This window comes from Shinella zoogloeoides (genome assembly GCF_022682305.1).
Lineage (GTDB): Bacteria > Pseudomonadota > Alphaproteobacteria > Rhizobiales > Rhizobiaceae > Shinella > Shinella zoogloeoides_B.
In genome coordinates this window covers 57,672-115,342 of the sequence record NZ_CP093530.1, presented here as the reverse complement: position 1 = coordinate 115,342, position 57,671 = coordinate 57,672, and the positions used below count along the sequence as shown (strand labels likewise).

51 protein-coding genes and 3 pseudogenes (1 of these 54 only partly in view) are annotated in these 57,671 nt (G+C 60.6%); 20 read left to right on the top strand and 34 right to left on the bottom strand.

The window, feature by feature from the left end:
• The first annotated feature begins 162 nt into the window (after positions 1–162).
• Together MOE34_RS23940 and MOE34_RS23935 are read left to right on the top strand one after the other, a co-directional pair.
• A complete protein-coding gene (locus MOE34_RS23940) occupies positions 163–438 on the top strand; it encodes a metal-sensing transcriptional repressor (RefSeq protein WP_145926154.1) in 276 nt (91 codons plus the stop codon).
• A 15-nt stretch (positions 439–453) separates the two neighbouring features.
• Positions 454–1,773, top strand: a complete 1,320-nt coding sequence (locus MOE34_RS23935; RefSeq protein WP_064334814.1) for an MFS transporter — start codon at positions 454–456, stop codon at positions 1,771–1,773.
• Positions 1,774–1,806: 33 nt separating this feature from the next.
• Here MOE34_RS23935 and lspA read toward each other — a convergent pair whose 3' ends face one another.
• The 16 genes from lspA to metC form a co-directional block, all read right to left on the bottom strand.
• On the bottom strand, positions 1,807–2,313 hold the full coding sequence (lspA, locus tag MOE34_RS23930) for a signal peptidase II (RefSeq protein ID WP_064334813.1): 507 nt from the start codon (positions 2,311–2,313) through the stop codon (positions 1,807–1,809).
• 3 nt (positions 2,314–2,316) lie between these two features.
• Positions 2,317–3,006, bottom strand: a complete 690-nt coding sequence (locus MOE34_RS23925; RefSeq protein ID WP_064334812.1) for a L,D-transpeptidase — start codon at positions 3,004–3,006, stop codon at positions 2,317–2,319.
• Between the two features lie 193 nt (positions 3,007–3,199).
• Entirely contained in the window at positions 3,200–4,240 is a 1,041-nt protein-coding gene (locus MOE34_RS23920) for a L,D-transpeptidase family protein (protein WP_064334811.1), read from the bottom strand.
• 69 nt (positions 4,241–4,309) lie between these two features.
• Positions 4,310–5,179 carry a peptidylprolyl isomerase gene (locus tag MOE34_RS23915; RefSeq protein ID WP_064334810.1) on the bottom strand — a complete coding sequence of 290 codons (870 nt, stop codon included), beginning with the start codon at positions 5,177–5,179 and terminating at the stop codon, positions 4,310–4,312.
• A complete protein-coding gene (locus MOE34_RS23910) occupies positions 5,179–5,820 on the bottom strand; it encodes a DsbA family protein (protein ID WP_064334809.1) in 642 nt (213 codons plus the stop codon). Before MOE34_RS23910 ends, MOE34_RS23915 begins: the two co-directional genes overlap by 1 nt.
• Positions 5,821–5,988: 168 nt before the next feature.
• Entirely contained in the window at positions 5,989–6,558 is a 570-nt protein-coding gene (locus MOE34_RS23905; RefSeq protein WP_064334808.1) for an MAPEG family protein, read from the bottom strand.
• A 96-nt stretch (positions 6,559–6,654) separates the two neighbouring features.
• Positions 6,655–7,715, bottom strand: a protein-coding gene (locus MOE34_RS23900) for an IS630 family transposase (RefSeq protein ID WP_242219862.1) whose coding sequence is annotated in 2 segments (ribosomal slippage) — positions 6,655–7,223 and positions 7,223–7,715 — 1,062 coding nt in all. Because the reading frame shifts where the segments join, the coding sequence is not laid out codon by codon here.
• A 209-nt stretch (positions 7,716–7,924) separates the two neighbouring features.
• Positions 7,925–8,527 (bottom strand): transglutaminase-like cysteine peptidase, encoded by a 603-nt coding sequence (locus MOE34_RS23895; RefSeq protein ID WP_064334807.1) that lies wholly within the window; start codon positions 8,525–8,527, stop codon positions 7,925–7,927.
• Positions 8,528–8,625: 98 nt separating this feature from the next.
• Positions 8,626–9,468 carry a copper homeostasis membrane protein CopD gene (gene copD, locus MOE34_RS23890; RefSeq protein ID WP_064334806.1) on the bottom strand — a complete coding sequence of 281 codons (843 nt, stop codon included), beginning with the start codon at positions 9,466–9,468 and terminating at the stop codon, positions 8,626–8,628.
• A 10-nt stretch (positions 9,469–9,478) separates the two neighbouring features.
• The gene (gene copC, locus MOE34_RS23885; RefSeq protein ID WP_168169022.1) at positions 9,479–9,841 is read right to left on the bottom strand and encodes a copper homeostasis periplasmic binding protein CopC; all 363 of its coding nucleotides are present in this window, start codon (positions 9,839–9,841) and stop codon (positions 9,479–9,481) included.
• A gap of 240 nt (positions 9,842–10,081) precedes the next feature.
• Positions 10,082–10,537: a pseudoazurin gene (locus MOE34_RS23880; RefSeq protein WP_064334805.1), complete on the bottom strand. Its 456-nt coding sequence runs from the start codon at positions 10,535–10,537 to the stop codon at positions 10,082–10,084.
• Between the two features lie 148 nt (positions 10,538–10,685).
• Entirely contained in the window at positions 10,686–11,477 is a 792-nt protein-coding gene (locus tag MOE34_RS23875; RefSeq protein ID WP_242224968.1) for an amino acid ABC transporter ATP-binding protein, read from the bottom strand.
• The gene (locus MOE34_RS23870) at positions 11,477–12,550 is read right to left on the bottom strand and encodes an amino acid ABC transporter permease (protein WP_064334803.1); all 1,074 of its coding nucleotides are present in this window, start codon (positions 12,548–12,550) and stop codon (positions 11,477–11,479) included. Before MOE34_RS23870 ends, MOE34_RS23875 begins: the two co-directional genes overlap by 1 nt.
• A gap of 2 nt (positions 12,551–12,552) precedes the next feature.
• A complete protein-coding gene (locus MOE34_RS23865; RefSeq protein ID WP_064334840.1) occupies positions 12,553–13,695 on the bottom strand; it encodes an amino acid ABC transporter permease in 1,143 nt (380 codons plus the stop codon).
• Positions 13,696–13,756: 61 nt separating this feature from the next.
• The gene (locus MOE34_RS23860; RefSeq protein ID WP_064334802.1) at positions 13,757–14,779 is read right to left on the bottom strand and encodes a transporter substrate-binding domain-containing protein; all 1,023 of its coding nucleotides are present in this window, start codon (positions 14,777–14,779) and stop codon (positions 13,757–13,759) included.
• Positions 14,776–16,002 carry a cystathionine beta-lyase gene (gene metC / locus MOE34_RS23855; RefSeq protein WP_242224967.1) on the bottom strand — a complete coding sequence of 409 codons (1,227 nt, stop codon included), beginning with the start codon at positions 16,000–16,002 and terminating at the stop codon, positions 14,776–14,778. The genes MOE34_RS23860 and metC overlap by 4 nt, the downstream gene beginning before the upstream one ends.
• Positions 16,003–16,088: 86 nt before the next feature.
• Between metC and MOE34_RS23850 the strand changes: the two genes are divergently transcribed.
• From MOE34_RS23850 to MOE34_RS23830, 5 genes are all read left to right on the top strand, one after another.
• Complete coding sequence (locus MOE34_RS23850; RefSeq protein ID WP_064334800.1) at positions 16,089–17,018, top strand: LysR substrate-binding domain-containing protein; 930 nt, start codon at positions 16,089–16,091, stop codon at positions 17,016–17,018.
• A 247-nt stretch (positions 17,019–17,265) separates the two neighbouring features.
• The gene (locus tag MOE34_RS23845) at positions 17,266–17,574 is read left to right on the top strand and encodes a hypothetical protein (protein WP_242224964.1); all 309 of its coding nucleotides are present in this window, start codon (positions 17,266–17,268) and stop codon (positions 17,572–17,574) included.
• Positions 17,575–17,715: 141 nt separating this feature from the next.
• Entirely contained in the window at positions 17,716–18,345 is a 630-nt protein-coding gene (locus MOE34_RS23840) for a L,D-transpeptidase (protein ID WP_084438751.1), read from the top strand.
• A gap of 11 nt (positions 18,346–18,356) precedes the next feature.
• Positions 18,357–19,412: a flavin-containing monooxygenase gene (locus tag MOE34_RS23835; RefSeq protein WP_242224962.1), complete on the top strand. Its 1,056-nt coding sequence runs from the start codon at positions 18,357–18,359 to the stop codon at positions 19,410–19,412.
• A 214-nt stretch (positions 19,413–19,626) separates the two neighbouring features.
• Entirely contained in the window at positions 19,627–20,814 is a 1,188-nt protein-coding gene (locus MOE34_RS23830) for a DUF882 domain-containing protein (protein ID WP_371328653.1), read from the top strand.
• 13 nt (positions 20,815–20,827) lie between these two features.
• Here MOE34_RS23830 and MOE34_RS23825 read toward each other — a convergent pair whose 3' ends face one another.
• A complete protein-coding gene (locus MOE34_RS23825; protein ID WP_064334797.1) occupies positions 20,828–21,757 on the bottom strand; it encodes a cation diffusion facilitator family transporter in 930 nt (309 codons plus the stop codon).
• A 184-nt stretch (positions 21,758–21,941) separates the two neighbouring features.
• Here MOE34_RS23825 and MOE34_RS23820 point away from each other — a divergent pair, with 184 nt between their 5' ends.
• The 6 genes and pseudogenes from MOE34_RS23820 to MOE34_RS23795 all read left to right on the top strand — a co-directional run bounded on the left by MOE34_RS23820 (position 21,942) and on the right by MOE34_RS23795 (position 29,387).
• Positions 21,942–22,457, top strand: a complete 516-nt coding sequence (locus MOE34_RS23820) for a copper chaperone PCu(A)C (RefSeq protein ID WP_064334796.1) — start codon at positions 21,942–21,944, stop codon at positions 22,455–22,457.
• Positions 22,458–22,550: 93 nt separating this feature from the next.
• Positions 22,551–23,699 carry an FAD-dependent oxidoreductase gene (locus MOE34_RS23815; protein WP_242225031.1) on the top strand — a complete coding sequence of 383 codons (1,149 nt, stop codon included), beginning with the start codon at positions 22,551–22,553 and terminating at the stop codon, positions 23,697–23,699.
• A gap of 580 nt (positions 23,700–24,279) precedes the next feature.
• Entirely contained in the window at positions 24,280–25,695 is a 1,416-nt protein-coding gene (locus MOE34_RS23810) for an amidase (RefSeq protein WP_064334795.1), read from the top strand.
• Positions 25,696–25,953: 258 nt separating this feature from the next.
• The gene (locus MOE34_RS23805) at positions 25,954–26,685 is read left to right on the top strand and encodes a helix-turn-helix transcriptional regulator (protein WP_064334794.1); all 732 of its coding nucleotides are present in this window, start codon (positions 25,954–25,956) and stop codon (positions 26,683–26,685) included.
• 211 nt (positions 26,686–26,896) lie between these two features.
• Positions 26,897–27,970: pseudogene (locus MOE34_RS23800) on the top strand (class I SAM-dependent methyltransferase).
• 181 nt (positions 27,971–28,151) lie between these two features.
• Positions 28,152–29,387, top strand: a complete 1,236-nt coding sequence (locus tag MOE34_RS23795) for a hypothetical protein (RefSeq protein WP_242225029.1) — start codon at positions 28,152–28,154, stop codon at positions 29,385–29,387.
• 49 nt (positions 29,388–29,436) lie between these two features.
• Here MOE34_RS23795 and MOE34_RS23790 read toward each other — a convergent pair whose 3' ends face one another.
• Positions 29,437–29,664, bottom strand: coding sequence for a helix-turn-helix transcriptional regulator (locus MOE34_RS23790; RefSeq protein ID WP_242225027.1), 228 nt, complete (start codon positions 29,662–29,664; stop codon positions 29,437–29,439).
• A gap of 373 nt (positions 29,665–30,037) precedes the next feature.
• Between MOE34_RS23790 and MOE34_RS23785 the strand changes: the two genes are divergently transcribed.
• The 5 genes from MOE34_RS23785 to MOE34_RS23765 all read left to right on the top strand — a co-directional run bounded on the left by MOE34_RS23785 (position 30,038) and on the right by MOE34_RS23765 (position 36,456).
• A complete protein-coding gene (locus MOE34_RS23785; RefSeq protein WP_242224961.1) occupies positions 30,038–31,630 on the top strand; it encodes an ABC transporter substrate-binding protein in 1,593 nt (530 codons plus the stop codon).
• Between the two features lie 11 nt (positions 31,631–31,641).
• Positions 31,642–32,613 carry an ABC transporter permease gene (locus MOE34_RS23780; protein ID WP_242224959.1) on the top strand — a complete coding sequence of 324 codons (972 nt, stop codon included), beginning with the start codon at positions 31,642–31,644 and terminating at the stop codon, positions 32,611–32,613.
• An 11-nt stretch (positions 32,614–32,624) separates the two neighbouring features.
• Positions 32,625–33,506, top strand: coding sequence for an ABC transporter permease (locus MOE34_RS23775; RefSeq protein ID WP_242224957.1), 882 nt, complete (start codon positions 32,625–32,627; stop codon positions 33,504–33,506).
• Entirely contained in the window at positions 33,496–35,130 is a 1,635-nt protein-coding gene (locus MOE34_RS23770; RefSeq protein WP_242224956.1) for a dipeptide ABC transporter ATP-binding protein, read from the top strand. Before MOE34_RS23775 ends, MOE34_RS23770 begins: the two co-directional genes overlap by 11 nt.
• A 90-nt stretch (positions 35,131–35,220) precedes the next feature.
• The gene (locus MOE34_RS23765; protein ID WP_242224954.1) at positions 35,221–36,456 is read left to right on the top strand and encodes a CapA family protein; all 1,236 of its coding nucleotides are present in this window, start codon (positions 35,221–35,223) and stop codon (positions 36,454–36,456) included.
• A 35-nt stretch (positions 36,457–36,491) separates the two neighbouring features.
• On the opposite strand, the gene MOE34_RS23760 is transcribed toward MOE34_RS23765, so the two are convergent.
• The 3 genes from MOE34_RS23760 to MOE34_RS23750 are packed head-to-tail and all read right to left on the bottom strand — an operon-like array spanning position 36,492 to position 41,939.
• Positions 36,492–39,752, bottom strand: a complete 3,261-nt coding sequence (locus MOE34_RS23760) for an error-prone DNA polymerase (protein WP_242224952.1) — start codon at positions 39,750–39,752, stop codon at positions 36,492–36,494.
• Positions 39,749–41,263 (bottom strand): Y-family DNA polymerase, encoded by a 1,515-nt coding sequence (locus MOE34_RS23755; protein WP_242224950.1) that lies wholly within the window; start codon positions 41,261–41,263, stop codon positions 39,749–39,751. The genes MOE34_RS23760 and MOE34_RS23755 overlap by 4 nt, the downstream gene beginning before the upstream one ends.
• Positions 41,181–41,939 carry an ImuA family protein gene (locus MOE34_RS23750; protein WP_242224947.1) on the bottom strand — a complete coding sequence of 253 codons (759 nt, stop codon included), beginning with the start codon at positions 41,937–41,939 and terminating at the stop codon, positions 41,181–41,183. The genes MOE34_RS23755 and MOE34_RS23750 overlap by 83 nt, the downstream gene beginning before the upstream one ends.
• A gap of 205 nt (positions 41,940–42,144) precedes the next feature.
• Here MOE34_RS23750 and MOE34_RS23745 point away from each other — a divergent pair, with 205 nt between their 5' ends.
• Together MOE34_RS23745 and dinB are read left to right on the top strand one after the other, a co-directional pair.
• Positions 42,145–44,214 carry an ATP-dependent helicase gene (locus MOE34_RS23745; RefSeq protein ID WP_242225016.1) on the top strand — a complete coding sequence of 690 codons (2,070 nt, stop codon included), beginning with the start codon at positions 42,145–42,147 and terminating at the stop codon, positions 44,212–44,214.
• A gap of 40 nt (positions 44,215–44,254) precedes the next feature.
• Positions 44,255–45,376: a DNA polymerase IV gene (dinB, locus tag MOE34_RS23740; RefSeq protein WP_242225015.1), complete on the top strand. Its 1,122-nt coding sequence runs from the start codon at positions 44,255–44,257 to the stop codon at positions 45,374–45,376.
• Positions 45,377–45,504: 128 nt separating this feature from the next.
• Here dinB and MOE34_RS23735 read toward each other — a convergent pair whose 3' ends face one another.
• The 13 genes and pseudogenes from MOE34_RS23735 to MOE34_RS23680 form a co-directional block, all read right to left on the bottom strand.
• Positions 45,505–47,175, bottom strand: coding sequence for a phosphoethanolamine transferase (locus MOE34_RS23735; RefSeq protein WP_242225013.1), 1,671 nt, complete (start codon positions 47,173–47,175; stop codon positions 45,505–45,507).
• 161 nt (positions 47,176–47,336) lie between these two features.
• On the bottom strand, positions 47,337–47,909 hold the full coding sequence (locus tag MOE34_RS23730) for a cation diffusion facilitator family transporter (protein WP_338341969.1): 573 nt from the start codon (positions 47,907–47,909) through the stop codon (positions 47,337–47,339).
• A gap of 71 nt (positions 47,910–47,980) precedes the next feature.
• Entirely contained in the window at positions 47,981–48,388 is a 408-nt protein-coding gene (cyoD, locus tag MOE34_RS23725) for a cytochrome o ubiquinol oxidase subunit IV (protein ID WP_242225011.1), read from the bottom strand.
• The gene (gene cyoC / locus MOE34_RS23720) at positions 48,385–49,005 is read right to left on the bottom strand and encodes a cytochrome o ubiquinol oxidase subunit III (RefSeq protein WP_023515137.1); all 621 of its coding nucleotides are present in this window, start codon (positions 49,003–49,005) and stop codon (positions 48,385–48,387) included. Before cyoC ends, cyoD begins: the two co-directional genes overlap by 4 nt.
• Before the next feature lie 4 nt (positions 49,006–49,009).
• Complete coding sequence (gene cyoB / locus MOE34_RS23715) at positions 49,010–51,016, bottom strand: cytochrome o ubiquinol oxidase subunit I (RefSeq protein WP_242225009.1); 2,007 nt, start codon at positions 51,014–51,016, stop codon at positions 49,010–49,012.
• 29 nt (positions 51,017–51,045) lie between these two features.
• Entirely contained in the window at positions 51,046–52,203 is a 1,158-nt protein-coding gene (cyoA, locus tag MOE34_RS23710; protein ID WP_242225025.1) for a ubiquinol oxidase subunit II, read from the bottom strand.
• A 262-nt stretch (positions 52,204–52,465) separates the two neighbouring features.
• Entirely contained in the window at positions 52,466–52,789 is a 324-nt protein-coding gene (locus tag MOE34_RS23705; protein WP_242225007.1) for a hypothetical protein, read from the bottom strand.
• A gap of 267 nt (positions 52,790–53,056) precedes the next feature.
• Entirely contained in the window at positions 53,057–53,653 is a 597-nt protein-coding gene (locus MOE34_RS23700) for a transglutaminase-like cysteine peptidase (RefSeq protein ID WP_242225005.1), read from the bottom strand.
• Between the two features lie 390 nt (positions 53,654–54,043).
• A pseudogene (locus MOE34_RS23695) lies at positions 54,044–55,005 on the bottom strand (DUF1403 family protein).
• Positions 55,006–55,479: 474 nt separating this feature from the next.
• Positions 55,480–56,025, bottom strand: coding sequence for a hypothetical protein (locus MOE34_RS23690; RefSeq protein ID WP_242225003.1), 546 nt, complete (start codon positions 56,023–56,025; stop codon positions 55,480–55,482).
• Between the two features lie 195 nt (positions 56,026–56,220).
• A pseudogene (locus MOE34_RS25630) lies at positions 56,221–56,604 on the bottom strand (TniQ family protein); the annotation flags it as partial.
• A complete protein-coding gene (locus MOE34_RS23685; protein WP_242225001.1) occupies positions 56,601–57,539 on the bottom strand; it encodes a TniB family NTP-binding protein in 939 nt (312 codons plus the stop codon). The pseudogene MOE34_RS25630 and the gene MOE34_RS23685, both read right to left, overlap by 4 nt.
• Positions 57,530–57,671 carry the 3' end of a Mu transposase C-terminal domain-containing protein gene (locus MOE34_RS23680; protein WP_242224999.1) on the bottom strand. It continues 1,445 nt past the right edge of the window, so the window shows 142 of its 1,587 coding nt (coding positions 1,446–1,587); its start codon lies off the right edge, out of view; it ends in the stop codon at positions 57,530–57,532. The genes MOE34_RS23685 and MOE34_RS23680 overlap by 10 nt, the downstream gene beginning before the upstream one ends.

Sequence of the window (57,671 nt, the reverse complement as noted above, 5' to 3'; positions counted from 1 at the left end):
TCTATGCGCTCGCAGTGAGGAACAGGTCCCGGCGCGCTTTCTCGGCAACACTATCTGGCCGATAAACGCCCGGTGCAACGCTGGCTGTAGGCGCGGCGCAATCACGAATGTGACGCCGTGCCCACAATTGCAATATCCTATCCAGGGGGATAGGTTATGCATATGAGCGAGCACAGGCACAAGACCCATCCCGAGATCGTCAAGCGGCTGAAGCGGGCCGAGGGACATCTGAAGAGCATCATCGCGATGATCGAGGACGGGCGCCCCTGCCTCGATCTCGCACAACAGCTTCATGCCGTCGAAAAGGCGGTCACCAATGCCAAGCGCGCGCTGATCCAGGACCATCTCGACCATTGCCTCGAGGATGTGGTCGGCCCCCTGCCCGCCGACCAGCGAAGCGCCATGGCCGAGTTCAAGGCGATCACCAAATATCTCTGACCGATCGGAAACAGCATGCTCGGCGTCCTCCAGAACCGAACCTATCGCCACCTCTTTCTGGCGCAGGTCGTCGCGCTGGTCGGGACAGGTCTGGCGACGGTCGCCCTCGGCCTGCTCGCCTACGAGATCGCCGGACCTGACGCCGGCGCGGTGCTGGGTACGGCACTCGCCATCAAGATGATCGCCTATGTCGGCATCGCACCGATCGCGGGCGCCTTCGCGGAAGTGCTTCCACGGCGGCCGCTGCTGGTCGCACTCGACCTCGTACGCGCCGCCGTCGCCCTCTGCCTGCCCTTCGTCACCGAGGTCTGGCAGGTCTACGTCCTGATCTTCGTCCTGCAATCGGCCTCGGCCGCCTTCACCCCGGCCTTCCAGGCGACGATCCCCGAGGTGCTGCCGGACGAAAAGGACTATACGCGAGCGCTATCGCTCTCCCGGCTCGCCTATGACCTCGAAAGCCTCATCAGCCCCGCCTTGGCTGCAGCGCTCCTGACGATCATCTCTTTCCATTCGCTGTTCGGCGGCACGGTCATCGGCTTTCTCGTATCCTCGGCGCTCGTCGTCTCCGTCGTGCTTCCCGCGCCTTCGAAGACCGAGCGTCGCAGTGTCTACGAACGGACCACGCGGGGCCTTCGTCTCTATCTGGCAACGCCGCGGCTGCGCGGCCTTCTCGCGATTTGCCTTTCGGTCTCGGCCGCCGGCTCGATGGTGATCGTCAACACGGTCGTGATCGTGCAGTCCACCTTCGGCCTGACCCAGGAAAGCACGGCCCTTGCGCTCGCCGCGTTCGGCGGCGGCTCGATGCTGGCGGCGCTCTTCCTTCCAAAACTCCTCGACACTATTCCCGACCGCCCGGTCATGCTGGCTGGAGCGGCGGTCCTGATTGCCGGGCTTCTGGCAGCCTCGGCCGTCGACGGCATCCGCACGCTCTTGCCGCTCTGGTGTCTCCTCGGCATCGGCTATTCGATCGCCCAGACGCCCTCCGGCCGGCTGTTGCGGCGATCCGCGCATGCGGAAGACCGACCGGCCCTGTTTGCGGCGCATTTCGCGCTCTCCCACGCCGCCTGGCTCGTCACCTATCCGCTCGCCGGTTGGCTCGGCGCAACGATCGGCCTGTCCGCAGCCGCCCTTTGCCTCGCGCTCCTCGCGACGTCCGGCTTCGCCGTCGCGATGGCGCTGTGGCCAGCGAACGACAACGTGGAGATCGAGCACGACCACGACGACCTGCCTGTCGATCACCCGCACCTCGCCGAAGGAGTGCGGCGCGGCGGGCATAGCCATGCCCATGCCGTTGTCATTGATCGGCTGCATCCCGAGTGGCCCTCAAGGCCGTAAGCTGTCGAACCGGTGGCTCCGGCCGCCTCGCTTTCATGATGATTGGCTCGTTGCAGTGTCTCTGTGGAAAGAAGCAACAACGATCATGAGGCCCGCACCAGCCACGATGGCCACATCGGCAAGGTTGAACGATGGCCAATGCCACTGTCCCGCATAGAAATCCAGATAGTCGGTGACCTGGCCGTCGGCATACCGGTCGACGAGATTGCCCATCGCTCCTCCCGCGACCATGCACAGTGCCAGCCGCTCAACCATCCGGCGCGAAAGAGCGGCCCACGACAGGAGCCCGGCAACGATGCATGCTTTCAGAACGGCAAAAAGCTGTGGCGCCGCCGATATCCATTCGGCGAACATTCCGAAGCTGACGCCGGGATTGTAGACGAGCACGAGATTGAAGAACGGTGTGACGGGAATGATCCGCGGCGGGTTCATCACCGCCGTGACCATGAAGTGCTTGAGAGCGATGTCCACGAGGAAGATTGCGGCGCCGAACGCAAACAAGGCGGCGAGCTCGCCTTTTCTTTCAACTACCAACCGCATGATCTACGTGCGTACGACAATGCGTGCCTTGGAAGGCACGCGGGTGTAGAGGTCGATGACATCCTGATTGACCAACCGCACGCAGCCGGAGGACACGGATTTTCCGATAGAGTTCCACTCACGTGTTCCGTGCAGACGGTAAAGCGTGTCCTCGCCATTCTGGAAGATGTAGAGCGCGCGGGCGCCGAGCGCATTGTCCGGCCCTGGCTCCTGTCCACCGTTCTCGACAGAGAATTTCGCAAGCTCGGGTTGGCGCGCGATCATTTCCGCCGGCGGCTTCCAGCGCGGCCACTTCTGGCGCCACTGGATAACCCCCTCGCCTTCCCAGGCAAATCCCGCGCGGCCAAGCCCAACCCCGTAGCGCATCGCGGTGCCGCCGGGCTCCGCGACATAGAGAAACTTCGAACCGGTATCGACCACCACAGTGCCGGCTGGCTCGCCCGTCGTATTGAAAACACGCTGGCGGTAGAATTTTGGATCAATTTGCCGGAAGGGAACGGCCGGCAGCTGATGACCGCCATCCTCCATCGCGGCATAGCGAGCGGCCAGTTCCTCCTCGCTCGGCACGCCCATCGGACGTCGTGCTACGCTGGGCACGGCGGAGGGGGATGTCGTGGAACAGGCCGCCAGCGCCATGGAAAGCGTCCCGAGAAGAAATCCGCGGCGCGCGACGGTGTTGGTGTCTTCAAGCATGTTGGTCCCTTTTCTCGACGCCGACTATTTACCGGTTTCAGCAGCAGCTGCCGACGGTGTCGACGTCTTCATTTCGCTGCGAATGTGAAAAGCGCTGTAGGCAATGACAGAGACTACGAAGCCCAGCAGAACAAAAAGCATGACGCGGTTCTTCCGCCGGATCATGCGCGCACGCTGTCGAACGTCACTTGGATCAGTCATCCGACGCCCCGCTGACAGCAGACGTGCCCGAATAGGGATCGGCAAGCGCAGCCTCCGGCCGACTGACCGGATATTTTATGATCGAGATATCCTCCGCCAGCTTCGAGGCCCCCTGTTTCTTCAAAAGAGCCCGGAAGCTTGGATGCATTCCGCCGTCCACATAAGCGAGCGCCGCGGCCGACTTTTCGGCGGCAAGCGCCGCGTCCACCTTGCCACGCTCCGTCGCCACCATTGACAGGAGGTCGGCCGAAGCCCCGCTGGACGATACCGGACAGGCGGCGAGCGGATTGCGCGGATCGCCCCCCTCGAACTCCCTGTTGAACACATAGCGCCGTTCGCAGGCCGCGACCTTCGGCTGGCGCTTCGAAAAAGCGAATTGGTCGTAGCCCTCCTTGAGGGTGAGCCAGAACGGCATGTTCGAATCCCCTCGATGCTTGGCGAGGTTCTCCGCGGTCATGCGAAACGGATAGGCTTGGACCTGAAAGCTGTCCTGACCGCTTTGCAGCGCCTTCTGAGCGATGGCATAGATCTCACCGACGCCCTGATCGGTCATGGCGTAGCAACCCGACGACGAGCAGGCGCCATGGACCATCAGCGCCTCACCGGTGTAGCCGAGCGCAGCTTCAAGACGGTTGGGATAACCGAGATTGAACGAGACATAGTACTGCGACTGCGGATTCAGCATCCCGGCCGAGACATGATAGAAGCCTTCCGGCGCCTGGCGATCGCCTTCTTTCGTCTTGGGGCCGAGTTTGCCGGACCAGCGGCACATCGGATAGGTCTTGAAGAGCTTGTAACGGCCTGATGCATCCGCCTTCCACACCTCCAGCTCACTCTCCTGCTTGAATATCCGCACAAGGACAGGATCTTCAGGCCGCATACCCTTCTTCGCCATCGCGGCCACGACGGCGGCGGAAAGCTTCGGCGGCTCGCTGGAGAGTTCGGCGAGCTCCATGGCAACGCATCCCGATAGCATGATCGCGATGAGAGAGACGGCGAGGAATTTTGGCAGCAGAGAATGGAGCGACCGCATGAGATGCCGGGACACGAGAATAATCAGAACAAGGGAACGGGATTGCACGAAAGAAACGATAGAGTTGCGCTATTCCCCGCCCTCGGCACCATGCTCGTGTCCGTCATCCGATCCCTCAGGCATCGCAACATCGGGCACGAGCTTCTCTATCCGCGCGGCCGCCTTGAGGTCAGCGACGATCTTGCTCACCGCCTGGGCTTCCATGCCACGGCGCAACTCCGTCGACACAACCTCGAATGCCGGTGGTTCACGCTTGCGCCGCTCTTCAAGTTTTACGACATGAAAGCCGAAGGGCGTCTCCACGGGCTTTGCGGCAATCTCACCGGTCTTCATCGTTACGATCGCCTCTCCCAGCTCCGGCGGGAGTTGTTCCATTGTCAGAAAGCCAAGATCACCGCCGCTCTTCTTCGACGTCTCATCCAGCGAAACGCTCCCGGCCACCTCTTCAAAGGACTTGCCCGCGGCTATATCCCTCATCGCCGCCTCAGCGCCAGCCCTGTCCTTCAGCAGGATGTGCCGGACGCGAACCTCTTCGACCGACGGCATGGCGGCGACCCGTTCGTTATAGACCTTGCGCAGTGCGTCCTCGGTTACAGCGGCGGCGGCAGCCTTGGCGAGATAGGCCTGCCGAAGCGCCTGTTGCCTCAGGAACACCATCTGCCGCTTGAACGTCTCGTCGTTCTCCAGCCCGTCCTTGATCGCGGCGTCAGAGACCACCTTGAGGTCGATCAGCGCATCGACGACCGCGGACTTGCGTGCCTCGGGTGTTGCCTTGGGATTAGGATCGCCGAGGAACGAGGTTGCGAACGATACGTCGGATTCCAGAATCTCGGAATCTCCGACGCGAGCTGCTACCTGATCCGCCCGTTCCTCGGCGAAGGCTGGAACAGCGACCAGAAAGAGCGCGGAAAGAAAGACGTTCCTGATTTTCAGCAGCATCACTTCTTTGCTCCCGCGACAATCGGTTCGATGACGGCGCGCAATTGCTCGATCGGCATTACGCCGGTGTATTTTTCGCCGTTGATAAAGAAGGTCGGCGTCGAATCGACGCCAAGTTCCTGACCTCTGGCCGCGACCGCATTGACTTTGTCGAGCAGCGCCTGGTCGCTAAGGCAAGCCTCAAGATCGGCCTCCTTGAGACCGGTCATCGACAGGACCGAGAGGAACCCTTCCTTGCCGTCCTGAGCACGCGCCCAGCGCGGCTGGTTACGGAAGAGGAGGTCGACCGTCGGATACCATCTGTCGTCACCCGTGCAGCGGGCGAGCATGAAGGCGGCGGTCGCGCGCGGATCAAACGGGAACTCGCGGAGAATGAAGCGGACCTTACCCGTATCGATGAACTCTGCCTTGAAGGCTGGCCAGATATTCAAGTGAAAGTTGGCGCAATGCCCGCATGTCATCGACGCATATTCGATAACGGTAACCGGTGCGTCGTCGCGCCCCAGAATCCGCTCGGGCAACGGCCCCGGCTGCAAGAGGTCCGTCGCCGAGCCTGTGGCGGCCGTCTGCGCAACAACGCGGTTTGCGGCCAGCAAGGTGAAAGCTGCCGCGGTCGATCCCAGAAATTGTCGCCTGAACATCTCGTCTCCAAATCAAAGGAGCCGGATCATAAAACCTCTAGGTACTTGAGGTGCAAGAGGCGTAAACGCGCGCCACGATTTTTACGACGGATTCAAACGAAGGGTCGGATTCAAGCCCGCCGGGGCCTATGCCGATCCATCAGTATGCCAGAATTGACGTCGTCAGCATCACGTTTGCCAGACCCGCGTGATCAAGTGCGCCAACGCGATCACGAACGCCGCGATGCTGGGGAGCGCAGTCAGGGCCATTCCAAACGCACGGCCACCGGCCCCTTTTGAGTACCCGACTAAGAAGCAAACGCGGCCGACACCGAACAGGACCACAGAAGCCGCGATAAACGGCATCATCGCCGCGCCTTCCAGCATCACGAGCGCGGATAACGTCACGGACGCGATGACGAATTGTTCGAGCGTGTTCTGAAGAAAAGCGGCTGCAACGGCAATTCTAGAGCTCGGGCGAGAGTACGCCGATCCGCCGATATCTTCCGCAGAATGACGTCGGCCTCGTGCCACCATGGCGACGCCTATGATGACCCAAACGACGAGAAGCAAGTTCGCGGCGGCTATGAAGAATAGCCGCGATTCCAGATTTTCGTCGGGGAAAACCTTGGCGCCGCGTAGAAGGTATTGCGTGCCACCGAGGGCCAGCATGCACACCATGGCAGCCGCACCGCTTCTCAAGAGGATTTTGCGCTGCTCTTTCCGAAGTTCAGCTTTGGACGCCGGGACGATTACCATATCAACACTCCGCACCGTATGAGCCTGAACGTAAAGCTCTTACTGTCAGGACCGCTCGATCGCGGGTGCCAGAGCTTTAATACGGCCGCTCACTGATCAAAACCCATAGGCCCATTCTCTGCGCCCGATCGACATGATGCGCCAGGGCTGGCTTTCGAGCTTCCGCCAGGCATCGCAGCAATGATCGACGATGTCGTCGTATGATTTGAAGACGCGGTTTGATAACCAGTTGTCGCGCATGAAATGCCAGAGGTTTTCGACCGGGTTCAGCTCCGGCGATTTCGGCGGGAGTGGCAGAATGGTGATGTTTTCGGGCACGACGAGATTGTTGGACATGTGCCAGCCTGCCTGATCCATGATGAGGATAGCGTGCGCGTCGGCATCGACGTGTCGGGCGATTTCGGCCAGATGCTGGGTCATGGCGTAGGTGTCGCACCATGGCATGACCAGCGCCGCCGCCTTGCCGAGCTTCGGGCAGATTGCGCCGAAGATGTAGGCCGACCTTGTGCGCTGATCGTGCGGTGCTGAAGGCCGTGTTCCTCGCCTGGCCCATCGGCGGGTGATCTTGTTCTTTTGCCCGATACGGGCCTCATCCTGAAACCAAATCTCTATGCGTTTTCCTCGGGCCGCTCCAGCGGCAATCTCTGCCACTGCGGCAGGGAAGCTTTTTTAAAACCCTCAATGGCTTGAGGGTCTTGCGCGTGATGTTTGGGCCGAACAGCGAGCTTGCGATAGCCCATGGCCCGGACTTCGCGGCTGAGCGTCTGCTCGCTCACCGAAACGCGAAACTCCTCCCACAGCCATTGCGCCAGATCGCACAGACGCCAGCGAACGACGCCGTCGAGATAGGGTGTCGGCCCACGCTCGATGGCCTGCGCCAGGGCCGCACGCTGCTGATCGTTCAACCGCGATTGTGGGCCGGGAGCCTTGCCATTGATCAGACCTTGGGGACCGCGTTCGTTGAACCGCATGACCCAGTCACGGACAATCTGCAGCGTGACGTTACCGAGGCGGGCGGCATCGGAACGCGAGCCTCCATCGTAGATCGACGCCAGCGCCAGCAGTCGGCGCGCCTGAGCGGCATCCTTCGTCTGCCGCGCCAGCCGCCGCAGACCGTCTCCATCAAAATCCGTCCGTAGTGAAATCCCTGATCGCATCGCAGACCTCCGGTTTGCACCAGAGATTCAGATTCACCCCACTTTGGGAAGGCTAAAGAGTCGAAGTCAGCGAGGCGGCGTATAAGTTCCGCTCGGCATGGTTTGGATGACCAGCAATTCGGCGGCTGCTGCGATTGTCGCCGTGCTCGTGTCGCAGTTTGGTCGAGACGAAAAAAGCTCTGCAGACGAAACCTCCTCGACCCCGAACTTCAGTGAACGGAACCGACCAGCGGAGCGTCGCCGTCTCGAATGGACACCCAGCGCCCCGTATGGTCGACCGCCTGTCGCTTCAGGTAAGTGTAGCCAGTTTCGTCCCAGTTCAAGACGGCATCTGTCAGATTATCAAGAATGACGTCTCCGATGTCGGTTCTCACCGTCAGAACGGCGTGCCCCTCACCGTTCGGTCGACGCAATACCGTAATGAGCACCGTTGACGACGGGATACCATCCTCGATCAAAACACGACGTTTTGCGAGCACATAGTCCTCGCAATCGCCTCCATCGACTGGATAGGTCCAGTATTCTTCCACTCCGTATAGATCAAAATCACTTATGGGCTTGATTGCCTTGTTCACTGAAACATTCAATTGTTGCAACTGCGCAAGGAACTCGCTCGACATTGGCAATGGCGCCGTTTTCCTGGAACGTAACGTGCATTCTGACGCGTTTCGCTTGCAGAACTCAAAATGACCGATTGGTTGAGACGTGAAATTTCCCGTGACCATCGCGGACGGATGAGCCCATGCGCCGTTGCCGACAAAAGACCAGAGAGCCGATAGGCTCGCACCTGCGATCAACCGTCCGAAATTCATCACCACTCCGATTCATTCCTGATCAACGTGTCCAGATTATTAATGATTCCCGTCTCGCGCGTCCATGCGCCTGACACTCGGAGAGCCGAAGACACCGCTCAAAGTGGTTCGAGCGTTCCAAACCATGCAACCAGCGCAACGGCCAATAGCCCAAGCGCGATCTCGAGTCTGGTTGCTCTCGCGAGCGCCGACAATGCGTCGGGCCTGTCCCGAAGACGCGGCACCAGGAAGTAACGATTGCACACCGCAAGTCCGACCATGGCCATTGTCACGAACACCTTCAAAGCCCAAAGCAGCTGATAGCGAATGCTCCAGTCAAGCGGTATTCCTTCGAAGATCCAAAGAGTAGCAATCAACCCGGTCACGAGCAGAAGCGAAACCCAAAAATGGCCCTCGCCTGAATAACGGATAAGAATCATCTTCGCGTCAAGCTTTTCCACGTCCGGCAGAAGCCGCAAGACATACGGCAGCGCACCCAACCAAGCTCCCGCAGCGATCTGGTGAAGCACGTCATTCGCCTGCCGCACATACCCGAATACGCCTTCGGATGCTGCGGCATGTCCGGTCATCGATTGGGCAATGAACACGATCACTATCGACAGCACGGTGGCCCTTGTCCATTGCATGACAAATGCAAACGCAGCCACCGTGATCGCCGCCGCCTGGAGAGCCCACGACCTTCCGGGCGTGGTGAAAACTATGACATCCCGAAGAAGGCCCGGTTCAAAAATATCGCCCCACCCGTCAGAAACCCGGGCCGCCTGTGCCGGCAGGAGAATAATGACCGCGACAACCAAGCACAGAATCATCCAGCCCTCGAAACGCATCCTCTCTGCATGAGGCTGGAGGCGCCAGCGAAACAATGACGCCCCCCAGATCATAAGGGCTGCTCCGAATATTGCGCCCCGGCACAGGATGAGGACAATTACCGGGTCCGCCATTCACGGCACCTCATTTGACGAGAAAGCTGAAATTGCCGTTTATCTTATGACCATCCTTGGAAAGAGCATCCCATTTGACATCATACCTGCCTGAAGGCAGCGGCTCCGGAAGGGGCGCAAGAAGCGTATGACCATCCTGCGAATTGATAGGCTTGCCCACTCGCACCGCCGCACCATCAGGCCCGATGAGTTCGATATTGCTGAAGCGCAGGTTGACGGTTTCGGAGAACGTGAGCTCAAGTGACCTTGGTGCTTCCACGGTTGTATCGGCACTTGGCGACGAATTCTTGAGCACGGAGTGCGCCGTTGCCGGGGCGGCTGTCAGAACTGTCATTGCAAACGACGTTAAGAATAAAGCTTTGAATTTGTTCATGTCGCTGCACGGTCCTGAATATCGGGTCGCCGTCATCAACGATGACAGCGGGTTGATAGGATGATTGGGGCGGCGGAGCGCCACGCCGCACGGCTACACGCTCTTCTCGCCTCAATCCGCGATGATTGCCTATCCTGCGCACAAAGTCGCCGAGCCGGACGACGTGTACCGTTGCGCACAGATGCATAACGGTCATGGCATGACAAGAAGCCGGCTCGTGTGTGGCGTTGCTTCAAGAACTCACGTCGTCGGCACCTGCGCCAGCAGTTCCTCGAACACCTTCTTTGCCTTGCCTATATGTTTCACCGTCCTGGCCTGTTCCAGGTTGACCGGCTGCCCCACCGCGATGAGCGCCACCATCCCCATTCCATAGTGCGGAAGGCATTTTACACCATAGATGCCTTCCTGCTCGACGGTTACCGTGATCTGCTCGTTGATTTTGCCTTTGAACGCGTTCGCTCCATCCGGGATCAATCCCTTGATGGTCTCGGCATTGTGGCCCTTGTCGACGGGCACAAAGGTCACTGTATCGCCAGGCGCGGCCAAAATGAAATCGGGCTCGAAGACCATCGCGCCCTTCTTGCCTTTGTTGAGCATCATCACCTGATGGTCTTTCGTTGCCGCTCTGACAGGCAGCGCCGTCAACGCTATGGTGCCAATCGCTGCACCCAGCAATACGTCTCGTCGTTTAAGCATGTGGTTTCTCCTTCACAATCTTGCACGATTGCAGGATATCGCCTGCCTGTTCGGAACACTTTGGTCAATCGTAACCGGCAAAGCGAGATGTCGCGCGGCGAACTGCCGCTCCCCAGCCGCCCATCATCGCCTCCATCGCCGGCGGTGTTCAATCCGCGGTTGGACCGTCTGTGAACGATCGACCTAAGTGCCCGACTATCTGGCTGAGAAACGCGCGCGCGCGCGGGTTTCGCGGCGACTTGAAAAACTCCGCCGGCCGGTTTTCTTCGATCACTTTTCCGCCATCCATGAAAACGATGCGGTCGGCAACCGCCTGCGCAAAACCCATCTCATGCGTGACGCACAGCATGGTCATACCGTCGTTGGCGAGTTCGATCATTGTGTCGAGCACCTCCTTGATCATCTCCGGGTCCAGCGCCGATGTCGGTTCGTCGAACAGCATAATGCGAGGTTTCATGCACAGCGCCCGCGCGATCGCCACACGCTGCTGCTGACCGCCCGAGAGCTGCCCGGGATACTTATCGGCCTGCTCCGGAATGCGGACCTTTCGGAGGAACTCCATCGCAATCTCCTGCGCGTGTTGGCGCGGCATTTTGCGAACCCAGATTGGCGCGAGGGTGCAGTTTTCCAGTATGGTCAAGTGCGGGAAGAGATTGAAGTGCTGAAAAACCATTCCAACTTCCGATCGGACTTTCTCGATCCACTTCAGGTCACCGGTCAATTCGATCCCGTCAACGATGATCCTGCCGCGCTGATGCTCCTCGAGCCGATTGATCGTGCGGATCAGCGTCGACTTGCCAGAGCCGGAGGGTCCACAGATAACAATCTTCTCGCCTTGCGCGACAGAGAGGTTGACGCTCTTCAAGACCTCGAAATCGCCATAGGACTTCCCAAGATTCTCGATACTTATCGCGAGTGTTGCAATGGGAGTGGCAGCCATCAAAGCATCTCCTTACCGCGGCGTTCCAGGAAGTCGGCAAAACGAGCAAAGGAAAAGGCGAGAATGAAGTAGATCAGACCGATGAACAGGAAGGTCTCTGTCGATGGTGCTGGCCAGTCCGGATCGGACAGTGCCGCCTTGCCGGAACTGATGAGATCGAAGAGGCCCACCACCAGAACCAGGCTGGTGTTCTTCACCATCACGATGATGGTGTTGGTCAGCGCCGGGATGACGATGCGGATCGCCTGCGGCAAGATGATCAGTCGCTGGGTGTTCCAATATCCGAGGCCCAGCGCTCCTGCCGCTTCCGCCTGGCCCGCAGAGATCGACTGGAGCCCACCCCGTATCACCTCCGCGAGGTAAGCCGCCGCAAAAACCGTGAGCGCAAGAAGCGCACGGACGAATTTGTCCGGGAGGAGCCAATCCGGAAGAAAGAGCGGCAGCAGGATCGAGGCGACGAAAAGAAGGCTCAGAAGCGGAAGACCGCGGATCGTCTCGATGACCAGGATACTCAATGTTCGCACAACAGGCATATGCGACCTGCGGCCGAGAGCCAGAAGCACTGCCGCCGGAAATCCGAGGCCGATGGCGAAGACGGTGAGGATAAGCGTCACCGGCAGGCCGCCCCAGGCGCTTGTGGGCACGTAGGGCAGACCGAAACCGCCGCTCATGAGCCACAGCACGACGATCATCATGCCCGGCCAGGCCAGGGCGAGCCAAGGCCGCCATGACGACGGCCTTGCGGAAACCACCAGTGTCGCGAGGATTAATCCGCACACCAGTGCGGCGCGCCACCGTTCCGAGGGCGGATAGATGCCGAAGAGGATCTGCCCATACTTGGCGAGGAGAAAACTCCAGCAGGCGCCTGTCGCCGCCTGGCAGGTCTGGGGCTCGGCGGGAAGCACGGCTGCTTCGAAGATCGCCCAATCCGCAAGCGGCCACCCGATACGGACCAAAAGCGCGACCAGCGCTATCGTCAAGACAGCATTGAGCGGCGTGCCGAAAAACGGCGCCAACCGTCTCGTGAGAGGGCGACTGGTAAGCGCCGGTACGTTGTAGGCGATTTCGACCATTTTCAACGCTCCACGATGGCGATGCGCCGGTTGTACGCGTTGAGCAGCGCGGACAGGGCGAGGTTGACGAGGAGAAAGACGCCGAGGATCATCGCGACGCCTTCGATCGCGTGGCTGGTCTTGTTGATCATAGTGCTCATGACCGTCATGAAATCCTGGTAGCCGACCACGATCGCGAGGGTCGAATTCTTGATGACGTTGATGTACTGGCTATTCATCGGAGGGACGATGCTGCGCAGGGCAAGCGGCAAGACGACCAGCCGGTAGGTCTGCGCCCGAGTTAAACCCAACGCAGTGGCGGCTTCCCACTGTCCCCTGCGTACCGCGACGATCCCCCCGCGAACGATTTCCCCGACGAAACCCGCGGTATAGAATGTAAGGCCGATCAGGATGGAGGTCAGTTCGGGCGTCAGCGACCAGCCGCCGACAAAGTTTGCACGGCGGAATTCGGGCAACTCGATCGATAACGCATTGCGATAGAGCATGAGAAGCAGGGCCACGCCCGATGCCACGGCAATCCATGCCCATAAGACATAAGGCGGGCGCCGGCCCGTACGAGACTGCCGCCTGTGGGCGGCGCGGGATGCCGTGAACACGCCCAGGAGGCCGGCGCCAACGAATGCCAGCGGCATTACCCCCGATGCCGACCAGTGAAGCGCCGGCATGGAAAGTCCCCGCACCGAAAGATGCGTGCCGGGGCCCAGCTTCCACGCTTGCGAAGCGAGAGGCAAAACCTCCCACCAAAGCGCGTAGGTGAAAATGAGTAGGACGACGAGCGGCGTGTTGCGGGCGATCTCAACCCAACCACGGCAAAGGCCGCTCATCAGGGGGTTGTTGCTCAGGCGCCCGATGCCGATGAAGAGGCCAATGACGCTGGCGATGACGATCACGAGGACTGAAATGAACAGGCTGTTGGCGAGGCCGACGACCGCCGCCCACCAGTTCGGATCGGAGGACGAATAGGGAAGGATCGTCTCCGCGATCTGAAAATTCGCCGGTTTCCAGAGAAAGCCAAAACCGACGGGTATGCCCCGAAGCTGAAGGTTTTGCGCCGTGGCGGAGACCAAGGCGATCCCGAAGGTCGCAACGCCAGCCAACAACATCAGCTGAACGGCAGCCGCACGAAAGCGGGCATCCTGCAGCATGATCTGAATCTCCTCTGCATGCATTGCCCGGCCGCTGCGACCGGGCAATGGTCCGGTTCGGTTACTTGAACGCAATCGGGAATAGGATGCCGCCATCGCGCGGGAGGGCGTTGAGACGGCGCTCGGCCTTGAGCGCGCTCTGTGCCCCAAGATTGCGGTCAAAGACTTCGCCGTAGTTTCCGACCTGCTTGATGACATTGTAGATCCAAGCGTCGTCCAAACCGAGCGGCTCGCCGATGCCGGGTTCGGCCCCCAGCGCCTTGCGCGTTTCTGCATCGCCGCTCGTCGTTTTGATTTCATCGACATTCTGCGAGGTGATGCCGCGATCTTCGGCCCAGACCATGGCGTTGAACGCATAGCGCACGATGTCCAACCAGCGGTCGTCACCACGGGGGATGGCTAGAGCGAGCGGCTCGGTGGTCGCGCCGCTATAGAAGATGGCATGCTCCTCCGGATTGCCAGCGACAGACGCACGCTGGCCGGCAATGGCGAAGCCGTCGCTCATATAGCCGTCGCAACGTCCGCCGAAATAGGCATCCCGCGCCAGGATGGTCGAATCGAAATAGACGCGTTGGACCTTGACGGCATTGTCCTGCTCGATCGTGTCGAGCGCGTTCTCGACCAGGCTGCCACCGCCCTGCAGGCAGATCGTCAACCCATCGAGGTCAGCCGCTTTCTGGACGTTCAACGCCTTGCTCAACATGATGGCGTCGCCGTCGACGAGGTTGATCGCCACGAAGCGGACCGCGGTGTCGCGTGTGTAGGTCCATGTCGTCGTCCGCGACAGGACATCGATCTCGCCCGTCTGAAGGGCAGGCAGGCGCTGGGCCGCGTTCAGTGGAACGAACCGTGCCTTTTTGCTGTCCGCGAACACCGCGGCGGCAACGGCTCGGCAACTGTCGACGTCGAAACCGGTCCACTCTCCCTTTTCGTCGGGGCGTGACAGGCCGGGCACCCCCTGGCTGGCGCCGCAGCTCACATATCCCCGTTCCCGGACCTTGTCGACGATGGATTGGGCGTGAACCGGCTCGCCGGAAAGTATAGCAGCAGCGATGGCGCTGGTCAGCAGAATTGCGTACTTCATCGTTCTCTTCCTCTTGTTGTGATTGTTCCCTCTTCATCAATCCAGTGCTCGTGCACCACATCCGCGACCAAGGCATTCAGGGCCGCCTCGATATCCGCCTGCAGGTCCTCGACCGGCTCTAGACCGACCGAGAAACGGACGATCCTGTTGCTGCCCGGAACAGGCAATGCCTGGTTCGCGGATACATCCAGTTGAGGCGTGACGATGCTTTGCGTGCTTCCCCAGCTTGCACCGATACGGAAGACCTTGAGCGAGTCCACGAAAGCGGAGACATTGGCTTGGAACGGTGGTGCCAGCCTCACCGAGAAAAGGCCGCTGGCACCCTGGAAATCACGCCGCCAGATCGAATGGCCCGGGTGGTTCGGCAGGGCAGGATGCAGCACATCGCCGATCTCTGAACGGCACTGGAGCCAGCGCGCGAGCGTCAAGGCGGATATCCCCTCCCGCTCCAACCGCAGCGGCATCGTCTGAAGCCCGCGCAGCGCGAGGCTGGCGTCATCGGCCGAGATGCCGAGACCCATGGTCCTGCCGGTGTCTTTCAGCCGCCGGTACAATCCTTCATCGCGTGTGACCAGGGCACCGAGCAGAAGATCCGCATGCCCACCCACATGTTTTGACAAGGCTTCCATGACAAGATCCGCACCGAGATCAAGCGGGTTGCAGTTTAGCGCAGACGCCCATGTGTTGTCGGCGAGCACGCAGGCTCCGGCCGCACGGGCGGCGCCTGCGATCGCCGGTATGTCCTGTATCTCGATAGTGTTGGAACCGGGCGATTCCACCACGATCACCCGCGTGCGCTCGTCGATCAGGCGAGCGACGCCTGCTCCGGCGGCTGGCTCGTAGAGAACCGTTTCGACACCGAACCGTGAAAGCGTGTCATGGCAGAAGCTGCGTGTCGAACCATATGCGGCGGATGTGACGAGAACGCGGTCGCCTGCTTTCAAAAGGGAGGTCAATGCGAGCGCGGTCGCCGATTGGCCCGACGGCAGGCAAAGGCAGTGGTCCGCGTCGTACAACTCGGCGAGCCGTGCCTCAAGCGTACGGGTCGTCGGCGTGCCGTACAGGCCATAGGTATAACCGTCATAGAACCGGTCGTAGCGGCGCTCGAACGCGTCGGAAGACGGAAAGACGATGGTGGAGGCACGCGTGACCGGCGCGGAAAGGCTCCTGAACCCTTCATCGCTTATCGGTCCGGCATGCAGCAGTTTGGTTTCTCGGTTCACGGCTAAACTCCCTGAACGAGATATAGCGTATCGCCACTATGTGCGATAATGTCTCAGCCATAGGCACTTTATGCGCGGATGTTATAATGCACCTGGGAGAACTCGAGGCCTTCGACGCGGTGATGCGTATGGGAAGCACATCGCGAGCCGCTGAGTTCCTGGGCATCAGCCAGCCGGCCGTCAGCCGGGCGGTTGCCCGCCTTGCCCGCTCGACGCGACTGACCCTATTCCGCCAGGTCGGCGGCAGGCTCGTACCAACGCCAGAGGCAATTGCCTTGCACGAGGAGGTCGAGCGGGCTTTCATCGGGATGGACCAGCTGCGCGCGCGTGCGGCGATGATCCGGGAGTTCGGCGCCAGCGGACTCCGCCTGGCATGTTACCCTGCGCTCGGGCTTTCGTTCGCGCCGAAGGCTATCCAACGCTATCGCAGCAGGGACCGAACCGGCCATGTCACACTTCTGATTGCCGGCTCGAATGCCGTGCGCGATATGGTCGCTTCCGGCCAGGCGGATGTCGGTCTTACCGCCGACGAAATCGACACGTCTCGCGTCTCCGTGCAACCCTTCATGTCCGCGCCGGCCGTTTGCGTCATGGCGGCCAGTCATCGGCTGGCAGGAAGGGAAAACGTAACGCCCGCGGACTTGGAGGGCGAACCGTTCATCGCGCTGTCTCCGGACGACACGGTGCGCAGACGGATTGAACGGACCCTTGAAGAGGCGCAACTGCAAACCCGCACTGTCGTCGAAACGCAATATTCCGAGGTCGTCTGCAATCTGGCCCTGGAGGGCGTCGGAATCGGCATCGCCAATGCAATGACCTACAAGGCCAGCCAGTTTGAGAGCCGTGGCCTTGTCGCTCGCCCCTTCATCCCTGCGATCCCGTTCCGCGCCCTCATCCTCACGAGCAAGGATCGACTTAAATCCACAAGGGCCGAGACGCTTATTGCCGCGCTGCACGACGCCCGCAACGACATCGGCATCAAGGTCGGCACTATCGAGACAGCGGTCAGTATGTAGAACCTTTGCCGAGTGCGACCCGCCGCAAAACGCCGAACGCGGGATGCCATCGTGATTGGCACCTGCCGATGTCATGACATCAAACGCGCGGGATCAAAATCACTTGCGATTTCAACGGGTCGTGCGCGAAGGCAGGAATTTCGCCTCCACGCTGCACACACCGGTAATCGCCTGTTAAGCATAATGCCGTGAGATAGGTCTTCGAAAATGCAGCGATCCGGGCATTACGCACATGCACCGCGCCCTCATGAAGTTGATCATTGTCTTCCTTATGTCGCTCGTCGTCGGAGCAAGCACCGCGGCGTCGGTGGCGGCGCGCAGCCACGCGCTGTCCGACCCGTTACAGAGCAGCGTGAGCCTTTTGGCGATAGACACTGATGATTCAGAGCTTGACCATCCGGCGAGCCTAGAGACCTGTCACGAAGCCTGCAGCTGGCTGGTCGCGTGGTTCTGGCCGGTGGCCGCACCGGTCCGCCGGATTCGCCCCAATCAAGCTTTCGACACGCAATCGTCAGTTCCAGCCCGGCTGATTCTGCCTCCCCCTCGCTCGGCTTGAACCAACCGGGGACGCACGCGTGCGCGATGCGGTCTCCGGTGACGCGACCGCGGCATACGCTCGGCCGCTCACCCACCATTCCCATTTCAAAGCCGATTGCAGACCGCCAAGCGACCCCTGCCCGTGCCAAGGAACACTTCCATGAGACGACTTTCAAACCACGATACCGAACAATCCCCAACAGCGGAGCGGCCGGCTTCCCCGGTTCTGGATCGACGGACCTTCGGCCTTGCCGCCGTCGCTCTCCTTGCCTCACCCGCGCTCGCCTTCGCGCAAGGCAGGAAACGCACGATCGACATCGATGAGAGATTTCTGCCGCAACTGGTGACATCTCCCTATCCGGAGACGGCCGGTACCATCATCGTCGTACCGAGGGATCGCTTTCTCTATCTCATCGAAGAAGGGGGCCTTGCCCGCCGCTATGGCGTAGGTGTCGGGCGCGCGGGCCTGGCGTTCTCCGGCACGGCGACTGTCGGCCGGAAGGCGAAATGGCCAAGCTGGCGCCCGACCGACAACATGATACGGCGTGATCCGAAGAAATATGCACGCTATGCCGACGGCGTTCCCGGCGGGCCGAAGAACCCGCTGGGCTCGAGGGCTCTCTATTTGTTTCGAGACGGCAGAGACACCCTCTATCGCATCCATGGCACGACCGAGCCCTGGACGATCGGCAAGGCGGTTTCGAATGGTTGCATACGGATGGTCAACGGTCACGTCGAAGACCTCTATGAGCGCGTCCCGGTAGGAACACGCGTCGTGGTGGTTTCGTGACGGCGCGGCAGGTGCTTGTCATCGGAGCCGGCCAGGCTGGCCTTGCCGCAGGGTACTACCTGCGCAGGGCCGGTCTGCCTTTCCTGATCGTCGACGCCCATCCGCGCGTCGGCGACAGCTGGCGCAGCCGCTACGCTTCGCTGACCCTGTTCACTCCACGCCAGTTCAGCGCCCTTCCAGGCCTGCCCCTTGCCGGCAACCGGGAGCAATATCCGAGCCGCGACGAGTTTGCTGTCTACCTGGAAGACTACGCCGCGCGTTTCAGCCTGCCGGTGCGATCGGGAACACGGGTCGCGCGCTTGTCGCGTGCGAACCGGGTCTTCCTCGCAGAAACGGACTCGGGCGAGAAAATCGAAGCGAGTGAAGTGATTGTCGCGACCGGGGGTTTTCAGAAACCGATAGTCCCGTCCATCTCTAGCGGCTTCGGATCTGAGGTGCTGCAGTTGACGCCGCAAACCTATCAGAACCCTGCGGGTGTGCCCGATGGACCGGTCCTCGTCGTTGGAGACGGCGCAAGCGGTCGTGACATCGCACTTGAATGCCGGACCCTGCAACCTGTGATGCTTTCCCACGGCAAGCCTCGAAAACTGTTCCCCGAAGGGCTGTTCGGGAAGTCGATCTGGTGGTGGCTCCGCTTGCTCGGCATTCTGAACGCCTCGCCGGAGTCATGGATCGGCCGCAAGGTGCGCGCTGCCGATGCCTTTCCCGACCGAGGGCAAGGCGACAAACACCTGGCGCAGGCAGGTGTTCGGCTTGTGCCACGCCTTGTCGCCGCCTCAGGCGAGACGGCCACGTTTTCCGACGGCAGCTCCGCCACCGTGCGAACGGTAATCTGGGCGACCGGCTATCGCGATGAGACGGGTTGGGTGGAGATTCCGTCGGCCGTAGGACCGGATCGTGCGTTCTCGCACACCAACGGCGTTTCCGCTGTGCCTGGGCTCTACTTCGTGGGCCGGCCGTGGCAACGAAACAGGGCATCCGCTCTCGTCATGGGTGCCGGGCCGGATGCCGAGCGCATCGTCGAGGAGATTGTCCGCCGGCAACACCGTCAAGGGGCCAAGCGATGACCACCAGGCATCAACGGCTTCTTAAATCTTTGTTGACCATAATCCTCGCCAGCAATCTGCGGCGAGACGTCTCTGCCGCCCCGTGAAGTATCTCGTTTGGATCGGAACTGCTGTGTCTGAGTATCCTGTGACTGCGTTTCTGGCGCGCCTGTTCCACGCTGCTGCCGACAAGGGAATCGAGACGATTGCGCGCTGGGTTGCGCAAGCCTCCACCATCACGGCCGCCGCCGCCTCTGTCGTCGCACTGACCGCTGCCACGGCTGCCGCGGAAGATCGATCGCTGAAACTGTTCTTCACCCACACCGGCGAGCGGGCGACGATCACCTTCAAGCGCGACGGCAGGTTCGACCCGAAGGGTCTCGCGCAGGTCAACCGCTTCCTGCGCGACTGGCGCCGGAACGAACCTGCTCGCATGGACCCTCGCCTGCTCGACCTCGTCTGGGAAGTCTATCAGCGCAGCGGCGCGAAGGATTACATCCACATCGTCTCCGCCTACCGCTCCCCCGCCACCAACAATATGCTGCGCGGTCGTTCGCGCAGTTCGGGCGTCGCCAAGAACAGCCAGCACACGCTCGGCAAGGCGATGGACTTCTTCATCCCTGGCGTGAAGCTGGCAAAGCTCAGGGCCACCGCCATGCAAATGCAGGTTGGCGGCGTCGGCTACTATCCGAAATCGGGCTCGCCCTTCGTGCATCTCGATGTCGGCAATGTGCGCGCCTGGCCACGGATGTCGCGTCAAGAGCTTGTGCGCATCTTCCCGAACGGCAAGACACTGCACGTTCCCGCCGATGGTCGCCCCCTGCCCGGCTACAACGTGGCCATGGCGGACTACAAGCGACGCGTCGGCTCGAAATCGATCATGGCCGCGAGCTCCGCCGGCGCTGCACTGTCCGAAGATGACACCTCGCCGAACAGTCTCGTGACCGCGTTGCTGCCGACACGCAAAAGCCGCGCGGAAAAGGCGCTCGAGATGCAGGCCGCGGGCGAAATGACCGTCGAACAACCGGCGTTCTTCGACCTGGCGACCATCAGCGCTCCGCTCCCCACGTTTCGAGCAGCTGAAATCGAACGCGTTGTGAGTGTAAACACCTCCGCTTTCATTCCCTCCTCAACGTTCAAGGCCATGGGAGGCCTCGGCATCACGGGGCGGGTATTGCGCCAGCCCGCTGTCGCCGAATCCGGCCTTCTTGACCTTCACCAGGCAAGCGCATGGACGGTTTCCGACAAGGCGATGCTCGATTGGGCGCTTGCACCGGCCGAGGCGCTTCAACGGCTGACGCTTCCGGCTAGCCTGCGGCGTGCCGTCGCAAGCGTCGACGATACGCGACGCGGTTCGCAAACAACACGGGCACTTGATGCGTCGAGCACCTTCAACCTAGACCGCTTCGGATCAGACGGCTGATTGAAGGGCACGATCACGCGTGCCGGGCGAGAAGCGCGCCCCGCGGGTCCACCTGGACCGTGACATGATCGATGCCGTGCCCTTCCTTGAGAAAGGACGCGACGACCGACGGCAGGGTCAATGGGTCGATCCCCTCCTTAGGGCTGACGTGGACGGTCGCGACGATGCTTTCGTCCGTCAAGGTCCATGCATGGAAGTGGCCCGCCTCGGCGATGCCCGGCAGATTCAGCAGGCCCGCTTCGATTTCATGGGCAACAATGCCTTTCGGCGTGGCCTGCAGGAGCACGCGGATGGAATCGGAAACCAACCCCCAGGCCGAGCGGATGACGAGGCCGGCGACCAGCACCGAGAGAAATGGGTCAAGGATGCTCCATCCGGTGAGCATGATGCCGATGGCCGCAGCAATGGCGCCGACCGATCCGAGAAGGTCGCCGACGACGTGAAGGAGCGCGCCGCGCAGGTTGCTGTCACCGCTGTCGCCGGACCACAGCGCATAGGCGCCGATAAGGTTCACGACGAGACCGATGGTCGCGACAACGAGCATCGGACCGGCGAGGATCTCCGCGGGCTGGTTGATGCGCTGCACGGCTTCCCAGGCGATCCATGCGACAAGCAGCAGCAGGGTCGCGCCATTGGCGAGAGCAGCCAGGACCCGGACACGGTGAAAGCCGTAGGTCCGCTGCGCATCTATCGGCCAGCGCGCCACACGATAGGCCACCAGCGCAAGCAGCAAGGCTGCCGAATCCGAGACCATGTGTCCGGCGTCCGCGATCAGCGCAAGAGAACCTGCAAGCCAGCCACCAATTGCCTGCACCAGCGCATAACCGGCGGTCAGGATGAACACGAGCCTGATCCGGCGCTCGTTCGATTGCGTCACCTCGGCTCCGTGTTGGTGGTCGTGATCTCCATCGGAATGCGCATGCCCCGGCTCGCTGCTCATCATCTTGCGCCCTCGCTACCAGCTTTATCGCGACTGCTTGGAAACTGGTGCGGTAGCGGGCGAACGTCAATCATCCATGTAGATGGTCCGGTGTCCATATGCCGCATTTGTGAAGGACAGTGCGTCATTATTCCGGCGAGAATTCTGGTAAGACAACATCCGGATCAAAAGTCGGAGAACCTGGGCCATGCGCATGATCGCCTGCGCTGCGACAATGTTTGCAACCACGCTGCCGGCTTTCGCCGCCGGCGCTTCGGACGATTTGTCTCTCCATGATAATCCGCCTCGCGCCTTGCTGGTCGAGCACGCCGAACTCCTCGTTGTGGATCAACAAAGCGGTCAGACCAAGGGGTTCCTCACGATCTGGAACGGGACGGACGGCGAGATGCGTCTGTCGTCTGTCGCAAGCGAGACCTTTCGATCGGTTTCGACGCTGTCGTCACAACCCGCCGATGATGTTTCCGAGCAGCGCCGCTTCGAGGATTTCGTTCCGATCCCCGCTCATGCCGAGTTGAGAATGCAGCCAAATGGCATTCGGCTCCTTCTTGGGGATCCAGTCTCCGACATGACGGGGCGCCAGGCCGACCGCTTGACGCTGACCTTCGACGACGGCACGAAACTGGAGGTGATCGCCAAGATCGTCAGCTCCCGTGGCGAACTCGTCAGGCACCATCACGGTCAGGTCGAAGCCGATCCGGGTTGAATCGTCTTGTTGGCGGCAGCAGAGTCGAGAAGGAGCAAACACCCGTTGAGCCAACAGAGTTGCTGCATTGTCGGCGCCGGCCCTGCCGGTCTCATGCTGGGGCTGCTTCTGGCGCGCGCCGGCGTTCCCGTGACGGTGATCGAAAAGCATGACGATTTCCTCCGGGATTTCCGTGGCGACACCATCCATCCCTCGACCCTCGAGGTCATGGCCGAACTCGGGCTGCTCGACGAATTCCTTGCCCTGCCGCATCAGCAGGCCCCCGCCCTCTACGCCGAGATCGACGGCCGGACGGCAAAGATCGCCGATTTCTCCCGGCTGCCGACCCGCTGCAAGTTCATTGCCTTCATGCCGCAGTGGGATTTTCTCGACTTCCTCGCCCGCAAGGCCGCCGCCTATCCCGGCTTTTGCCTTCTCATGGGTTGCCAGGTCATGGGCCTCGTGGAAGAGCACGGTGCGGTGCAGGGTGTCCGGATCATCGAGAAGGGGAACGAGAAGACGATCCGCGCGTCGTTGACCGTCGGTGCCGATGGACGGGAATCGATCGTCCGGCGCGAGGCCGGCCTTGAGATCGAGGACCTCGGCTCGAATGTCGATGTGCTGTGGATGCGGGTTTCCCGCCGGCCGGACGATCCGGCGATGCCGACGGGCCATGCCGGCCCTTCCCAAGGGCTCGTCATGATCGACCGCGGCGACTACTGGCAGATCGGCTTCGTCATCGGCAAGGGACGCTCCGAAGACGTGAAAGGCGACGGGCTTTCGGAACTGCGGAAACGGCTGGCGGCTGTTGCGCCCCTCCCCCTCGAACGGTTCGAGGAGATCGCCGGCTGGCCGGACGTTCACCTGCTGCGGGTTCGCATGGACCGCGCGAGGCGCTGGTGGAAGCCGGGCCTGCTCTGCATCGGCGATGCCGCCCACGCGATGTCGCCGATCGGCGGCGTCGGGGTCAACCTCGCGGTGCAGGACGCCGTCGCCGCCGCAAACATCCTTGCCGGGCCGCTGAAGGACGGGACGTGCTCCTCTGGGCATCTTGCCGCGGTTCAGAAGCGTCGCGCATTCCCGACGAAGGCGACGCAGAAGGTCCAGCTGATGATGCGTCGCAAGCGCGGTCCCGCGGCCGACGCGTCCCAGCCAAAACGGCCGCCGGCCTTCCTGCGGTTCATCGCACGCTCCCGGGTCCTGCCGCATCTGACGGGACGGCTGATCGGGATCGGGTTTCGTCCCGAACATATTCGCAGCTGAGCGCAATCAACGATCATCGACTCCGATGACATCGGCTAGATTGAATTTCGGCGTCGACCGCCCGTCCCGAGGTCTCTTAGGCCGCGCACACTTCTCCCAGATTGGTCGGGTTCATCGATGCACGAGAGCGCGTCGAGAGCACACAAGTTTTGCACGAAACGCGCGTCAGGGTGTCTTGTCCCACAGTGTTCATCATCAAAGCTTGGCGCGACTAGCGTCCAATGAGAAGCCGGCTAGAACAACTCCATCGGGTTCCAGACCGCCAGGACGCCGATCACACTGAACACCACTGAGATGCCCACCAACGCGAAAAGTACGGCAAAAATAAATCTTCTCAGCACAACACCCAAGAACCGAATTGCGATTATGGTAGGCTTGGCGATCAAGCCAACAAGCTTCATTATCTACTCTAAGGATGGCGGCGTGACCACCTCCGCCTTCACATGGCGAACCTGTTTTCTCACCCAGATATCGGCTGGCACTCCCATATCTCCCCGCTCGAACGTGAGTTCACCTAGTCAAGATGACCCGGCATATCTTTCCGTCTATCCACGGAGAACAGAGGACTCAAGCTTCCAAAATGACAAGCGACCCAGCAGAACTGACAGCTGCGGAGTTATCGAGACAGATCTCGTCGGGAGAGCTGTCATCCGCAGAGGCTGTAGATGCGTTTCTTTCTCGGATCGCATCGCTGGATGGAAAGTTGCACGCGTTCGTAGATGTTTATGGAGATGAGGCGCGAAAGGTAGCTGCTTCTGCTGATCGCGCCATTCGTCAGGGGCGTGCGATAGGCCCATGGCACGGCGTGCCTATCGCGTTAAAGGATTTAATCGAGATCGAAGGAAGGATCACAACGGGAGGTTCTGCTGAGTGGCGGAACAGACGTTCAGACCGAACGGCGACCATTGCACGCCGCCTTCTAAACAGAGGCATGATCTTCCTTGGCAAGACCCAAACGGTGGAGTTTGCAATGGGTGGCTGGGGCACAAACCAGCACATGGGTACGCCTTGGAATCCTTGGGATCAAGCGACAGCAAGAACGCCGGGGGGATCGAGTAGCGGTTCCGGTGTCGCGGTTGCGGCGCGTATGTCGCCTTGGGCGATTGGAACCGACACGGGCGGCTCGGTCAGGCTTCCAGCGGCATTCTGTGGCATCACGGGTTTGAAGGTGACGTCTGGGCGCATCAGCTCGTATGGAGTTATGCCGCTGAGCCCGACGCTCGACACAGCGGGACCAATGGCCCGGACTGCTGAGGACACCGCCCTGCTGTACTCCCTTCTCGAGGGGATCGACCCGCTTGATCGTGCAACGTGGGGCACCCCTAGAAGCGATGTGCTGGCTGGCCTCAAGGGAGGGGTTGAGGGTCTTCGGCTTGCCCGCATAGATCGAGATGAAAGAGAGGGCGTCGACGAAGAGGTTCTCGCTGCATACGATGCATCGTTGGAGTGCCTTGCGAAGCTTGGCGCCGATATCATCGACCTACCGTTGCCATTCCGATTCAACGCCTGCTTTTCCCCTCAAGCTGCAATCACAAAAGCCGAGGCATATGCGTTGTTCGGTCATCTTGCAAATGACCCAACCACAGCGCTCGGTGACCTTGTTCGTGAACGAATCCTGTCGGGGCGAAATCTCTCTGCCCAGGACTATCTCGTGGCAATGTGTCAACGAGAAAAACTGGGGCAGGAAATGCAAGCAGCGATGATTGACGTGGACGCGCTTTTGACGCCGACGACCGAGACGCCGGCACGCACACTTCACGACCTTGACGAATCCTACGCAGCGTCACGGTTCACCAAGTTTGTGAATACGTTCGATATGTGCGCGTTAGCAGTTCCGAACGGATACACCCGTAATGGACTTCCGACATCGCTACAAATCGTCTGCAAGAGCTTTGCCGAAGATCTGGCCCTCAGAATCGGCCATGCATTCCAGTTGGTGACGGGTTGGCACCATAAGGCGCCCATGGTCGACACAGTTCGGGCGCGATCTACCTAGGACAAAGGGAACGCTGCTCGTCTCGACGGCGCCAGCAGCACTGACATCTCTCGCGGGATCTTGGCCCCAGGTGGGCTCGCCGCGGCGAAAAGCCACACGCCCGTTTCCGCACGGCCGGGCGCTGCTGGATCACTTGGACTGATCACTCAACTCATCTTTTTGGCAGTTTCAGGAACATGAGACCGCCGGTAAGAAGAAGGCTTGATCGTATTCAGGCGGCCCAGGCGCGGCTAGGACGAAGAGGAGTGCGCATTTCGAATGGATGATCGCTCGTACCTATCGCTCACGCTCGGAGAGCTACAGACCCTGTCGGAACCTGGCGAGCTATCCGGTGCACTCCATGCGGTCAGAACTCGCTATGGTTTGTCGCACATGACATTCCTTGTCGTCCGGAGAGGCGCTGGCCCGTCGGCGGCTCCCTACTACTGCAGCACCTATCCAGAGGAATGGATCGCGACCTATTTCGCCAACGACTACCTTGCAATAGATCCTGTTATCGATATTGCGCGCTGGGGACTGCTCCCGGTGGACTGGTCGACGCTCGACCAAAGAGCCTCACGGGTCCGCCGGCTGTTCGACGAAGCTCGGGCCTATGGGATAGGCCCGAACGGCCTCACCGTCCCGATCCGTGGCGCAAACGGAGAGCGCTGCCTGTTTTCGGTTACTTCCGACTGGTCAGGTAGCGACTGGTTGGCCCTCTGCGCTGCAAACCTCCACGACCTGCATATTCTCTCCCACTACCTCCACGAGAAAGTGCTCACCCTCTCGGGGCTGCGCCGCCCCGTTCTTGTCCGAGAATTATCGAGGAGAGAACGCCAATGTCTCCAACTTCTTGCGTCCGGCAAGATCTATAAACAGATTGCCGTCATCCTGGGCATCTCGGAGAGTGCGGTTCACCTCTATATGCGGTCGGCCAGGCGGAAGCTAGGCGCCACGACTAGCTACCATGCCGTGGCCAAGGCGAGCTACTTGGAACTGGTCGACGTCTAGGCACATCGCAGCGTTTTAGGCCAATCATCACCTTGACGATCTTCTCGTCACTCTCTGGCAATCTGGCGATTTCGATAGATTGCGCCCCCCTCCTCTCGCCCCGAAGATTGTCGTTCCGCAACAGCATCGACCCTCGTGTAGCGAGCGGGCAAAGGCGGTTCAACTCTCGCCTGGTTGGTTCGCGTCGGCGGTCGATCAATGGGAGGCGATGATGACGGTGGATCCGGAAACAATAGAGCGCTGGCGAAACGCCCCGCGGCTGACGTCCTTCGCCCCCTTCTTCGAAAGAACGGCCAGTGGTCGAGGTGGGGCGCCGGATCTTGCACAGCCACAGCCTGACTTGAGCCTGATGGATTTCGATCTCGACTGCGCTGTCTTTGCGGACACGCATACGCGCTTGTTCGGAATTTTCGACCAGCACTATTACGCCAGCATTCCTTACCGGCTCGAAGAAGAATGCCGTCTCGGGGCGGCTGTCCTTTCGTTCGCACTGCAGAACTGGGCTCGAGCCATGATGCCCACGACGATCTATACGCTCGGCACTGGCACAGGTTGCCTTGCACGAAGCCTTGCGGCGCTTGGCTGAGGGCGCATCAAGACGCTCTGTTGCAGTCCAACGCCCGCCAACCGCGAAGCTTTTCTCGCGAGACGGGGAAGCGAGCACGCACATTTCTTTCTCGGGCCGTTTTTCGAACTCGATGACGATCGCTACGCGAGCGATTCAGATCTCTCCCCCTTCCGGGACGGCTTTGATGTCTTGTTCGAAGATACAACCTTTCAGATGTACGATCAGGATCGCGTAAAGCAGCTCGAGTTCGTCGTCCCTCATATCCGGCAGGGCGGCGTCCTGGTGCAAGTGCAGAAACTCGCCCATGAAGATGATGCCGTATACGCTGAGCGGGAGCGCCAAAAGGATGAGCTGTTCAAGGCCCGATATTTTTCGCAGGAGCATATCTCCGAAAAGAAGGCCGAGATTCTGAACACCATGACGGCCTGTCAGGTGGACCTCTCGACCACGACTGCGGCGCTCAGGGCGTTCTTCCGCTATTCCGTGGTGACCTGGAACAGCGGCAATTTCTACATGATCGCTTCCTCCAACTCGCGGGCCTCGTTGTTGGAACTCATCTCGCTGATGCTGAAACCGGCTATGCCGCCTGCGTTCTGCTACGAGCCTCTTCCTCTCGTTGTGATCGACACGGAATCCGATCCGCTCGGCCCGGAACTCTCTTGGCGTAGTGCCACCGCGACGGCGGCTGTCGCTCCGAGACGGTCGTTGAGTTCTTGAGATGGATTCTGAGGTATCGGCTGATCTCAAGGAGCATTGCAGCGTAGCCGATGTACGCCGCTGTCTCTCCTACCTGCTGCCACATCTGGACGCCTTCTGGGCGCAGCCGCTGGCTACCTACGCCACGGCCCTTTACGATGTCGAGCCGTTCTCTTGCGGAGATGAGGTGCGCGTGCATGCCATGGATCGGCTGCGCGTCTGCGTCGAGCGGGCTGCGCGCCGGTCAGGATATGGCGAAGAAGATGCCCTCAGCGCAAGCGCCGAAGTCCTTTCCGCGCCGGTCATGCAGACCGGGCCGCATGCAATGCTGCTGATCGAGCCGGACGCATTCTATACGCATATGTTCAGCCTGCTCGGCCTCATGTCGCATGGCCGGCAATGGCACATCACCTACTCGGTCTCGACGTCGGCTTTCAAGGAAAGCGCGAAGAAGGGACCGGGGTGGCTGAGGGTAGGCGGAGAAACCCTCAATGTTTTCGGCCTCCCACGCAAGCGCCTGATCGGAAGCAGCATCGGGTGCCTAAATGGCCCCTACCGCTACGCTTTTTCGAATTCGAGGCACGAGGTCGCGCCGAATGCGTCGGCCGCGCGCCTGTTGGCCGAACTCCCTGCCGCAGGATTTCCATCGGGCGCCGAGGCCATCAAAATGGGAAATCAGGCTCTTTGGCACGGAAAGCTCGCGGCGCCGGCGAAACTGCTGCAGCTTGACGATTTCGATATGGCCGACCTGATCGCGGATCATCTCGATGATACGAAATCATGGCTGTCGGCGCACTTCTTCGATGGAGTGATGGCCGCGCTGTCGATCCTGGAAGAGACCGACCGCCTGAACGCTGGTCCATGGGCGGGCTGGGTTCGCCGCACCACCGATCTCTTCTGGGGCCTCGAGAAAAACAGGGTGGTCCCGTTGCATCTGGAGGGCGGCGCACTCAAGTCCATGCGGTCACCGAGCTTCGAGGTGAACCTCACTCCGAAACGACTAGCCGCTGCGCTTCGCGAGCGTGCAATCCTGCCCGGGATGTTCATGACCTATCTGGTGGTTTCGACCCTTCCAGGCGTCAGAGCTCTCGGTGGGTGCCGGCAGACAGTGTATCTTCCGCTTATGCGGTATCTGGCCTCTATAGGCGTCCGGCTTTCAGGTGCCGCGGGACTGCTCGCTGCACTTGAGAGGGACAAGCTGCCGGGCGTATGGGGACATCGCGTTCTAAAGCCTGCCGATACTGATCCTTTTCAGGAAATCGAAGCTGCGGGCGGAATCTCCCCTCTCCTTTCGACGTACGCGAACCTGACGCTGGAGCAGGCCAGCGGCGACCTAGCGAGCTTCACAACCGATCCCATCTGGGCCGAGATGTCCGCGCATATCGATGATGGCACAATCAAGCGCATCTCAAGCGAGTGGCTGTGGTCAGGACCGTAACGCGACACGGCATCCCGGCCTTTGGGTACTGCGTGATGGCAATTAAAGCTCAGGACGGGTTTCGGAAGCGAACGCCCACACCACCGCCGTCCGCGGGAATGAACTCTATTCCTGCGTCCTCAAGTACCGCTTGAATCCGTGCGAGCGTCGTTTCGCGCAACTCCTCCCCGCGCTCGAGCCGAACTACGGTTTGCGTTGAGACCCCTGCTGCCTTGGCAAGGTCGACAACTCCCCAGCCCAATGCTGTGCGGGCCAATCTGCACTGAATTGGCTTCATATCACCATACGATGGTGATTTATGTTGCATGTCATGGGCTCTTCCTGTAGGTCTTATCATGCAAGCGGCCAGATGGCGTGTTGGAGCACGCAATCTGACCTGACCATAATCAAGCTGGTAGGAGCTCGGATCATGGCTGATTCTGAGATTAGCAGAACTTTGCCTGCAATCATCCATGGAAACCTCCTCTCCACAAATGTCCGCATCTTCATGCAGCCGCTGCAGATAAGAAGCCGGATCTAAAGCTATCACAACCTCGCCCACCTGCCCTTTGCGACGACTGAATTCGTTCAACGGGAGCGGAAACGCGTGTGGTGAAGAAGCCCTTCATCTCGGCAGGCCGGGCGCAAAAAACCAAGGAGGGACCATCGCAATGCCATTTCTGCATCAATTCCGCTCGACAGTGTTTGCCGCGGCACTCGCCGCGACCGTATCGGCGGGCTTTCTCGAGAGCGCCGCCATGGCGGAAGATCTGCGCATCGGGACGCAGTTCAAGCTGATGACACTCGATCCGCACTATGCCGATCTCGGTGAGAACAATTCCCTCCTTTCCCATATCTACGAGCGTCTCGTGACCCAGGACGCACAGATGAACCCTGTGCCGCGGCTCGCGACATCCTGGAAGCGCCTCTCGGAAACGCAGTGGGAGTTCAAGCTGCGCGAAGGCGTCAAGTTCCACGACGGCTCGCCTTTCACGGCCCAGGACGTGATCTACTCGATCGAGCGCATCCGGGACTTCCTCAAGCCGCCGAGCGGCGGCTATCAGTCGTATACGCAGGCAATCAAGTCGGTATCGGCGCCGGACCCCTTGACCGTCGTCATCGAGACGACGAGTGACATTCCCACCCTGCCGCTTCTGATGACCCCGATCTTCATCATGCCTCACAAGGCGGATGGCTTCGCAACGACCGAGGATCTCAATGCCGGCGCGCGGCCGGTCGGGACGGGCCCTTACAAGTTCAAGAGCTGGCAATCAGGTGAAACGCTCAACCTGGAGCGGAACGACGCCTACTGGGGCGGAACGCCGGCCTGGACGAACGTCACCTTCCGCGTCATCGAAAGCCCTGCCGCACGCGTGGCAGCATTGGCGACCGGCGACGTCGACGTTGCGGACTCCATCCCGGCACGCGACGTCGAGGGCCTCGAACAGCGCGGCGTGAAGGTGGAAAGCGCCGCTGCCGCCCGTTCGAACTTCCTGCAGTTCGACACCGGCGGAGAGAAGCCGCCTGGGCTGACCGACAAGGCGGGTGGCGAGATCAAGAATCCCTTCCAGGACAAGCGTGTGCGGCAGGCCCTGACGCTGGCCACCGACCGCGCCTTCATCGCCGACAGGATCCTGCTCGGTTATGGCACCGCGGCCTCCCAGCTTTTCCCGACCGGCCTCGCCGGAACGTCGGCAAACCTGAAGGTGACGCCCCCGGACTATGAGAAGGCAAAGGCACTTCTCGCTGAAGCCGGTTATCCCGATGGCTTCAAGGTGGTGCTCGCCGGCCCGGCGGGCCGGTACCCCGGTGACGGCGAGTCCCTGCAGGCTATCGCGCAGAACTGGGCAAGGATCGGGGTAAGTGCTCAGCCCGAGGTGGCGCCGTTCTCGGTATTCGCCACCAAGCGGTCCAACGGCGACTATCCGGTCTGGTACGGCGGATGCTCCGGCGAGGCGGTGACCTTCTGCCTCGGAGCGCTCCTTGGCTCCTCCGACAACGAAGCGGGCACGGGATCGCTCAACTACGGTAAGTACCGGAACCCGGCATTCGACGAGATGCTGGCAAAGGCGATGGCCATGGATGAAGGCCCCGATCGGAATGCAGCGATCGCCGAAGCCACGGAGTTCGTCATGGCAGATTATCCGATGATCCCGCTCTACCATTTCCATCTGATCGTCGGACATGGCGAGAAGGTCGGCTCCTATGCCGTGCATCCGCGCGGCTGGACGACCGCGATGCAGGCCGTACCCTCGGGTAAGTGAGGGGGACTGCCATGATGACCACCATCGTTGGAAGGCTGTCACAAGCCTTCCTCCTCCTCCTCGTCATGTCGGTGATCGGCTTTGCCGGTATCCATAGCGTGGGCAATCCCGTCTTCAACATCGTCAACATCGAAACAGCCACCGCCGAGGACATCCGCAACGCGACGATTGCCCTCGGCCTCGATCAGCCGCTCTGGTGGCAGTATTTCCTGTTCATGGGCAACGTCGTCACCGGAAATTTCGGGACGTCCTATATCTACCATCTGCCGGCCTTTTCGCTTGTCATGAGCAAGCTGCCGGCAACGTTCGAACTCGCGTCGACGGCCATGCTGATTGCCGCACCGTGCGGCACTCTGCTCGGGCTTCTGGCCGGTCGGCGGCAAGGGGGATTGCTTGACCGCATCGTCCTGAACGCGAGCGTGTTTGCGCTTAGCATCCCTTCCTTCTGGCTGAGCATGATGCTCATCCTCCTCGGCGCACTCGCCATGGGCTGGTTTCCCTCAAGCGGCCGTGGTGAGACAGTCTCGCTGCTCGGCCGGGAGTGGAGTTTTCTCACCTTCGACGGTCTCAGCCATCTGGCGCTGCCTGCCCTCGCCCTTGCCATTCCGAAGATCGCGCTTATCGCGCGACTGGCGCGGGCGGGCACTATTGAGGTGGAAAGCCAGGATTTCATCCGGTTTTGCCGGGCAAAGGGCCTGTCAGCGCGGCGGGTCCTGTTCCGGCATACCCTGCCGAACATCAGCATTCCCATCGTGACCATCGTCGGCATGCAGTTCGGCGGGATGCTGGCCTTCGCGGTGGTGGTGGAAACGATCTTCGCCTGGCCCGGCGTCGGCAAGCTTCTGATCGACTCCATCCAGCTTCTCGATCGGCCGGTCGTGATGGCAACCCTAGCCTTCGTCGCCGTCGCCTTCGTCGGGCTGAACGCCCTCGTTGACCTCACCTATGCCGCGCTCGATCCGCGCGTGCGCCTTTCCGCTTGAAAGGGGAACTCATGAAGGCCGAAACACTTCGCACATTGTGGAAGTATCCGTGGCAACACCGCGTCAGCCTCTCATTGCTGCTGCTTGCCGCCTACGTTCTCCTGGCGCTCGCAGCACCGTTCATCGCGCCGCAAAACCCTTATGACCCGCTGCAGATCCAGGCGTGGGAAGCTTCGTCCCCACCAGGAACCGTCAGTGGCGTTGGCTACGCCTATCTGCTCGGAACGGACGGACTTGGGCGCGATATCGTCAGCACCATACTCTATGGCCTGCGCCTGAGTCTTCTCGTTGCGGTCACCAGCACGGCGATTGCCGCCTTCATCGGGCTGACGCTCGGTGTCAGCGCCGCTTACTTCGGCAAGTGGGCAGACGCCCTTATCATGCGCATCGTCGATCTCCAGCTAAGCCTGCCCACCATCCTGGTGGCCCTCATCGCGATCGTCACGCTCGGTCCCGGCGTCGACCGCATCATCCTTGCAATCGTCATCGTGCAATGGGCAACCTATGCCCGACTTGCGCGTGGGGTGGCGCTCAGCGAGATCGGCAAGCCGTATCTCGATGCGGCCCGGCTCCTGCGACTGCCGACCCATCGCATTCTCTTTCGTCACCTCCTTCCGAACAGCATCGCCCCGGCCATCACCCTGATCCCGATCGAACTCGGCCATGCCGTCGCGCTAGAAGCCACCCTCTCCTTTCTCGGACTCGGAGTGCCGATCGACAAGCCGTCGCTCGGCTCCACCGTCGCAAACGGCTTCCAGTACCTGCTGACCGGCCAATACTGGATCAGCCTTTTCCCGGGCCTTGCTCTGTTCGGTCTTATCGCAAGCATCAACTTCGTCGGCGAAGACCTGCGGCGCCGGCTGGATCCCAGGAGGCGTTCCCATGGCGCATGACAACACGCGTGATCCTTTGCTGATGGTCAGCAATCTCACCTTGAAACACCGCACTCCAGCCGGCGCCACGACGATCCTTCACGATGTCAGCATCAGCCTGCAACGCGGCGAAGTCCTTGGTCTGATCGGCGAGTCCGGCGCGGGAAAGTCGACGCTTGGCAACGCCATCCTTGGTCTTCTTGCCGCAGATTTCGAGCGAACGGCCGGCACCATCCTCTTCGATGGCAAGACGCTCGATGGAATGGACGAACACCAATGGGCCGAAATCAGGGGACGGCGGATATCCGCGATCTTCCAGGATCACACCGCATCGCTCGATCCGCTCATGGCCGTCGGCCCCCAGGTTGAAGAAGCTATCCTCGCCAACAATGACAAAACCCTGCGCAAGGAAGCGCGGGATATGGCCCTCGATTTGCTTGTTCGCGTCGGCATCCCGGATGCACGTGAACGGTATGACAACTACCCCCACCAGTTCTCAGGCGGACAGCGCCAGCGCATTGTGATCGCAATCGCGCTTGCCGGCGCACCCGATATCATCATCGCCGACGAACCGACCTCCGCCCTCGATGCGACGGTGCAAAAGCAAATCCTCGCGCTCCTGCGCGAACTCGTCGACGAGACCGGCGTATCGATCATCCTTGTCACTCACGATATGGGCGTTGTCTCCGATATAACCGATCGAGTGGTCGTCCTGCGCCACGGCAAGGTTGTGGAACACGGCGTCACGGCATCGGTACTGGACGCCCCACAGCGCACATACACCCGCAGCCTTCTCGCCGCCGTTCCCAGATTGCGGTTGTCGGACAATCCAGCGGAGCATGTCGCCGAGACCGATACGCAGCCCATCCTCGCCGCCCGGGGCGTCGCCAAGACCTTCTCCGGCGGATTTGCCTGGTTCAAGAGGAACGTCTGCAAATCGGCGTTGCGCGACGTCTCGGTGGTGCTGGAGCGCGGCGCAATTACCGGCATCGTCGGCGAAAGCGGCAGCGGCAAGAGCACGATCGGCCGGATCATCGCCGGGCTGGAGACCGCCAGCAGCGGCAATCTCGACATCGACGGCAGGCGGTTCGACATCTCCCGGCCCGGCTATCGGAGCGGTCTGCTCGGTGAGGTCCAGATGATCTTCCAGGATCCGGCGGTCTCGCTAAACCCACGCATGTCGATTGGAGAGACGCTGCGGGAAAGTGTCCGGTTCGGAAGCCGCCAATCGGGCGACCCGAGGCAGGATGTGGTCAATATGATGGATCGCCTCCAACTGGCCCATAACCTTCTCGGCCGATATCCGCACCAACTGTCGGGGGGACAGAAGCAGCGCATCTGCATCGCACGCGCCCTTCTCGCCGGCCCGCGGATCATCGTTGCCGATGAACCCACGTCAGCACTCGACGTATCCGTGCAAGCGGAGATTGTCGCGCTTCTCAAGGAGAATGTGGCGGAGCGAGGGATTTCGATGCTCTTCATCTCGCACGATCTGGCGCTTGTGCAGGCGCTTTGCAGTTCAATCTACATCTTCAAGGATGGCGAAGTGGAAGATGCCGGTCCCTCCGAGTTCATCTTCTCACGCTCGCAAAACCCGTACACACGCAGCCTGATTGACGCACGGCCAAAGCGTTTCACGCACTGACTTCGGCAATGCCGCGGAAAGTCGGGCATCCCCCAACTTCGTTCCATCCACCTGCACGCGGCGCCCATGCGCAGCGACGAAAGGTCTGACATGATAAACACGTTCACAATCGCCGTTACCGGTCAATCTCTCATCAAACACGATACCCGCGACATCAACACAGCAGGATTCCGGGAGGTCCAGGAGGTGCTACGGCGAGCCGACTTCTCCTTCACGAACTTCGAAAGCACGATACTCGGCAGCCACGGAGGATGGCCGCTCAAAGGCGCGGTATTCGGCTGCAGCCAGCCTAATGTTCTGGACGCATTGCAGGCGCTTGGCTTTCAAGGGCTTGCGTTGTCGAACAATCATGCATTCGACCTCGGCCCCTCCGGCGTCCTTTCCACCCTGGAGGAGGTAGAAAGGCGCGGCTTCCTTCACGCCGGCATCGGGCGCAACCGGACGGCGGCGTCCCGCGCAGCGAAGGGTTCGGTTGGCAGGCGGAAGGTGGCCCTTGTCGCCATGGACGGGGGACCGGGGCCTGACTTCATGTACGCCGCGGATGCTTCCATCGGTCGCCCTGAACGCCCCGGCGTTAACCGGCTGAAGTTGTCGAAGGTGATCGATGTCGACGCCGACGCTTTCGAGCAGTTGCGCACGGTCCGTGACAATGTTGGCTACACAGCGATGGACCTCGCCAATGACAGCCAGCCTGACGACACGCCGCATGTCGATCCAGAGACTGAGCTGAGCATCGCTCGCGCGATATTCAGGCGTTCCGACCGGTTCGGCCGAAACGTCAAAATCGACGAAGACTCCCTCTCCCGAAATCTCGCCACGATCGCGTCAGCGGCCGAAGAAGGGTGCCTTGTCATCGCCTACCTGCACCACCATCACTGGGCCGCGGACTGGTATCAGGTGGCTGAATGGGTGGGTGCCGTTGCGAAGAAATGCATCGACGCGGGGGCGGTGATGTTCGTGAGCCATGGCGCTCCCGTCCTTCAGCCGGTCGAAATCTACCGCGGGCGGCCGATCTTCTACAGTCTCGGCAACTTCATTTTCCATGTGAAATCCGTGAAATCGAAATGGCGGGCGCGTGAAGTATGGGAGAGTGTGATTGGCCTGTGCTCGTTCGACGACAATGGCCAGTTGGCCGGTTTGTCATTTCACCCGGTCGTCATCGGTGGCGCAGAAGCCTTGAAAAGCGAAGCTTTGGAAGAGCGCCTCGCACCAGAGCTTGCCCACGGTCACGACGCGGAAAGGATTCTCCAGCGATTTCGGGAGCACTGCGGAAAATTCGGCGTGGACATTGAGATTTTGGACGACACAGCGCGCATTCGCATCTAACCCTCTGCCAATCAACCATATCTGGGTGTGGGCGATCAATGGAAATTTCGGCTCTTGACCTTCAACCGATCGATCAGCAAGTCCGGCACGTATATCTCACGTGCCGACACTGCCGCCTTTGGCCGATCACGCGGATCCGGCGCGCCATTGCCATGGGCGAACTCATCCCCTCGTCTGTGGGGCAAGGGAAACTGCTCGTCTCGCTCGCCCAGGCGGCCGAGGTCTTCAGAGAGATCGAACAGACGTTGCGCAACCAGATGCACCACGTCGCCTTCGCGCTGGATCTTTCCATTGATCGCCAACATCGAGCTGGAGAGCACGAGCCGGCGCTGGCGCTCGAACACCTTCGGCCAGATAACCGCGTTGATGATGCCCGTCTCATCCTCGAGCGTCATGAACATGACACCTTTGGCCGAGCCCGGACGCTGGCGCACCAGCACGAGCCCACCGCTCATCAGCCATTGACCGTCTCGCGCAGCCATTGCTTCGGCGCAGGTCACCATCCGCTTCCGGCGAAGATCCTCGCGGAGGAAGGAAACCGGATGCTGACGGAGGGTCAATCCGATATGGGAATAGTCCTCGACAACTTCATGCCCCGCCTTCATCGACGGCAGATGCACGTCGGGCTCTTGTGCTTCAGCAACCTGGCGGGCTTCGCGCTCAGCGGCTGCGGTCCAAAGGGCAAGCGGCTCGTCACGCAGGGCCTTGATCGCCCAAAGCGCGTCCCGGCGCTGAAGCTGTAGCGATGGCAGAAACGCATCCGCCTCCACCATCTTCACCAACGCGGCCGTCGGAACGCCGGAGCGGCGCCAGACGTCATCGGCAGAAGAGAACGGCTCGTCGGTGCGCGCCGTCACGATCCGGGCAGCGTCGGCCGTCGAAAGACCCTTCACCATGCGCATACCCAAGCGGACAGCCTTCTTGTCACCGTCGCCGGTATCCTCGAGCGTGCAATCCCATCGGGACGCATTGATGCAGACCGGCCGGACCTCCACGCCGTGTGCCTGCGCATCGGAGACGATCTGAGCAGGGGCATAGAATCCCATTGGCTGCGAATTGAGGAGTGCGGCACAAAAGGCATCGGGGTGATGGCATTTCACCCAGCTCGACGCATAGGCGACCAAGGCAAAACTGGCGGCGTGAGATTCAGGAAAGCCGTAGCTTCCAAATCCCTCAAGCTGGCTGAAGGTCCGTTCCGCAAAGTCCGCCGAATAGCCGTTCTTGACCATGCCGGCGACCAGCTTGTCCTTGAACTTCGAGACGCCGCCGGAGAACTTGAACGTCGCCATCGACTTGCGGAGCTGGTCGGCCTCGCCGCCGGTGAAGCCGGCGCAGACCATGGCAACTTTCATGGCGCTCTCCTGAAACAGCGGTATGCCGAGCGTCTTCGACAGGACAGCCTCCAGCTCGGGCGTCGGGTATTCGACCGGCTCCTTGCCCTCTCGCCGGCGGAGATAGGGATGCACCATGTCGCCTTGGATCGGCCCCGGTCGGACAATGGCCACCTGGATGACGAGATCATAGAAGGTGCGGGGTTTCAGGCGCGGAAGCATGGACATCTGCGCCCGGCTCTCGATCTGAAAAGTGCCCAGCGTGTCGGCCTTTCGGATCATCGCATAGGTCCGCGGATCCTCGGCAGGGATGGAAGCGAGATCGCGGACATCGCCCTTGTGCTCGGCCATCAACGCGAAGGCCTTGGCCATGCAGGTCAGCATCCCGAGGGCAAGTACATCGACCTTCATGAACTTCAGCGCCTCGATGTCGTCCTTGTCCCATTCGATGACTTGGCGATCGTCCATGCGCGCCGGCTCGATCGGCACGAGATTGTCGAGCCGGTCATGGGTCAGGACGAACCCACCCGGATGCTGGCCGAGATGGCGCGGCGCGCCCATGAGCTGCTGCGCCAGTTCCAGCGTCAGCTTCAGCCGGTAATCGGCCGTGTTGAGATTGTTCTCCTTCAACTGGCTTTCGGAAAGGCCATCCGACCATCTCCATATCCCCGACGAGAGTTGCCCGATCATGTCTTCCGGGAGACCGAGCGCCTTGCCCACGTCACGCAACGCACCCTTGGCGCGGTATCGAGTGATTGTCGCGCATAGGGCCGCTCGGCTCCGGCCATAGGTCTCATAGATCCACTGGATGACCTCCTCCCGCCTCTCGTGTTCAAAATCGACATCGATATCGGGTGGCTCGTCCCGCTCTTGAGAGATGAAACGCTCGAACAGCAAATCATTCGTGTCGGGATCGATCGACGTCACGCCGAGGCAGTAGCAGACAGCCGAGTTCGCGGCCGATCCCCGTCCCTGGCAGAGGATGCCTTTCGACCTGGCATAGCGGACGATGGAGAACACCGTGAGGAAATAGGGCGCGTAGTTCATCGTCCGGATCAGCTCCAGCTCGTCGCGCAGGGATTTCCGCACCTTCTCCGGCACGCCCTCGGGGTAGCGCACATCTGCGCCTTCCCAAGTAAATTTCACCAGCGACTGCTGCGGATCGAGACCGGGCACGATGGCCTCTTCCGGGTATTGGTACTGAAGCTCCTTGAGATCGAATTTGCAGCGCTCGACGATTTCGCGGGTACGGGCCAGCGCTTCGGGATAGTCGGCGAATAGCCGGTGCATCTCCTCCGGCGTCTTCAGGAATCGGTCCGCATGGCGCTCGCGGTCGAACCCGACATCATCGATGGTGGTGCGCGTGCGAATGCAGGTCACGACGTCCTGGAGCTGGCGGCGGCCAGGCTCGTGGAACAACACATCGTTGGTGACGACGGTCCTGACCCTGTGGCGCGCCGCCATCGTGGCGATGCCGTGAAGACGCAGCTTGTCGTTCGGCCGGCGGCGCAGACATAGGCTCACATAGGCGCGATCACCGAAGAGATCGGCCATCTTGCGCAGTTGCACCGCGCAGGTCTCGTCGGCCTCATCCGGGACCAGCACGCCGATCATGCCGGCGGCGTGCTCGGAGAGGTCCGCGAAATCGATCAGGCAATTGCCCTTGCCGCCGCGCGCCTTGCCGAGCGACAGCAGCCGCGTCAGGCGTGAATAGGCCGGTCGATCCATGGGATAGACCAGGATCGACATGCCGTCGGTGAGATCGAGCCGGCATCCGACGACAAGGCGCACGCCGGTCGTCTTCGCCGCCTCCCAAGCCCGCACGATGCCGGCGAGGCTGTTGCGATCGACAACGCCAAGAGCGTCGATACCAAGCGCGGCCGCGGCCGCGAACAGCTCGTCGGCGCTGGACGCTCCACGCAGAAACGAGAAATGCGTCGTGATCTGAAGCTCGGCGTATTTCATCCGAACACCCCATGCAGGAACCACAGGTGGGAGCCGGTCTCCGGATCTATGCCGTCGCCGGCACGATAAACCCAGTAGCGCTCGCCAAGCTCGTCCTCGACCACGAAGTAGTCCCTGACGGCCTGGAATTCGCGCGGCCGCGTCCACCATTCTCCGAAGATCCGTTCCGGGCCGTCGGCGCGAACGACCTTTCGCCTTTTGCCGCGCCAGGTGAACACGACCGGCGGCTGGTCCGGCAGGAGCGCCATGACGTCGATCCGCTCGGGGTTTGCGAGCAGCCGCGACGGCCGAGGCCATTTGTTGGCCCAGATCTGACCGATATCGGGCGCTGTCGCGGGAATTCGCCGCACCGATCGTTCCGGCACATCAGAGGCCACCGGCGCGACCCGGAACAATCGATGACCGCGATTGCCGAGGATGTCGACGAGGGGCGTGATATCGGCAATCTCCTCCTCGATGAGCGAGGAGACCACCTGCCGTTCTTCCAGCGGCTCGGCGAAGACCGCCACCAGAACCAGCTTCTCGATGCCGAAGCCAGGATCGATCGTCTCAATCCGATCGCAGAGCAGTTTCGACAAGCGTTCTGGATCGCGCACCGGCTTGGCGAGACCGGCGCGAAGATGCTGGCGCGTATTGTCGACCCGGTGGATGGCAAGGTCACAGCGGCGCGCCCCAAGGCCATTCTCCGCCAGCTTGACCGAGAGCTGATCGACCAGCCGCCTGACATATTTTGCGATGGTCTCCGCCGCGCCGATGGGCTCCGCGAAATTTTTCGACACCTCGACCAGTTCCGGCGTGCGGATCGGTTCGATCGGCTCGGCGATCCGGCCGAACAACTGGTCGAGCCGGCGTGCTGGGTCTGCCCCAAAGCGCAGGGTGAGCGGCGCACGCGGCATGGCGGAAAGCTGGCCGACTGTATCGATGCCGAGAACCCGAAGGCCCTGGACCGTCTCGGCCGGAAGCCGCAAGGCGAGGATCGGCAGGTCGACCACGGCTTTCGCCACATTGCCGACCGGAACCACGGTCGCCTCCGCCGAGATCAGCCGGGCGATCGCGTGCGAGGCGCCCCAGGTATCCGAGACGGCCGCTCTTGCTGTCAGGCCATGGCCACGCAGCCGATTGACCAGGCCCGTGATGAGGAGATCCTCGCCGCCCTGGAGATGGTCGGCGCCCTCGGTGTCGATGACCAGGCCGTCAGCGCCATCGATGGCCACCACCGGGCTATATTGCCGAAGCGCCCAGAGCGCGAGCCGCTCGAGCGCGGCCGCATCTTCGGCCGGTGCGGCATCGACCATCGTGAGATCGGCGACCATGGCCTGCGCCTTGCTCGCCGGCATTCCGACGCGCAGCCCGAGCTTCATGGCAGCCGGATCGGCAGCCGAGATCCAGCGCTTCGATCCACGCCGCGCGATCACGACGAGCGGCTTGTCAGCCGGCAAGGCTTCGCCAGCGTGTCGTCTGATCCGCTCTGTCGCCAGATGTGGGAAGTAGACAGATACGACCCGTGTCATCAGGGGCTCCAATTTCGAATTCGGCGCATTCGCCTGCTTTGACGCGCATCAGTTCCGCCAGCCACCGCGCCCGCCCGACGCCGGCCACCGGCAACCGCTCGGACGGCAAGGTGCTGATGCGCCAGCGTGTGGTTGAGGCCGTCGGCTGCCCATAGTCCGACGCCTCGTTTTGCCGCCGCCAGCGCCGCAGCACGATCGCCATGCTGCCGGTCTTCTCCGCCGCGAGCTGCAGGCGGCGCGAGGCTGTCATCGACAGGCGGACGAGCTCGCCGACGACGCAGGAGAGACCGCCGAAAGACAGCCCCTCCTCCATGGAGGACAGCACCTCCACCTCCCGATCGCTTTCGCAGAAAACGACCCGGTCAGGATGAAGGCCGGCCTGCGAGATCGCCGGGAAGAAGAGGTCCGGGCGCGTCATGCACCACAAGACCTTACCCTTCGTCCGGGCGGCGACGCCCGCGGAAAACAGCGCGGCAGCCGCACCGTCGACCGTGCCGCCTCCCCCGCCGGCAACCTCATGCAGTGCGCCGATGGCCAGCCCTCCTCCCGGCAAGGCCCGGTCGATCTCCGGAACGGCAAAGGGCAGCACGGAGCGGGCGCGAGCGACCCCGCCTTCAAGCTGGCCAATGCGCTCGCGAAGCTCGGCAAGCACGGGATTGAGGGCATGGTTGGCCACGGCAGAATTGTTGCTCCTTCAGGGTTTTCAGCCGTCCTTTAAGCTGATACGTTCTTTATTTGTTCCGATTGGCGAAGTGAGTCAATCGAGCCTCCGACCGGGAAGTCTTCACGCAGCTAAGGCGTTGAAACGAATCCGATAGCTGCATCAAGGGGATATCCGGCGCTCGGAGGGACAGGAAAATTTTCTCAGGCGCTGGGGACACATGACGGCGACATATCTCGACAAACTCAACGACCGCCAGCGGGAGGCGGTCGAGCATGGCGTCGGTCTGGCGGATGGCGCGATCGGTGGGCCGCTGCTGATCATCGCGGGCGCCGGCTCCGGCAAAACAAGCACGCTAGCGCACCGCGTCGCGCATCTGATCGTCAATGGCGCCGATCCGCGCCGCATCCTGCTGATGACGTTTTCCCGCCGCGCGGCTACGGAAATGACGCGCCGCGTGCAGAGGATCTGCCGGCAGGTGCTTGGCGATAATGCCGCGATCATGACCGATGCACTCGCATGGGCAGGGACTTTCCATGGCATCGGTGCACGGCTCTTACGCATGTATGCGGAACAGATCGGGCTCGGTGTCGATTTCACGATCCATGACCGAGAAGACAGCGCGGACCTGATGAACATTGTCCGCCACCAGCTCGGATTCTCGAAGACAGAAAACCGCTTCCCCACCAAGGGCACCTGCATCGCGATCTATTCGCGGGTGGTCAACTCGGAGGCGTCGATCGGCGAGGTCCTGAAGGCTTCCTATCCATGGGCTGTCGAATGGGAGCGCGAGCTGAAGGAGCTTTTTGCCGGCTATGTCGAAGCCAAGCAGGCGCAGAACGTCATGGATTACGACGACCTCCTTCTCTACTGGGCGCAGATGCTCTCGGACCCGGACCTGGCGGACGACGTAGGCGGTCGCTTCGATTACGTGTTGGTGGACGAATACCAGGATACCAATCGCCTGCAGGCTGCCATCCTGATGTCGCTGAAGCCGGGCGGGCGGGGCCTCACGGTCGTCGGCGACGACGCGCAATCGATCTATTCGTTCCGTGCGGCGACCATCCGCAATATCCTCGATTTCCCGAACGAGTTTTCGCCGAAGCCGGCCGACGTCATCACGCTCGACCGCAACTACCGTTCGACGCAGCCGATCCTGGCGGCGGCCAATGGCGTTATCGGCCTGGCCCGGGAGCGCTATACGAAAAACCTCTGGACCGATCGCGCATCGGAGCAGCGGCCGCTGTTGGTCACGGTGAAGGACGAGACGGACCAGGCCGCCTATATCGTCGAGCAGGTGCTGGCCAACCGCGAGGTGGGTGTTCCCCTGAAGCAGCAGGCCGTGCTATTCCGCAGCTCCAACCATTCCAGCGCGCTTGAAATCGAGCTGACCCGCCGGAACGTGCCCTTCGTGAAGTACGGTGGCTTGAAATTCCTCGATGCCGCCCACGTCAAGGACCTGCTCGCCGTTCTGCGCTTTGCCCAGAACCCGCGCGATCGCGTTGCCGGCTTCCGGTTGCTCCAGCTTCTTCCGGGCGTCGGGCCGCAGACGGCCGGCAGGATCCTCGACACGATTACCGCCGATCCAGAGCCGCTTCAGTCGCTCGCCGAGATCCCGCCGCCGCCCAAGAGCGGTGACGACTGGCCCGCCTTCGTCACGCTCGTTTCCGCCTTGCGCAAGGCCGAGGCCGGCTGGCCGGCGGAGATCGGCGCGGTGAGGATGTGGTACGAGCCGCATCTCGACCGCATTCACGAGGATGCGGACACGCGCAAGGCCGATCTCCTTCAGCTCGAACAGATCGCCAGCGGCTATCCAAGCCGGGAACGCTTCCTGACGGAACTGACCCTTGATCCCCCGGACGCCACCAGCGACCAGGCCGGCGTGCCACTGCTCGACGAGGACTATCTGATCCTCTCAACCATCCACTCGGCCAAGGGACAGGAGTGGCGGTCGGTGTTCATGCTCAACGTCATCGACGGCTGCATTCCGTCCGACCTGGGCACGGGGACAACCGCCGAGCTGGAAGAGGAACGCCGGCTACTCTATGTCGGCATGACGCGGGCGCGCGACAGCCTCGCCCTCATCACGCCGCTGCGCTTCTATACCTATGGGCAGAATTCCCAGGGCGATCGTTACGTCTCGGTCTCAAAGAGCCGATTCATTCCTGCAACCTTGTTGCAATATTTCGAGGTGACAAGCTGGCCCAAGATCAGCGCAGCAGCCGGCGAACGGAGCACGCGGAACGTCCGCATCGATGTGGGTGCACGGATGCGCTCGATGTGGCAATGACGCAGTCCGAGAAGGATGCGAGAACACGCGAACTGGGGCTATGGACAGACGGGACGCGATCGAAACGACGGCAGTGAATTCGGAACGCGAAGAGAGGATCCGGCGCATCATCCATGTGGACATGGATGCGTTCTATGCCTCCGTCGAACAGCGCGACAATCCGGACCTGCGCGGCAAGCCGGTTGCCGTCGGCAGCTCCGCGGCGCGCGGCGTCGTCGCTGCTGCCAGTTACGAGGCACGCGCCTTTGGAGTACGCTCCGCCCTCCCGTCCGTGACCGCGAAACGGCGCTGCCCGGACCTCATATTCGTGCCGCCGCGTTTTGACGTCTACCGCGCCGTCTCCGGGCAAATCCGCGAGATTTTCTCCGAGCACACGGACCTGATCGAACCGCTCTCCTTGGATGAAGCCTATTTGGATGTGACGGAAAACAAGCAGGGCATCCCGATCGCCACTGAAATCGCAACCATCATCCGGGCACGCATCAAGGAGGTCACCGGCCTCAATGCATCGGCCGGCATTTCCTATTGCAAGTTCCTCGCCAAGATGGCGAGCGACCTCAACAAGCCGAACGGTCAGGCCGTCATCACGCCGAGACATGGACCCGGCTTTGTCGATGAGTTGGCGGTCGAGAAGTTTCATGGCGTCGGGCCGGCGACCGCGGCGCGGATGGAGAAGCTCGGCATCCTTACGGGCGCCGACTTGAAGGCGAAGCCCCTCGCCTTCCTTCAGGAGCATTTCGGAAAATCCGGGCGCTGGTATCACGACATTGCCCGCGGCATCGATAATCGCCCGGTCCAGCCGGACCGCCCGCGCAAATCCGTCGGGGCCGAAGACACCTTCATGACCGACATCTTCGATCTGCAGGCGGCGCGCGCAGAGATCACACCTCTGGTCGAAAAGGTCTGGCGGCATTGTGAGGCAAAGGACCTTCGCGGGAAAACGGTCACGCTGAAGGTGAAGTATGCCGACTTCCAGACCATCACCCGCAGCAGGACGGCAGCCGTCTCGGTCGCGGCGGCGGGTGAGATGGAAGCGATTGCACCGGCGCTGCTCGATGGCCTTTTCCCGACCGAAAAGGGTATCCGTCTTCTCGGCATCACCGTGTCGTCGTTCGCCGAAGAGTCCGCTGCCGATCCCGACCAGCTCGCGTTCACGATATAGCCGCGCGGAACAATGTCACCGTTCGCGCGGCTATATCGTAAACATTAGGCCAACGATTGTGTATGCTGAAAAGCCTCACGACGCCGGGCGCCCACGCCCCCGATATGCTCTTAGGTTTCTGAATGAGGTCAGGAGCCCGGGAGGGCCGCCAATGCCCCGCGACAGGCGGCGAACATGTCGAGATCACGCTCGTAGGCTTTGGTCGTGACGTTCATCATGCCAAGCAAGCTGGAGAAGAGATTATCGTGCGACAACGGCATCGTCGCAGATTTTTTCAGGCAATCGAGATTTAACCCCATGGATGAGGCGAATTGCCGATCGAACCATGCGATCAGCGGCACACGCGTCTGTTCGTCTGGCGCCATGAAGTAGGGCGTGCCATGCAGGTATAGATTATTCTCGCCGAGCGATTCGCCATGGTCCGAAACGTAGAGGAAGCCGGTGGATAGCGTCACTGTCCGCGCCTTCAGACGTTCTACGATCTTCGATAGGATGAAATCCGTATAGAGAATGGCGTTGTCATAAGCGTTGACGATCTCCGAGTCCTTGCATCGGGAAAGCTCCGTCGTCCGGCAGTCAGGAATGAATTTTCGAAACGCATCCGGATAACGCTCGTAGTAAGCTGGACCATGATTGCCGAGTTGATGCAACACCAGGACGCTGTCCTTCGTAATCCCGTTCAGCCATTCATCGATCTTCTCCAAGAATATCTCGTCCTTGCAGTCACCGTCCTTGCAGAACTGTGAATCGGACGATCCTGTAATGATCACGTTGCGAACTCGGTCGGCAACACCCTTGCTGCCGGTATTGTTTTCCATCCAGGTCACATCAACCCCCGCACGGACGAGAACATCGAGGACGTTCTCGTTCTCCAATCCGGTCTTATGGTCGTAACCCGATCGCTTCAGATTGGAGAACATGCAGGGTAAGGAAACGTCAGTGGCCGTGCCGCAGCTTGAAACATTCGAAAAGTAAATGACGTCTTGCCGTGCGAGCTCCGGATTGGTCTCACGCGCGTACGAGTCCAGGGAGAAGTTCGCGGCGCGTGCCGTCTCTCCCACGACGATGATAGCGACGCGAGGCTTGGTGGAACCATCTGCTCGCGCATCAATTTTTGCATCCCCACCCACCGGCTTCACCGATATGATGATCTCCTGGCTTGCGCCGAGGATATACTTTGTCGTGCTAACAAGCGGCGTGATTGGATTGAGCGTTTTTATCAGATCTCTTTTGGTACGAACAACTGCTGAGTACGGCTTGTAGAATGCCGCGCCCAAACTCACGAAAACTAGAAAGCAGACGAAGATCGTTATCGCGTTTTGACGAATCTTACGGCCGAACGGCTGATGGACGATGCGTATCCAGGTCAGAAATGCGGTCGGCAGGAAGAAATAGAGTGCAAAATGCTTAATGAGCCCTGGAGTGAGCAGATCTTGTGATTCCGCCTTGGTCGTTTCAAAAGCGTTGCGCACCATATCCGTGTCCACAAATACACCGTAGGTATCCGTAAACCACGCCGCCGCCGTCGCCACGGCAATGTAGAGTATGAGAACCGGTTTGATGATGTACTTTATTGAAACAGCTACTGTGCCAATTGCAAAAAGCGCGAAGATGGCGACCCAAAGCGCCGCATAGGCCGAAGGATCATTTTTCAGGTAGAGCCCCGCCTTGGACCAGAAGGTGGCATTAAGGAACAGCAGCAGGTAAACCGCTACCACAATGCTCGTAACAAGATCCCCCAGCTGCGGCCGGAATCGGTTCAATTGCGCCCTGAGCGTTGCAGCGGCCATGTGTTTCATGCCTCGATACCCATTTGTCCGCGAGCTTTTTGGCAACGTTTACTCTCTCTAGCGACTAGAGCTTCAAGAGACTTTTTTTTTCAGGTTTGCCCACACTCTTTCGACTGCGAGCACCTTCAACCAGGATCGCTTTGGATCAGACGGCTGATTGAAGGGCACGATCACGCGTGCCGGGCGAGAAGCGCGCCCCGCGGGTCCACCTGGACCGTGACATGATCGATGCCGTGCCCTTCCTTGAGAAAGGACGCGACGACCGACGGCAGGGTCAATGGGTCGATCCCCTCCTTAGGGCTGACGTGGACGGTCGCGACGATGCTTTCGTCCGTCAAGGTCCATGCATGGAAGTGGCCCCCCTCGGCGATGCCCGGCAGATTCAGCAGGCCCGCTTCGATTTCATGGGCAACAATGCCTTTCGGCGTGGCCTGCAGGAGCACGCGGATGGAATCGGAAACCAACCCCCAGGCCGAGCGGATGACGAGGCCGGCGACCAGCACCGAGAGAAATGGGTCAAGGATGCTCCATCCGGTGAGCATGATGCCGATGGCCGCAGCAATGGCGCCGACCGATCCGAGAAGGTCGCCGACGACGTGAAGGAGCGCGACGCGCAGGTTGCTGTCACCGCTGTCGCCGGACCATAGCGCATAGGCGCCGACAAGGTTCACGAGGAGACCGATGGTCGCGACAACGAGCATCGGACCGGCGAGGATCTCCGCGGGCTGGTTGATGCGCTGCACCGCTTCCCAGGCGATCCACTTTAAACCAAGACTGTCTGTTCGTTCTGTAAGCGGGGTTCTTGGCGAGCTGGCTACGGCATATTCTTCATCATTTCTGGTGTCATCGGCATCATATTCGCGTTAAGGTGGTACATGATCCACAATGAGCCGGAAACCGCGATAAAGATGATGACGACGGTGAAAATTAGCGCCATTAGCGTCCATCCGTCTTCCGCGCGGGAGTTCATATGCAAGAAGTAGATCATGTGGACCACGATCTGCACCACAGCGAAGAGTATGATCAAGACGCCCGTCGCGGTCTTGTTTTCAAGGACATTACCCATCACCAGCCAAAACGGAATCGCAGTCAGTATCGCAGCAAGTAGGAAGCCCGTTACGTAGCCACGAAAGGACCCATGCGTCCCGCCATGGCCGAGCCCACCGTGTTGATGGTCATGATCATGGTTGCCGTGCGCGTGGGCGTGTGGATTCGAACTCATATCAAAACTCCCATCAGGTAGACGACGGAAAACACGCCCACCCAGACTACGTCGAGGAAATGCCAGAACATGGAGAGGCAAGAGAGCCGCCGGCAGTTTTCCGAGCTCAGTCCATACCTGGCGATTTGCACCATCAGCGTCACAAGCCAGACAATGCCAATGGTGACGTGAAGGCCGTGTGTTCCAACGAGGACGAAGAAGGCCGACAGGAAGCCGCTGCGCTGCGGCGTGGCCCCCTCCCCGATCAGCTTGATAAACTCGTAGAGTTCCAGCCCGATAAAGGCGAGGCCGAAGAGACCAGTAACGGCCAGCCAGAAAAGCGTCTCCGATCTGGCGCCACGCTCCATCTGCAGCATGGCGAAACCGAAGGTGATCGACGACAGAAGCAGGAATGCCGTATTGATGGAGACGAGCGTCAGGTCGAACAGGTCGGCCGGCGACGGGCCTGCCGCATAATTGCGCCCGATCACGCCATAGGTGGCGAATAGGACGGCAAAGATCAGGCAGTCGCCCATCAGATAAATCCAGAAGCCCAGGCTGGTGGCATTTTCCGGATGACGTTCCTGTTTCTGGTAGAATTCCGGCTTTACCGACGAAGTGTCGTGAGTTTGGTTCATGGTCTCATGCCCTTCCTGCAAGCAGGTCGGTGCGGGCGGCCTCCGTCTCGACGACCGTCTCGACTGGGATGTGGTAGTCCCGCTTGTAATTGAAGGTATGGGCAATCGCGACGCTCATGAGCGCCACGAAGGACAGCGCCGCCAGCCACCAGATGTACCAGATCAGCGCGAAAGCCAGAACGACGCTAAGCCCGCTGAGAACAACGCCAGTACCTGTGTTTTTCGGCATATGGATGGCCTGGAAACCATCGACCGGGCGTTCATGACCTCGCTCTTTCATATCCGACCATGCATCGAGGTCATGAACGATTGGAGTGAAGGCGAAGTTATACTCAGGTGGAGGGGATGAGGTGGACCATTCGAGCGTGCGGCCATCCCATGGATCGCCTGTCTCGTCCTTCAGTTGATCACGTTTCACATAGCTGACGAAGAGTTGGACCAGGAACGCCACGATGCCGAGCATAATCAGGAAAGCGCCAAAAGCTGCAATGATGAACCAGATCTGTAGCGACGGATCGTCGAACTGGCTGACGCGGCGAGTGACGCCCATCAGGCCAAGCACGTAGAGCGGCATGAAGGCAAAGAAGAAACCGATCTGCCAGAACCAGAAGCTCAGCTTGCCCCAGAAGGGATCGAGCCTGTAGCCGAACGCCTTAGGCCACCAATAGACAATGCCCGCGAGCAGACCGAACAATACACCACCGATAATCACATTGTGGAAATGGGCAACCAGGAACAGCGAATTGTGGAGCACGAAATCCGCGGGAGGAACGGCAAGAAGCACACCTGTCATACCTCCAATCACGAATGTGACCATGAAGCCGATCGTCCAGTACATGGGCAGCTCGTAGCGGATGCGGCCTCGATACATCGTGAACAGCCAGTTGAACATCTTCGCACCGGTCGGGATCGAGATGATCATCGTGGCAATGCCGAAGAAGGCATTGACAGAGGCGCCTGAACCCATCGTGAAGAAGTGGTGTGCCCACACGAGATAGGACAGGATGGTGATGACGACGGTCGCGTAGACCATCGAGGTGTATCCGAACAGGCGCTTGCCGGAGAAAGTCGATACGACTTCCGAGAAAACGCCGAAGGCCGGCAGAACGAGGATGTAGACCTCCGGATGGCCCCAGATCCAGATGAGATTGATATACATCATCGAATTGCCGCCAAGATCATTCGTGAAGAAATTTGTTCCCACGTAACGGTCGAGCGAAAGAAGGGCGAGCGTCGCCGTAAGGATAGGGAACGTCGCGGCGATCAGGATGTTGGAGCAAAGCGAGGTCCATGTGAAAACCGGCATCTTCATGAAGGACATGCCCGGCGCGCGCATCTTCACGATGGTCGCGATGAGGTTGATGCCAGACAAGGTCGTCCCGACACCGGCCACCTGTAGCCCCCAAATATAATAATCGACGCCGACGCCGGGACTGTAGTCCGCGCCGGAGAGCGGCGGATAGGCGAGCCAGCCCGTACGGGCGAATTCCCCAACGAAGAGCGACATCATCACGATGATGGCTCCGCCCACAGTCATCCAGAAAGAGAAGTTGTTGAGGAAGGGGAAGGCGACATCGCGGGCGCCGATCTGCAGCGGCACGACATAATTCATCAGGCCAGTGATCAGCGGCATGGCCACGAAGAAGATCATGATGACGCCATGCGCCGTAAATATCTGGTCGTAGTGGCTCGGCGTCAGATAACCCTCGTTGCCGCTGAAGGCAATCGCCTGCTGGATGCGCATCATGATCGCATCGGCAAATCCCCGTAGCAGCATCACGAGCGCGAGGACCACGTACATGATCCCGATCTTCTTGTGATCCACGCTGGTGAACCACTCCCTCCAAAGGTAGCCCCAGAGCTTGAAGTAGGTGACGGTACCGAGGATCGCGGCGCCGCCGATGGCGACGACGATGAAGGTAACCATGAGGATGGGCTCGTGCAGGAAGGCAAGGGACTCCCATGACAACCTGCCGAAAATGAATTCCATTATGCTGATGTTCGTAGGCATTCGTGTTTCCAGTATCTGTCAACCGATGGTCATGGATTGGAGATGTCATTGGTTGGCGCGAATGAGACACCTTGCGTGCTGTTTTTTGCCGGGACACTACCGTCCATGACCGTGCCGTTTGGCATGACATGGCCAACTGCTGCCTGGCTCGCTTCCGACGCGGTCATGGCGCTTCGGTCGTCAGTGACCGCACTTGCTTCGGAGGCTGATCCTGTTACGGCATCGTCCTGAATTCCGTCGGCCTCGGGTGTCAAAGGCGGATAGAATACATCGAGACCTCTGAGCGGCGCGCGGCGCGTATCGTAGTCGAGCCTCTCCCTGTTCTTCTCGCTTTCGAGACCGCCACCGCCCATCTTGTCGATATGCATCATCTGGTTCATGCACATCGTGCCGGGGGTGGCGCAGAGATTCAGGATCGAATCGTAGAGTCCGCTGTCGACGCTGGCGTAGTAACGCACTGGCTCCTTGATGCTCGGCTTTTCCAGCTTCATATAGCTGTCGCGATTAAGCGTGGTGCCTACCCGCTTCACTTGCGTCACCCAGGTGTCGAAGTCAGCCTGGGTCAAGCCGCGGAACTTGAAGCGCATCTGCGAAAAGCCGCCGCCGCTGTAATTGGCCGAAAGCCCCTCGTAGTCACCAGGAACGTTCATGACCGCATGGAGACGTGTCTGCATGCCCGGCATGGCATAGATCATGCCCGAGAGCGCCGGAACATAAAAAGCGTTCATGACCGATGATGACGTAATCTTGAAGCTGATCGGAACGTCCACCGGCGCTGCGAGTTCGTTGACTGTAGCGATGCCATATTCCGGGTAGAAGAACAGCCACTTCCAGTCGAGCGCCACGACTTCCACGGTCATGGTCTTTGTATCTTCCGTGACCAGCCGTTGCGCATCGATCCGGTCGAGCGGACGATAGGGATCGAGTTTGTGAGTGCTGATCCAGGTGATCGCACCAAGCACGATGATGATGGCCAATGGCGCCGACCAGATCACTACCTCGAGAGCAGTCGAATGGTGCCATTTGGGGTCGTATTTCGCCCTTTTGTTAGACTGGCGATAGTGCCAAGCGAAAAAGAGGGTGAGAAACATCACCGGTACGATGATGAGCAGCATCAATAGCGTCGAGACAACGATAAGATCCGCTTGTTGCCTTGCGATATCGCCTGAAGGCGACATGACGACCATTTTGCAACCGCCCAGCAGGAGCAACAGCGGGACGACAACGGCAAGGCGAACGAACTTCTTGGAGAGAAGCACTTCTGACTCCCTGGAATTAACCTCGGGTCTTTGAATGAAAGAGGTTCCCGGTTGCCCCGGTGGCGTCTGTCCGCAATGGTACACCCGAGGCACGGAGCTGCCGGATGACAGATTCCGGAACAATGGGCGCAATGCGGCGAAGCCGGCTACAAGCGCAAGGCTTGACGGGCTGCCGGGTTATTCGCTTTTTTTACGACTTTGGAGGGTGTGGGATCAGATAGTACTGGTTCTCGAACCGCGGTTGCGCGGGGAGGATGAAGGCAAGCTTCTCGCATGCCTTATGCTCGTTCAAGTCGACATAAGCAGACGGCTGCCAGTTCCGAACATGTTGGTCGGCATCGGAAACGGCCAAAACCTTACTCTCGGGAAAGAGCCTGGTTTCGTTGGCGTTCAGCGCAACCACGATCTGAAGAGAGGAACCATCGATATGCGGCTTCGCAAAAGCATTGCCTGAGACGACCTGGAAAGAGATCATCAACAGAAAAATCACGATCTTCCGGCCGACCGACATCATGTTGCATGTCTGCTCATAGTGATAAAACAAGGCGAGGATTTATCAAAGAAGCCAACTCAAAAAAAGCAGGATATCTCGCGTGCGCCAATTTGTCCGAAACATGTTGCCGGGATCCGGAAACCATTGCTCTACCTTGGATCGCGATTGACCGTTCGATTCTCACGCGGCATGAACACGATCGAGAGCGGGTGTTGTCAGCGCCATAGACAATCGTAACAGTGGGTCCGGACACGTCCTCAAAGCGGTGAGTTCGGGAAGTCGGCGGCGCTACTTGACGCTACCGACGGCGTCGGCACGACCGTCCTGCAGTTTGATCCACTTGCCGGCATCGGCTGAGGACTGACGCTTCAGATATCGGTACTCGGTGTCCGACCAGAGCAGGATCTTGTTGCGCATATTGTCGAGCACGAAATCGCCGCGATCGGTACGAAGGGTCAGCACCGCGTGGCCCTGTCCGCTCGGCTGAACAACGACGGTGATCAGCAAGTTGGAAGGCGAGATCCCGGCCTCGATAAGCTTCTTACGCTTAATCAGAACGTAATCCTCGCAGTCGGCGGCACTTTGCGGGTAGGTCCAGAGTTCTTCAACGCCGTAGATTTCCATGTCCGTCAGTGGCAGATAATCCACGTTCGCGTTATAGTTCACGTTGACGATAGTCTTCCAGTTTTCCTGTGTTAGAGCCATCGGGCCCTTGTCCTCGCCGTTGGGCTGGCATTCTTCGGTATATTTCTTGCAGAATGTATAGTGGCCGATCGGCTGGCTAGTCTTGCCAGCGAGTTCCATCGCCGCGGGAAGGGCCATGGCCTGTGCGGCGACCATGGAGAAAAGAAATGCGAGTGCACTGACCTTGATTGTTTTTGTCATTGTTCTGTCCTCGTTCAATAATGGGACAATGACATTGATACTTTGATCTTGCGCAAAAATTAGAAGAATAATTTAGTTTAAATCAAGGTAGAACATGCACTAAATGAAAATAAAACATCAATCAAATTTAATCAGTATTTGAATTACTTTTGATTCAAATTTTAGGAAAATTCTCGATGTGCTAGACGAAGCCAGCTGACATTTATATAACTGAATTTAAAAAGCTTTTTCCAAATCGGACAACATCGCTATTTCCCAGAAGACAGAGCCCTTGCTCCAAAGGAAGGCAACCCGTCAGCGCATAGGTGGATACCTCACGCTCGGCAGATTTGATGGTCGCTGTGAACGTGAGGCTCCACAGCCAACGATGGACCCCGAATTTTCAATACCTCATCGGCCATGTGCCACATTGAAACGCGATACGTCCGTCGCAAGGTGGTCGCCTAGTTTGCGCCAGGACGTGGTCCGCGGCCCAGCCGGTCGAACAGCCGGGGTCGCCGCCCAGCGCGAGAGATTGCTGCCAGGCGCCGAGGCGGCGACGGCGTCCTGATCGAGAAGCGCTTGGATGACGGCGCCGGCGCCCCTCGTGCGAACCTTTGACGCCGCGGTGCGCAGCGTCCCGGCCCGCCGAGCAATCTCGCCGGCGGTGCGCAGGGCCGATCCTATCCCTTCAACGAGGGCAAGGCAGACGGCCCGGGCAAAGGCAGCTTCCCCCGGACGGACACGCCCCCTGCCCCCAAGCGTCTTGAAGGCCGGCCCATAGCGCTCGGCCATCAGCAGCGGCATGGCACAATCCCATTTCAGCTGCGCCGCGATCAGCAGATCGGCCAGCATCCAGCCGAGCGGTTCGGCATCCGGCCGCACGGCATGTAGGGCCGTGACCGAGTCCGCCGCGGCAAGAGGCGCCGGGCGGCCCGATTGCAGCGCATCGTCGGCATGGTCGACCACCGCGGTGAGCCGATCGTCCCAGGCAAGCCCCAATAGATCGGCAAGCTCGGCCACCGCTTTCGAGGAAAAGGCGGGTTTTCGGGTGGAAAGCCTTTTGGTGGCCAAAAACACCTTTCCGGCCGGGCCGGGATCGTCGCCGGCGGTCGTCAACAAACGGCGTCGCGCAAGGCGGACTCGTCCTCGCTGCGCCCCATCAGCCGGACCGCGACGGCAGCACATTTGAGGGCCTGGCGCGCGCGCCAGCAGCCGGCCCAGACGGGTTCGGAGCGAATGAGATCATCCAGCGATTTCAAGGCGATGCCGGCGGAGAAAGCGGCGGCAAGTTCGTCCGGCTCGCGGCCGCGCGGCAGGGTCCAGCTAGGCAAGGCAGCCGTGAACGTCGGGGCGGAAACGGGCGAATCCATGACCGGCATCCTAGGCCAATTGTGCGGATTATACCAGACTTTTGCGCATTAACCGCACGGCTTGTCTTGCGCACAAAATGATGGATAACGTTGCCTTATCGTTTGTTTTTCTCATTTATAGGGAAAGGCGGCATGTCGCTCGCATTTGACCGCCGGACGGCCCGTTTTTGGCGTCCCTCGGCGTCGAAATTCGCGTTCATTGGGCGGATTGGTTGTGCGCTTGATCAGTGGACAGCAGCGATCCGGTACCTCGCACGCTATCCCGACCGGCATCGACGGCGGTCGCCGCAACTGACCGGGCGCTCGCAGGCGCCCTCTTCCGAAAAATCGCCGATTTCGGCCAGAGAAGCCCGTGCAGCGGCTTTTTGCGTCGGACGATCAACAACTCATACTGGTCATCGAAACGCGCTCCATGGCCCTCTGTGTGACCTGAATTTTTCGTGCTTTCTGTCCGTCTCTGGCGGCGACCGCAGGTCACCCCTTCCTGGAAAGCGCTGCATCGATTAGCCTTGCACGAGTCCCGTCGCGTTTGCGCTGCGGTAGGCGTTGTGCGGCGGTCCACCTTGGGTCCGCCAGGATCTGATTGGCTAAACGCTCATATTCAGCCGAACTGCGCGGCAATGGACCGGTGGCCATTCCATGGGGCGGCGGTGGCGTGGCGCGCATCCGCCGCGATGCTGCGCGACGCGTCAGACGAATGGCGACTTGCGAGTTTGTAGCGACCCCATCCGGGTTGGCACCGAATACATCATTCAGAGCAAGCAGAGTAACGAAGCGCCAGCCTACCGGCAACTGGCCGAGCGGCGCCGCCGCGCCGACGGCATGGCGAACCTCGTAGGGGCATCGCCAGCCTGCTTCGTTTAACCAGAGCGCCAAAGCCGGCCGCGCCGCCGCCGGCTGATCGAGTGGTGCCCAGAGCGTCGCCAGCGCCTGCCCGAGCCGTTCACGCCCGCGACTGTCGCCGTCCACGCTTTGTGCAACCAGCTGCTGGATCGATAGCGCCGTTTCGATCAGAGCCACATCCCGCGGCGGGCCACCCTCCCCTCCCCTATCGATAAGAAGCGCTTCGCACCGGCTGCAGACCGCGCGTGCATGCCCTTCTCGCAGGCGGAACGCAACGGAGAGACGGTGACCACATCCGAGGCAGCGATCGCGAAGAAGATGGCCATGCTTGGGGCAGATGCAGTGCTCGGCGAGCACCCAGTCAGCCCGTAGCCACGAATCGCGATCGGCTGTGTAATCGGCCGCTAAACAGGCAAGGCAGACGGCTGGGGACCCGATCGTTGCTGAAGGCGCCCATTCCGGCCCTCTGCTCACGTACCAGGAATTTGGGCGTTGCGGATGCCGCCGGCTCAAGGATAATCGGAGCAGCCGCCCTGGGTCGACACCGCAGCTCCGGGCCCATTGTCGAACTTGTTCGGAGGCCGGCAGCCGATCATCGACGGACTGAATTGGCGAAAGACTCTCCCCACCATCGGTCATCCAGCCGGCGAGTGCTTGATGCGTAAGACCGTAGCGACAGGCTACTCGTGCAAGCCACGACGATAGCAGTTCGCCACGATAGGGTCGCGGTGCCACGGGTAGACGGCGGGCCGTCATGCACCCACCTGTTGCGGCCTGCGAGACGCGCGTCGTTCGACGGACTGCGTCATCGAAACGAGGGGCAGAACCAGATTGTCGCCGAAGCTCGTCAGGTCGAGCCGCTCCTTCCCCGAACGGATAGCTTCCTCGGCTGCCGTTTCGATCAGCCGGAGAATCCGCGCGGTGACACCACTGGTAAGCACATGGATTCGCTCGCGTACCGCGTCGCTTTCGAGATCGGAGGAAGCGCGCAATGGCAGGATGCGAGTCAGGCTCTTCAACAGAGCCGCAAAGACGTGATCGTTCTTCCATGGCTTGAGATGAAACGCTTCGAAGCGCTCGGCAAGCTGTGCGTCGGTCAGCAATGCCTGCCGCGCCAGATCGGTCCCGGCGCAGACAAGCGGCACCTTTAGGTCGTTGGCGAGAAACCGCAGTGCGTTCAGAAAAATCCGCTGCTGCCGATAGGTGCCAGCCAGCATGCCGTTGACCTCATCGAGCACAATCATCCTGGCGCCGACGGTGCGCAGCAACGAGCGGCAGATATCTTTCTCGCGCGCAAGGGTGCCGCCAATGAGCGCGGGAGCCTCAAGGCTTGCCAGTAATTCCCGATAAAGATCCCGCTCGACCGGCTCCGAGGGCACCTGCGCTACGACGACAGGCCTCTTGGTTACGCCGGTTGCCTGGCAGAACGTGGCCGGATGCGAACGCTGGAATTTGCGAATGATCTTGGTCTTGCCCATGCCAGTGTCGCCATAGACCAGAAGGCAAGGCATGCGGTCCCGCGGCGGATAGGCGAGCAACGCGTTCAGACGGGCAATTGCGGCTTCAGCCTGATCGAAGCCGATCCAGCGGTCTGCCTTGATCCAGGCAATGCGCTCATCGTCGGACAGCGCGGCGTAGCGGCGGTAGCGGTCGTCAAGATGTTCGTAGGTCCCCTCCTCTCTCACGACCACTCCTCGACGGGAAAGATCGGCACCTTACTCCAATCGATCGGCCGGTCGTCATCAGCTTGCAGCGGCTCGGCGGCAGCAGGCGATCTGTTTGGCGTGGCAGCATCAAGCGCGCGGCTGCGTTTCTCCGCCAGC

Coding starts and splice junctions, on each gene's coding strand:
- MOE34_RS23940 (WP_145926154.1), top strand. CDS start 163: ATGAGCGAGCACAGGCACAAGACCCATCCCGAGATCGTCAAGCGGCTG.
- MOE34_RS23935 (WP_064334814.1), top strand. CDS start 454: ATGCTCGGCGTCCTCCAGAACCGAACCTATCGCCACCTCTTTCTGGCG.
- lspA (WP_064334813.1), bottom strand. CDS start 2,313: ATGCGGTTGGTAGTTGAAAGAAAAGGCGAGCTCGCCGCCTTGTTTGCG.
- MOE34_RS23925 (WP_064334812.1), bottom strand. CDS start 3,006: ATGCTTGAAGACACCAACACCGTCGCGCGCCGCGGATTTCTTCTCGGG.
- MOE34_RS23920 (WP_064334811.1), bottom strand. CDS start 4,240: ATGCGGTCGCTCCATTCTCTGCTGCCAAAATTCCTCGCCGTCTCTCTC.
- MOE34_RS23915 (WP_064334810.1), bottom strand. CDS start 5,179: ATGCTGCTGAAAATCAGGAACGTCTTTCTTTCCGCGCTCTTTCTGGTC.
- MOE34_RS23910 (WP_064334809.1), bottom strand. CDS start 5,820: ATGTTCAGGCGACAATTTCTGGGATCGACCGCGGCAGCTTTCACCTTG.
- MOE34_RS23905 (WP_064334808.1), bottom strand. CDS start 6,558: ATGGTAATCGTCCCGGCGTCCAAAGCTGAACTTCGGAAAGAGCAGCGC.
- MOE34_RS23895 (WP_064334807.1), bottom strand. CDS start 8,527: ATGAATTTCGGACGGTTGATCGCAGGTGCGAGCCTATCGGCTCTCTGG.
- copD (WP_064334806.1), bottom strand. CDS start 9,468: ATGGCGGACCCGGTAATTGTCCTCATCCTGTGCCGGGGCGCAATATTC.
- copC (WP_168169022.1), bottom strand. CDS start 9,841: ATGAACAAATTCAAAGCTTTATTCTTAACGTCGTTTGCAATGACAGTT.
- MOE34_RS23880 (WP_064334805.1), bottom strand. CDS start 10,537: ATGCTTAAACGACGAGACGTATTGCTGGGTGCAGCGATTGGCACCATA.
- MOE34_RS23875 (WP_242224968.1), bottom strand. CDS start 11,477: ATGGCTGCCACTCCCATTGCAACACTCGCGATAAGTATCGAGAATCTT.
- MOE34_RS23870 (WP_064334803.1), bottom strand. CDS start 12,550: ATGGTCGAAATCGCCTACAACGTACCGGCGCTTACCAGTCGCCCTCTC.
- MOE34_RS23865 (WP_064334840.1), bottom strand. CDS start 13,695: ATGCTGCAGGATGCCCGCTTTCGTGCGGCTGCCGTTCAGCTGATGTTG.
- MOE34_RS23860 (WP_064334802.1), bottom strand. CDS start 14,779: ATGAAGTACGCAATTCTGCTGACCAGCGCCATCGCTGCTGCTATACTT.
- MOE34_RS23850 (WP_064334800.1), top strand. CDS start 16,089: ATGCACCTGGGAGAACTCGAGGCCTTCGACGCGGTGATGCGTATGGGA.
- MOE34_RS23845 (WP_242224964.1), top strand. CDS start 17,266: ATGAAGTTGATCATTGTCTTCCTTATGTCGCTCGTCGTCGGAGCAAGC.
- MOE34_RS23840 (WP_084438751.1), top strand. CDS start 17,716: ATGAGACGACTTTCAAACCACGATACCGAACAATCCCCAACAGCGGAG.
- MOE34_RS23825 (WP_064334797.1), bottom strand. CDS start 21,757: ATGATGAGCAGCGAGCCGGGGCATGCGCATTCCGATGGAGATCACGAC.
- MOE34_RS23820 (WP_064334796.1), top strand. CDS start 21,942: ATGCGCATGATCGCCTGCGCTGCGACAATGTTTGCAACCACGCTGCCG.
- MOE34_RS23815 (WP_242225031.1), top strand. CDS start 22,551: ATGCTGGGGCTGCTTCTGGCGCGCGCCGGCGTTCCCGTGACGGTGATC.
- MOE34_RS23810 (WP_064334795.1), top strand. CDS start 24,280: ATGACAAGCGACCCAGCAGAACTGACAGCTGCGGAGTTATCGAGACAG.
- MOE34_RS23805 (WP_064334794.1), top strand. CDS start 25,954: ATGGATGATCGCTCGTACCTATCGCTCACGCTCGGAGAGCTACAGACC.
- MOE34_RS23795 (WP_242225029.1), top strand. CDS start 28,152: ATGGATCGGCTGCGCGTCTGCGTCGAGCGGGCTGCGCGCCGGTCAGGA.
- MOE34_RS23790 (WP_242225027.1), bottom strand. CDS start 29,664: ATGAAGCCAATTCAGTGCAGATTGGCCCGCACAGCATTGGGCTGGGGA.
- MOE34_RS23785 (WP_242224961.1), top strand. CDS start 30,038: ATGCCATTTCTGCATCAATTCCGCTCGACAGTGTTTGCCGCGGCACTC.
- MOE34_RS23780 (WP_242224959.1), top strand. CDS start 31,642: ATGATGACCACCATCGTTGGAAGGCTGTCACAAGCCTTCCTCCTCCTC.
- MOE34_RS23775 (WP_242224957.1), top strand. CDS start 32,625: ATGAAGGCCGAAACACTTCGCACATTGTGGAAGTATCCGTGGCAACAC.
- MOE34_RS23770 (WP_242224956.1), top strand. CDS start 33,496: ATGGCGCATGACAACACGCGTGATCCTTTGCTGATGGTCAGCAATCTC.
- MOE34_RS23765 (WP_242224954.1), top strand. CDS start 35,221: ATGATAAACACGTTCACAATCGCCGTTACCGGTCAATCTCTCATCAAA.
- MOE34_RS23760 (WP_242224952.1), bottom strand. CDS start 39,752: ATGAAATACGCCGAGCTTCAGATCACGACGCATTTCTCGTTTCTGCGT.
- MOE34_RS23755 (WP_242224950.1), bottom strand. CDS start 41,263: ATGACACGGGTCGTATCTGTCTACTTCCCACATCTGGCGACAGAGCGG.
- MOE34_RS23745 (WP_242225016.1), top strand. CDS start 42,145: ATGACGGCGACATATCTCGACAAACTCAACGACCGCCAGCGGGAGGCG.
- dinB (WP_242225015.1), top strand. CDS start 44,255: ATGGACAGACGGGACGCGATCGAAACGACGGCAGTGAATTCGGAACGC.
- MOE34_RS23735 (WP_242225013.1), bottom strand. CDS start 47,175: ATGAAACACATGGCCGCTGCAACGCTCAGGGCGCAATTGAACCGATTC.
- cyoD (WP_242225011.1), bottom strand. CDS start 48,388: ATGAGTTCGAATCCACACGCCCACGCGCACGGCAACCATGATCATGAC.
- cyoC (WP_023515137.1), bottom strand. CDS start 49,005: ATGAACCAAACTCACGACACTTCGTCGGTAAAGCCGGAATTCTACCAG.
- cyoB (WP_242225009.1), bottom strand. CDS start 51,016: ATGCCTACGAACATCAGCATAATGGAATTCATTTTCGGCAGGTTGTCA.
- cyoA (WP_242225025.1), bottom strand. CDS start 52,203: ATGGTCGTCATGTCGCCTTCAGGCGATATCGCAAGGCAACAAGCGGAT.
- MOE34_RS23705 (WP_242225007.1), bottom strand. CDS start 52,789: ATGATGTCGGTCGGCCGGAAGATCGTGATTTTTCTGTTGATGATCTCT.
- MOE34_RS23700 (WP_242225005.1), bottom strand. CDS start 53,653: ATGACAAAAACAATCAAGGTCAGTGCACTCGCATTTCTTTTCTCCATG.